The organism is Haemophilus haemolyticus (assembly GCF_003352385.1).
Taxonomy (GTDB): domain Bacteria; phylum Pseudomonadota; class Gammaproteobacteria; order Enterobacterales; family Pasteurellaceae; genus Haemophilus; species Haemophilus haemolyticus_I.
The window spans coordinates 1,450,585-1,508,255 of record NZ_CP031243.1 but is presented as its reverse complement, the minus strand read 5'-3'; the positions used below and the strand labels follow the sequence as shown (position 1 = coordinate 1,508,255).

Below are 57,671 nucleotides of genomic sequence, written 5' to 3'. Positions count from 1 at the left end.
CTGAGAAATAACTTTACTCTTAATAAAACCATTGGCTTTGAGTTTATTGTAAATTTCTGCGGTGAGCTGTTTGTTTTCTTCGCTGTGAGTGGAATGGTAGTTATCAAAGCTAATATTGAAACCTGCAAAATCACGCACGTGATCGGCTTTTGCTTTAGCAATTAATTCTTCAGGTGTAATGCCAAGTTTATCAGCATTCAACATAATCGGCGTACCGTGCGCATCGTCCGCACAAACAAAATGGATTTTATTGCCACGCATACGTTGAAAACGCACCCAAATATCCGCTTGGATATGTTCTAACATATGTCCTAAATGAATTGCTCCATTGGCATAAGGCAAGGCGCAAGTGACTAAAATTTTACGGGGTTGAGTTGTCATTTATTATTCTCTTTTTAGCATACAAAAATTGTGCTTATCTTACTTTAAATAGGGGATTTTTTCTAGTTTGAAAATGGAAGGAAAATCCACCGCACTTTATTTAAAATTACCTATTTTAAAAGTTTAAAATTTAATCATTTCGCACCCAGTATACTGGGTGTTAGTTTCTCTTTACAGAGAAACTAACAAAACATATTGCCAAACAAAAAATTTGGTATTTTTTATAAATCAACTTAAGAGATTATTATATGAAATTAACAAAAATACTGCTTACCAGCGCATTGTTAGGTGCCTCTATTCTTTCTTTTCATTCAACTGTGGCAGCTATGGATTTTGGAACACAAGTAGGTATAGATGCTTATAGGAAGAATGATTTCGCACAGGCTGCAGAACAGTTTAAAGATGCAGGTATAGTGAGAGGAGATGCTAAAGCGCAATTATTTTTGGGGAGAATGTATCATGAGGGGGAATTTTTTAAGCAAGATTATGTTGAGGCTGCAAAATGGTATCGCAAAGCTGCAGAGCAGGGGGAGGAGTTTGCCTTACTTTTCTTAGGTGAGATGTATGAAAATGGAGAAGGTGTAGAAAAAGATTATGCTGAAGCAATAAAGCTGTATAGAAAGGCTGCAGAGCAGGGGAGTCCAGAAGGTCAAATGGCCTTAGGTTCAATGTATAGATTTGGAAAAGGCGTAGAAAAAGATTATGCTGAGGCAATAAGGTTGTATAGAAAGTCTGCAGAGCAAGGAATTTCCACGTCACTATTTTTCTTAGGTGAGATGTATGATAATGGAGTAGGCGTTAAACAAAATAAAGCGAAAGCCAAAGAATTATTTAAGAAATCTTGTGAACAAGGTACAAAGGAAGCTTGTAAAGCTTTAAAAAGTTACAATAAGAAATAGGGGGAAAAATATTATGAAAAAACAATTGATTGCTATGGTTTCTTTGGTTGGAACACTTTCTGTATTATCGGCTTGTACTTCTAATGAAGATATTACCTTTCCTGCAATGATTTCGCCTTTGGCATTAGATGTTGAAACTTGTTCATCACAAGCTAAATCTGATTTTCAATTAGGTGTGGCAGCTTATAAAGATAAGAAATACGCTCAATCTTTTGAGTTATTTACTAAGGCGAGTGAGAAAAATTGTGCAAATGCTGATTTCTATCTTGCAGCGCAATATTATAACGGACAACATCTCTCAAAAAACCTTGAGGTGGCAAAAGAAAAATTTAAACAGGCTTGTCATAAAGGGCTAAAAACAGCTTGTATAATGGAATGATTTGAGTTTAGTCCATTATTTGAGTAAATACCTGTTTCTGAAATCGGTTATCAGAAACAGGTTTTTTATTCGGTTTGAAAAACTTTAACTTAACATACCGCACTTTCCGTGATTAAATATGCCCGACAAATTTACTCTACTAAACAGGAAGTTATTATGGCAACCTACTTTTCTGATAATTTGACTGCCGAGCAGCAAAATCAAGTTCAGCAGATTATCCAACAATTTCAGCATCCAACCCTGCAAAAGGATCTGATTGCGCTTAATACTTTGAAAAAAGTGGAAAAGGGCGGCGATACTTTACGCATTGAATTGAAATTACCTTTTGCGTGGAATTCTGGTGCAGAACAGTTAAAACAAGCGGTTTCAAATGCGTTGTTGAAAGCGACAGATTGTAAATCAATTAAATGGGCGATCTCGTATCAAATCGCTACACTTAAACGTGCAAATAATCAACCTGCTGTAAAAGGTGTGAAAAATATTATTGCTGTGAGTTCTGGTAAAGGCGGCGTAGGGAAATCATCGGTTTCTGTTAATCTAGCTTTAGCATTACAAGCACAAGGCGCACGTGTCGGGATTTTAGATGCGGATATTTATGGGCCTTCTATTCCACATATGTTAGGCGTAGCGGATCAACGTCCAACTTCGCCAGATAATCAACACATTACCCCAATTAAAGCACATGGTTTATCTGCAAATTCTATTGGCTTTTTAATGAATGAAGATAGCGCAACAATTTGGCGAGGTCCAATGGCGAGCAGTGCATTAAGCCAATTATTAAATGAAACCCTATGGGATAGTTTAGATTATCTTGTTATCGATATGCCTCCGGGCACTGGTGATATTCAACTTACCTTATCACAACAAATCCCTGTGACTGGTGCAGTGGTAGTGACAACTCCGCAAGATATTGCTTTGCTTGATGCAGTGAAAGGTATTTCAATGTTTGAGCGAGTATCCGTGCCGGTATTGGGTATTGTGGAAAATATGTCAATGCATATTTGTAGCGAGTGCGGTCATCACGAAGCAATTTTTGGCACAGGCGGTGCAGAGAAAATGGCTGAAAAATACAATGTGAAAGTGTTAGCTCAACTTCCTTTACATATTCGTATCCGTGAAGATTTAGATGCGGGCAACCCAACTGTTGTGCGAGTGCCTGAAAATGAAATTTCACAAGCGTTCCTACAACTTGCTGAAAAAGTCTCCACAGAACTTTACTGGCAAGGTTCAGTAATCCCAAGCGAGATTTTATTTAAAGAAGTGAAATAATCGAAAAAAAGATAGGGCTGCATTTGCAGCCCTTAAAATTTATTTTCATCTAATTTAAGAGCTTAGTTTTATGTTTTGCAATACTAAGCTCTTTTAATTTATCTTGAACACGATGAAACGATTCTTTTATTTGACATCAATAAATATCAAGTTACACTAGCAAGGGTATCATTAAGTGATACATTATTGCCAATAATTAATTAGTATAAGGAGAGGCTGATTTTTGACTTATTTTTTATTAAAAATAAACTTTTGTCAGCTATATAACGATGAATATGAGATTACAAGTAAAACAGTGGGGAAATAGTAAAGCAATCCGTTTACCTAAGGACTTTACTGACTCCATGAATTTGGATATGGGGGATTTTTTGGAACTAGAAAAAATTAGCGACAATACAATTAAAGTGATTGTTGTTCCTAATAATCCGAAAAAAAGAAAAAGATTAACCTTAGATGAACGTCTTGCAATGACATCATCAAAACAATTACCCGTCATTCAAGAATGGGATTTAATTGAGCCAACAGGGCAGGAAATTTGATGGCTAAACAACAATTTAAAAGAGGTGATATTATCACGGTTTGCTTAAATCCCGTTGTAGGAAATGAATTGCAGGGTGAGAAACGTCCAGCATTAGTATTAAGCGATAATAAATTTCATAATTTGGGATTTATGATGATAGCTCCGATTACACAAGGAAATGCGGTGCTTGCCAGAGAAAATGGTTTTGCGGTAACGTTAAGTGGAACAGGCTGTAAGACGCAAGGTATCGTTGTTGCATATCAAGCCAGAATAATTGACTTTCGAGGTAGAGACGCGAAAAAAGTTGAATCTGTACCAGATTATGTTTTATTTGAAGTTCAAGACATTGTTGAAGCGATTTTAAGAGATTAGAAAAATTGCCCTAGTTTTTGCTAGGGCAATTTCTATTGTGGATCAATTAAATCTACAAGTTTCATAATAACTTCATCAATTAAATAATCTTCTGCTTTTGTCGCAAATTTTGCCTGTCGTTCTTCTAAATCTAATGCTCTTAGTTGGTGGCATAAAATAACACCAGTTATTTTCCCTGATTTAGTGCTATTTCCGTCAAGAGTAACAGTCACACTTTGTGAACGTGCTGCATTTCCACCTGTTGAAATTGGGCAACAAAGAGCCGTTCCTAATGCTTTGTTTAATAACTCATCCGTTATAACAATAAAGTAATGTGGTCTGTGTAATTCCTTTCCTTTTGTTGGATCGGGATCAATGTACCAAATTTCTCCTTTTTTGGGGGCTCGCATTACCAGACTTCCTTCCCTACGGCTTTAGAGCCAGTGAGCTCTGAGATTGATGCATTTAAGTTTGCTATTTCTTTGCTATCAATAGCTGTTAATAATTCCGCAATGCTCTTTCGTCCTCTTGCTTTCCGTTTAACTGGGGTCAGCACAACTTGTTCTCCTCGCGGTTCTAAATTGATTTTATTTCCAATTTCCCAGCCCATTTTTTGCAATATTGGCACTGGAACAGTTAAAACTGCGGCACCACCTTGTTGTCTTAATGTCGCTTGCATAATGATTCTCCTAGATTGAAGTGCTACTTTGTGTAACATTGTAGTGCAAATAAAAAATAAAACAACTCTAATTTACCCCACCCATTTCACCACTTCATCCAACCCTTTACGGGATTTTTTCGCAATATCGCGTGAGCGGTAGCCGAAGGTTGCGGCGACAGAAACCGCATATTCTTGGGGATCGAATAATCCTTCTTCGGCGAGGCATTTATTCATTTTATCGTAATGAAAACCTTCAATTGGGCAAGAATCAATGCCAAGGGCGGCTGCACCAGTAAGCATATTGGCAAGGGCGATATAAGTTTGTTTACTGCACCAATCAAATAAAGTGCGGTCGCTTTCCAGCAATTTCATATCTTCTTCTTGCAAGGCTTTGTATTTTGCAAGGGCGGCTTGTTGTTGCTCTGCGTTCAAGCCTTTACGCGCCATCACATCCACAAAAAATGGGCTGTCATAACGGGCATTTTTCTTCGCTAAAATCACCACAAGATGACTGCAATTATCAAGCTGATTCATCATTCCCCAGCTAAAAGGCTTCATTTTTTCGCGTAATGTTTTATTTTGAATTACTAAAAATTTCCAAGGCTCAGAGCCTACAGAACTCGGCGATAATCGACCGCACTCTAAAATACATTCAAAATCTTCATCAGTGATTTTTTTTGCAGGGTCGTAATAACGTGTTGAGCTGCGTTGATGAAAGAGTTCAAGAACTTGTTCACGAGTAAGTTGAGTCATTTTATTTCCTCTTTTTTAAACAAAAATGTGGTGTCATATTAAAGATTAGTTTTTGCTAAAACAAGGGAAAGATTCTAGAATAGTCAGCACTTTTATCACAGAGGGTGCAAATAATGACAAGAATTGCAATTATTCCTGCGAGAGCGGGTTCTAAAGGAATTAAAGACAAAAATTTACAGCTTGTGGGTGGTGTTTCTTTGGTGGGTCGTGCGATTTTAGCGGCGCAAGAATCGGGCATGTTTGATCAAATTGTGGTGACATCAGACGGTGAAAATATTTTAAAAGAAGCCACAAAATACGGCGCAAAAGCAGTGGCACGCCCTGAAAGTTTGGCGCAAAGTGATACACGCACCATTGATGCTATTTTGCATTGCTTAGAAACACTCAATATTTCACAAGGTACCGCCGCACTTTTGCAACCAACCAGCCCATTGCGTAATGCTTTAGATATTCGTAATGCAATGGAAATTTTCCTTGGCGGCAAATATAAATCCGTGGTTTCCGCTTGCGAATGTGAGCATCATCCTTATAAATCCTTCACTTTAGAAGGCACCGAAGTTCAGCCTATTCACGAATTGACAGATTTTGAAGCCCCTCGCCAAAAATTACCGAAATCTTATCGTGCAAATGGCGCAATTTATATTAATGACATCGAAAGCCTCTTTGAAGAAAAACGCTTTTTTATTGCCCCAATGCGTTTTTATTTAATGCCAACTTATCGTTCCATTGATATTGATTCCACACTTGATTTGCAATTAGCAGAAAGTTTAATTTCAAAAGAGTTTTAAAAAAATTGGTCGCACTTTGCGGCCTTTGTTTTTTGATACGCATATTTGCTTTTTTCCAATAAAAACTCACCTAAAAATCACCGCTCTTTGATTACTTCTTGCGCAAAAAAAAGCAAACGTTTGCTTTTTATTTTTATGATATTTTTAAATGTAAATTATTGTAAATATTGCTTCTGAAAATTGAATCTTATAACTAAATTTATATAATAGGTTAGTTTATATACTTCAACCTCTTTTACAAATTGAATAGAGGTTGAGAATCATTTTTTAACATAGCCATAGAGATATTTTATGAACAAAATTTTCCGTGTTGTATGGAGTCAAGCGACTCAATCTTGGGTGGTCGTTTCAGAATTAACCAAAGCGCATAAAAAACAAAGTTCATCCAATGCACAAAAAAGTGCGGTTAATTTTTCAGGCAATTTTATTAAATCTTCAGCCATCGCATTGGCATTATTAAGCGGCCATTCGGCTTATGCGGCTGAGACTGCTGCAAATGGGTTGATTCAGATTAATTCAACAAAAGGGACGGCTACTGCAACAGGTAGCGACTCTATTGCTATTGGTAAAGATTCTAAGGCAATGGGAAATAATAATTCACTTGCTATTGGTTATCGTGCACAAGCAACAGGAAACGATGGAGCATTAGCAATAGGTGGAGACTCAAAAGCCAGTGGAAAAAGCAATATAGCCTTAGGTTATCAAGCGCAAGCAGATAAAGATTTTGCTGTAGCTATCGGTAGGGGTGCTAGTGCTCAACAATATAATAATGCTGTAGCTATTGGTGCAAACGCACAAGCAAATGGTGCTACATCGTTGGCATTGGGAATGAAATCGAAAGCTACAGGTCACGATAGTTATGCCATAGGCTATGGAAGTGATGCCATTGGAGAGCAGTCAATAGCGTTTGGTCGAACCAGTAAAGCAAGTAACAAATATGATATTGTTTTGGGTTCAGAAGCTAATACTCGAGACGAAGGTCAAGGTCATAGTATTGCCATTGGTCTTGGTGCTATGTCGGGAACTCACAGTGCTGGGAAAAATTTTAATGGTGGAGATGCTGGCGGTGTAGCTATTGGTACTGGTGCTTATACTGGGGTAAATAGAAATAATATTTCTTTAAACTCTGCTGTTGCAGTAGGGGCCGGTGCCGGTGCTGGGTATCGCAATGTGGATGCAGATGGCTTGCCGATAGGTGTTGCTACCGATGCGGATAAAAATAATGAAGTATTGGTGAAAGCCTTTGGTGGTACTACTGGTAATTTAGGTTATTTCAAAAATGCAGGAAATGCTAATAAGGATGGTTTCTTCTCTTTCCAAAATGTAAATATTAATGAAGCCACAGCCTTAGGGCGTAATGCCCGTGCTATTGGTGACCAATCGGTAGCCATTGGTGCCCAATCCGTAGCAGGTCAGGGCTCTATCGTGATCGGTGGTAATGATATTCAAGCCTATGATGGAAAGAAATATTTTAAAGCGGCGAATCCTGATAGCAAAGATGCCAAAGGCGTGAATGATTTTGACGCTGAGACAACGCCTGGCACAGGAAAAAATGGTCAACCAATTAGGATCAAAGACAAATATAAAGAACTAGTTGGTGCAGCCTTAGATAATTCCTATCGTTCTAGCTACGGTCAAGATGGTTCGACCGTAATCGGTATGCAGGCTCACTCTACCACCCCGTTGGGCGTGGCGATTGGTACGAACTCAATCGTTAGAAAAGGTGCTTTTGGTGCCACAGCGATCGGTTCTGGCGCATCCGTATTAGCGAATGCTGAGGCTGCGGTAGCCATTGGTATGGGTTCGGAAGCGCAAGGTAATTATGCGGTGGCTGCAGGTACGGCAGCGCGTGCAAAAGAATCTGCGGTGGCTGCAGGTTATCAGGCAAATGCTGACAAATCTGCGGTAGCTGTCGGTGATAGCTCTAATGCTACAACCTCTTCTGTTGCAGTCGGTCAATTGGCAAAAGCCGAAAAAGTAGCAGATATTGCGGTCGGTCAAGGTGCGGTTGCCTCTGGTGAACAAGGTGCCATTGCTATGGGCCTTGGTACACGAGCACAAGGAGATTCCTCCATCATGATTGGCGGCTCTGAAATTACCAAGGTAGCAGCGCAAACTGTAAACTACCAAAAAGAGAAGAAAGATGGCAAAGGGCATGCTGTTATTAAAACAACGAAGAAAAAAGAACAGATTAATGGAGAAGAAGTAGAGCGTACGATCCGTTCTGTAGAAATGGAAGCGGCAACGGGGACCATTCAAGACGCCTATGGCGAGTTAACAAATGGTGCTACCTTAAATACCGCTACGTTAGATTATTCTTTAGCTACTAATAAAAATGGTCATGGCTCTATTTCGATGGGTATTCACTCCTTATCCACAGGTGATTTAGGTACTGCGATTGGTACGGGTGCACGTGTAGCAAAATTAGGTGGTGTAGCACTAGGCACAGGGGCTATCTCTGAGTTACAAAATGGCGTGGCTATCGGTACGGGTTCTAGAGCAGATGCAAACTCTATTGGTACTCGTCAAACAGATATTTCCTATGATGAAGAAGGCCGTGTTGTTCCGTTTGACAGTAAAAAGGTAGCGTATACATTCTATTGGGCAGGCGGTACGAATACTTCCGAAGGTGACGTAGTATCCTTTGGTACACCAGGAGCAGAACGTCAGTTGAAAAATGTAGCAGCGGGTCGTATTGCCGATGATTCTACAGATGCCATCAACGGTTCTCAGTTGAACTCTGTTACTAAACGTATGTCCAGTGGTTGGTCTGTGGAAGGTGAAAAAGATCACGGTAGTTCTGGGGTGTTGAAACTAAAAGGTACTGAAGCAACAGGAAAAAGTGTCAACTACGCAGCTGACGGTAAAAGTTTTACAAATGGAGAGGTTGGCACAGCTACAGGTAAAGTAGATAAAGTTCGCCTTAACGATGAAGTAAAAATCCGTGTAGGCGATAATTTGGTGTTAAATCAAGAAGATGCATCTAGACCAGTCTATGAAGATCCAGATGATAAGACTCGTCAAACGGGAACACGTATAACGTCTAAATTCACGTACTCCTTGAATCCAGTATTAACGGGCTTAACAAGCGCGACCTTTAAAAATGATGCAGGAGATACAACTGTCATCAATGGTACGGGGGTGACAGTCACTCCAGTAACCACGGGGAAACAAGCTGTTTCTTTGACTACTGATGGATTGAACAACGGTGGCAATGCGATTTCTAATGTGGCAAGTAATTTACCGAATACTCAAAATAGTAGCACGGCGAATACAGCCGCTGCGCCAAGCAATGCGACGAAATCGCAAGCAGCACCAACTTTAGGAAATACTGCAAATCAGGTAAATCCGACGAATGCAGCGACTGTATCTGATGTGTTGAATGCTGGTTGGAATTTACAAGGTGATGGTGCAGCCGTAGACTTTGTGAAACCATATGATACGGTGAACTTCGTCAAAGGCGATGGCACATCTGTTACAGTGGAAAGCAAAGATGGTAAAACATCTACTGTAAAATACAGCGTAAACCTTGGTGATGGCTTGGAAAAAGATGCTAATAATAAGATTGCTGTCAAAGCAGCGGACAAATCTTTAGCAGTAGACACTAATGGCGTTAAGGTTAACCCTGGTGACAAATCCTTAAAAACAACAGATGCTGGTTTAACCGTTAATACAGCTGATAAATCTTTAGAAGTAACAAATGATGGTCTAAAAGCAAAAACTGACGGCACAACAATTACTACTGGAGATAATGGATTAAAAGTTGTCACTGGCGAAATCGAATCTGTTACAACTGGTGCTAACCCTGGTACTGTGAAAGTAAAAGATGGCGATACAGGTAAAATTGCTACTGTAGACTCTGTGGTAAATGCTGTGAATAGTGCGGCTTGGACTGCTACCTCCGCGAAAACAATAGCAGGCGAATTAGGGGCAGAAGCTAAGGATCAAGCTGTGAAAGCAGGCGACAAAGTTACCTTTGAAGCAGACAAAAATATTAAGATTACACAAGCAGGAAGTAAATTTACCTTTGCTACTAGAGATGATGTATCTTTCAACACTGTACAAATAGGTGGCGATCAAGGTCCTAAATTGTCTAAAACAGCCGATGGAAATATTAGTGTTTCTGATAAAGATGGTACAGAACCAGTAAAAATTACAAATGTAAAAGATGGAGCTATTACAGCAGATTCTAAAGATGCTATTAATGGTAGCCAATTCCATAAATTAGCGAATAATACAATTCAGTTAAAAGGACAGAATGGTACCGATGCGGCTACTGAAACTAAGAAACAAGAGCTAAATAAAGAAGGTGGAATCGCTTTCACTGTTAAATCTAGCGATGGTACATTGTTAGATGTAACGGCAAAAGGCGATACAATTACACTAACTCCAAAAACAGGTACGATTACAACAGGTGCAGATGGAATACCAACAGCTAATACAACTGGTGGTAAATTAGTGACAGCTGAAGATTTAGTGACAGCATTGAAAGAAATGGGCTGGAAGGCTACATCCGGAAAAGATGGATCTGGTACAGCAACAGGTACTGCAGAAGCGCTAGTAAAAGCTGGAGAAACAGTAACGTTCAAAGCTGGCGATAACCTTGCAGTGAAACAATCTGGTAAAGAGTTTATTTATTCTCTAAACCCAGCATTAACTGGCTTAACAAGTGCTGAGTTCAAAGATGGCAATAATAATAAAGTAAATATCACTCCAGAAGGAATCACGATTACTAAACCAGCAGATCCAACAGCAGGTACACCTGAAAATACAGTGACTTTGAATCAAAATGGTTTAAATAATGGTGGAAATCCAATTACAAATGTAACAAGTAATTTGGTGAACTATAATGATCCTGATGTAAGTGGTAAAGCACCGGTTCGAAATGGATTGCGTAACTTCGATAACAATGGGGTACCTGATACGAATGTAGCTACTGTAGGAGATATCCGTAACATGGGTTGGATTGTGTCCTCCGATAAATCTACAGGTGAAAATGGTGCGGTCACTACTGATGCATACTCCGCAACAGTGAAAAATGCCAACGAAGTGAAATTCGTAGGCGAAGGTAGTGCTATTGTATCTGGTAAAACAGATGACAACGGTGTTCGTACTATTACTGTAGGTGTAGATGTGCAAAAGGGAATTAACCAAACGGTTACACCTGTGAATTACACAAAAGCAGATGGTACTAAAGTATATCCTAAAGAAGTTGATAATGGGGATGGCACTAAATCCGTTAAATTCTATCCGAACCCAGATGGATCTGGTGCAGAAATTCCGTCTAGTGAGGTAATCACTTCCGTAAATGGACCAAAAGGTACGACAAATCCAACTACATTATCTAACGTAGAAGGCAATTTGGATGGTGCTAAAACAAATACAACCGCACCAACAACTAGCGCAACAGCACCAACAGTGGGAACAGGAACTGGCGAAGTAAACAAAAACAACGCAGCCACTGTAGGCGATGTATTAAACGCAGGCTGGAACTTACAAGGTAATGGAACTGCCGTAGATTTCGTAAAAGCATATGATACGGTTAACTTCATCAATGGTGATGGTACAACAGCAACAGTGGCAAGTGCAGATGGTAAAACATCTACTGTAAAATACAGCGTAAACCTTGGTAAGGGCTTACAAAAGGATGATAAAGGAAATACAATTTCTGTAAAACCAGCAGACAACTCTTTAGTTGTTGATAATGCGGGTGTAAAAGTTAACACAGGTACGATCAACAATGTTACCACAGGTGACAAAGCTGGTACGGTGGAAGCCAATACTGGTGATAGAAATAAAATCGCTACAGTAGGTAATGTTGTCGATGCTATCAACAGTGCAGCGTGGACAGCTACATCTGCGAAAACAACAGCAGGCGAATTAGGGGCAGAAGCTAAGGATCAAGCTGTGAAAGCAGGTGACAAAGTTACCTTTGAAGCAGATAAAAATATTAAGATCACACAAAATGGCAGTAAATTTACATTTACTACAAAAGACAATGTATCTTTCAGTACGGTTCAAGTAGGTGGAGATCAAGGACTTAAGTTGTCTAAAACAGATGATGGAGACTTGAAAGTATCTGGTCCTAATGGTACGGATCCAGTGAAAGTTACAAATGTAAAAGCTGGAGAAATTTCTAACACATCTACAGATGCCATCAATGGTAGTCAATTCCATGCAGTAGCTAAGAATAAGATTAAATTAGCTGGTCAAAATGGAACAGCAGCTGCTACAGAAACAGATGAACAAGAACTAGATAAAACAGGTGGTATTAAATTTACTGTTAAATCTAGCGATGGCACATTGTTAGATGTAACTGCATCTGGAGATACCATCACATTAACTCCAAAAACAGGCACGATTACAACAGGTACAGATGGAGTGCCAACTGCAGATGTGTCAAATGGCAAATTGGTGACAGCTGAAGAGTTAGTAACAGCGTTAAAAGGTATGGGCTGGAAAGCTACAGCAGGCCAAGACGGCACTGGAACAGTTGATGGTAATACTGAAGAGTTAATTAAAGCTGGAGAAACAGTAACTTTCAAAGCAGGTAATAATCTTGCTGTGAAACAAGCGGGTAAAGATTTTATTTATTCCTTGAAAACAGAATTAACTGGTTTAACAAGCGCTGAGTTTAAAGATGCTAACAATAATGTGGTGAATATCACACCAACAGGAGTTTCCTTTAAAAAGCTTAATGCTACTGATGCAAACACTGTTACATTAAATCAAAATGGTTTAAATAATGGTGGCAACCTAATTTCGAATGTAACGAGTGGTCTTGCAAATCACACAGAAGTAGGTAAGCATGAATTGCGTAATTTAACTAACACAGCTGTGCTTGATACTACGGCGGCAACTGTAGGTGATTTACGTAATATGGGTTGGGTAGTATCTTCTAATAAAACGACTGGTGATTTGGGCAATCCATATTCTGAAGCAGTAAAAAATACTGATGAAGTAAAATTTGTTGGTACCGGTCTAGCTACAGTATCTGGTAAAACAGAAAATGGAGTGCGTACAATCACTGTTGATGTAGAATCTAAGCCAGCTATCAATGCGGTAACGTATACAAAAACAGATGGTACGAAAGTATATCCTGTAGAAGGTCCGACTGGCACCACTTACCACACAACTCCAGAGGGAAAAGGTCCAAACGATGAAACAGTGGATGGAAACGATGTAATCACATCTGTGAATGGAGCAAAAGGTACACAAACTCCGTCTACATTGTCTAATGTGAAATCTAACTTTCCTGATACGAAGAATAACGATGCTACAACAGGTCCAAGCAATGCAACCACAGCTCAAGCAGCACCAAATACAAGGAATAAATCTGGCAATGATTATGTAAATCCTAACAATGCCGCTACCGTTGGTGACGTGTTGAATGCAGGTTGGAACTTACAAGGTAATGGAACTGGCGTAGACTTCGTAAAAGCATATGATACTGTTAACTTTATCGATGGTGATGGTACAACAGCAACAGTGGCAAGTGCAGATGGTAAAACATCTACCGTAAAATATAGCGTAAACCTTGGTAAGGGCTTACAAAAGGATGGTACAGGAAATACAATTTCTGTAAAACCAGCAGATAACTCTTTAGTTGTTGATGATGCGGGTGTAAAAGTTAACACAGGTACGATCAATAATGTTACCACAGGTGATAAAACAGGTACGGTGGAAGCTAAGACTGGTGATGAAAATAAAATTGCTACAGTAGGTAATGTTGTTAATGCCATCAACAGTGCAGCATGGACAGCTACATCTGCGAAAACAAATGACGGAGAATTAGGAAAAGAAGCCACTAATCAACTTGTTAAAGCAGGTGATAAAGTTACATTTGAAGCAGATAAAAATATTAAGATTACACAAAATGGCAGTAAATTTACATTTACTACAAAAGACAATGTATCTTTCAGTACGGTTCAAGTAGGTGGCGATCAAGGCCCTAAATTATCTAAAACAGATGATGGAGACTTAAAAGTATCTGGCCCTAATGGTACGGCTCCAGTGAAAGTTACTAATGTGAAATCTGGCTTAGATACGTATGATGATAATGTGCCAGGTACAACGGATAAAAACCGTGGCTTAGTCGATTTATCCAAACCAGCAAATGGAGATGCACCAAAAGTAAGCGATAACACAGCTGCTACTGTAGGTGATTTACGTAATATGGGTTGGATTGTATCTGCAGATAAAAAGACAGGGGATTTGACTAATACGTACTCTGATACAGTAAAAAATGCGAACGAAGTGAAATTCGTTGGGGAAGGCACTGCTATCGTATCCGGTAAAACAGAAGGTAATGTACGTACCATTACTGTAAAAGTAAATGACCAAGTATCTACGAATAACTCTGTTACAGCAGTGAACTATACAAAAGCAGATGGAACAAAAGTATATCCTAAGATGGTTACAAATCCAGATACTGGAAAAGAAGAACTTAAATTCTTTGAAAAACCTGATGGATCTGGTGCAGAAGTTCCAAAAGGTGATGTTGTTACATCTATCAATGGACCAGAAGGTACAACAAGTCCAACGACATTGAAAAATGTGAAGAACAACATTCCAAGTATAAATGATGGAACAGAAGACATTACAAAACCAGATGGAACTGTAGTAGGTAAAACTCCTGATAATGGCAATATTAACAAAGCGCCATTAACAGCGGAAGAAGCAGCTAAACTGTCTAATCCTAAAACTGCAGACGGTGCGGCAAATCCTAAGTACATTGGCAACAATGCAGCCACAGTGTCTGACGTATTGAACGCTGGTTGGAACTTACAAAACAATGGCACTGCGAAAGATTTCGTGAAACCATATGATACAGTGAACTTCATCAATGGTCTTGGTACTACTGCGGTGGTAACGACTCGTGACGGTAACACGGCGAGTGATGTTACATTTAATGTAAAAGCAGCTAATGGTTCCGTAACAGTTGATGAAGATGGTGTGAAAGTAACTACAGGTGAAATGAAGCCAGCTGTAGATGCTAATCAGAAAGAAACAGGTGCTATTGCGACACCTGTAGATCCTGCGAAGGCTAAAGAGTTAAAAGATAACTTAGATGCAGCGGTGAAAGAATTAGCGACAGCGAAAGAAATGTTAAAAGCAGCGGAAACTGCTTTGGCAGTGAACCCTAACAATGCAACGTTGAAACAACTTGTGGAAGCTAAAAAAGCAGACGTAGCAGCTAAACAGGCACCAGTGGATACAGCCCAAAAAGCTCATGATAAGGCAGGCTTGAACAAAGTTGCTACTGTACAAAACGTAGCGGAAGCCATCAACAATTCTGGCTTTAACTTAAAAACATCCGCTGACGGTGGAGAGAAGTTAACTACAGGCACTAAAAATGATGGCGAGTTAATTAAACCAAGCAATACTGTGGAAATGGTAGCAGGCAATAACTTGACTGTAAAACAGGATGAAAATGGCAAGATTACATATGCTACGAAGGATAATGTGGCTTTCACAAATGTGGCTACTGATACGTTGAACGTAGGTAGCCATACATACACAGATGGTAAAGGTAATACGTATACGAAAGTGGGCGAGAACTATTACAACTCAGCTGATGTGGTAAATGGTACCCCTAAACCAGGTGCACCGACAGTGGATGTAACAACAACACCTGTTACACCAGTTAGCCCTGTAACGATGAAAACAGAGGCGGCGAAATCAGCTACGAATAATGCAGCAGATGCACAACCATCTTCCGCATTAAATGTCACATCTAAGGATGGTAAACCAACTCAAATTACAGGAGTAGGGTCCACATTGAACACTGAAACTGTAGATACTACGCCAGAAGGTACAGTACCAGGAACTACACCTAACACAACACCAGAAAACTTAGTTGACTTGAAAGGTACTGATGCAGCTCCTGTGAATAAAAACGCAGCAGCTACGGTAGGTGACTTACAAAATATGGGCTGGGTTGTCTCTGCCAAAGATGGCAATGGCTACAAAGACGTCGTGAAAAACGCTAACGTTGTTGATTTCAAAGGCAGTAACGGCATTGAAGTTACTGGTAAAACATTGCCTGACGGCACTCGTGAAATTACAGTAGGTATCAAAGAAGGGGAAGTTACGAATAAAGTAACCATCACTCATGCAGATGGTTCCAAAACAGAAGCCCTTAAGATTGGTGATAACTACTATAAAGTAGACGATAATGGTAAACCAGTAGGATTCGAAAAAGGTCCAGATGGTAAACCAGCTGGAACTCCATTGAACGTTGATCCTAAGACTGATACAGTAACGAATGCAGGCGCAGGTGTTGTGACTGGTAATGCAGTGGCGAATGCAATCCAAGATTCTGGTTGGAATGTAGGCATTGGTTCTACTGATAAAGAATTCAGCAAAGATGCGAAAGTATACGACAAGGTAAATCCAAATGACGATGTGAAATTCGCAAATGGAGCTAACACGAATGTATCTATGGTGACTGTGGATGCTCTTAATGAGGATGGTACTAAGAAAGCAACGACCTTTGTAAAATTTGATATTAACAGAGACTTAAAAATAGATTCTGTTACAACTGGTGGCACAGCGACTGACAAAAATGGTAACAACCTTGTGAAAGTAGGCGACCAGTACTTCAAAGAAGGCGATGTGACGGTAGTTACAAATCCGGACGGTACAACTACGGTAACACCGAAAGAAAATGCGAAACCAGTTCCTCCAACGGATGTAATTCCACCTAAAGATGGCGCTATGATCGTGAAAAATGCTGACGGTAAAGATGTCGTATCTGCCACTGTTGGTAAAGATGGAAATGGTGCATTTGGTATCAACGGCAAGGATGGTAAAAATGGTATCTCTATGACTGCCAAAGACGGTCAAGGTACGATTGGCGTAAATGGTAAAGATGGTAAATCCACAACGATTGTAGGGGATACAATTACTATCAAAGATAAAGATAATAATGCTACCAATATCGGCGTGAATACGATTACTTTGATAGACAAAGCTGGTAACACGACGACTACCACAGCAGACAAGTCTGAAATCAAAGATGCAGCAGGAAATATCAATGTCAACACAGCAACTGGAAATACATTGAAAGATCCAAATGGTAATACTCACATATCTACGGCAAGCACATCTGAGTTGAAAGATAAAGCTGGTAATACGAATACAAGTACTCCAACAACGAATGTGTTGAAGGATACGAATGGTAATACCAACACGTCTGCAGCAACAGGAACTACGTATACAGATAAGGATGAAAACAAAACTGTGGTGGGACCTAAAGAAATTGCCTTATCTGATAAGGATGGTAATAATACATCTAAGTTGACAAACAATGATTTAGTATTAAATACGAAGGATCCGAAAACGGGTGTAGAAAAAACATCTCATATGTCTGGAGATAAGATTTCTTTCAACACAACTGATGAAATCGAAAAAGATGCGAATAATAACCCAGTTATTGATCCGAAAACCAATCAACCAAAAATTAAAAACCCTGGTAACTCTACAGAGTATACGAACGAAGGGGTGAAGGTGATTCCAAATAGCACGGTAGCTCGTGATGCAAATGGTAACCCTACATTCTTGGACAAAGATGGTAAGCCAGTTATGAAAGATACAGATGGCAATTACAAATATATGGGGCAAGATGGTAAACCAGGTGCGAACTATACTCAACCTGTGGGAGCCTTAAAACCAAATGTATCAGATAACACTCGTGTCATCTCCTTCGGTATGGATAAACCAGTGTTGGATAAAAATGGTAACCCTGTGAAAGGTCCAGATGGCAAGCCAGTTATGACAGAAGGTATCTCCGCTGGTATGCAACAAATTCACAATGTAGCGCCAGGACGTATATCTCCTACTTCAACAGATGCGGTAAATGGTAGTCAGTTATATGCGGTTGCTTCAAATATTGGTAACTTAAACAACAAGATCAATAAAGTGGGTAAACATGCCGATGCAGGCACTGCAAGTGCATTGGCAGCGGCGAATATTCCGCAGGCTTATACTCCAGGTAAGAGCTTAGTTGGTATTGCAGCAGGTAGTTACCAAGGTCAAACTGGTGTTGCTGTAGGTATGTCGCGTATTTCTGATAACGGTAAGATTATCATCCGCTTATCTGGTACGACAAATACTCAAGGTCGCTCTGGGGTTGCTGCTGGCGTAGGTTACCAATGGTAATCAGCTGATAGCAAAAACATAATGAAAAACACCGCAAAGTGCGGTGTTTTTTTATGTCTTTTTTATTTATTCTCATTTAGAAAAGAGGATTTTTATGATGGAAATCCACTTCAAAACAATCTCCAAAACTTGTGGGAAATCTACCGCACTTTTGTGTTAAATGAGAAAATGCCAACAGGATTTTAACATTGCATTAGCAATTGTTTTTCAATAATTAGTTTAATAGTTTCAATTACTTACAATCTTAACAAATTGAATTGAGAGTCAATCTCAATACGAAATTTTCCCTTCGATAAAAATAAAAAAATTTATGATCTCAGTCAATAAAACAATCGTTTTACTCTAGTCTGGGTAACTCCGAAGGAGTATCCTTATTTCTAGAGTGGTTATTGTGATGTATTGGCGTCATGCCTTCCACCTACTTTCTGTTTCTATCTATACATACTTTGGGGGAAAATATGAACCGTTTTGTTATAGGTGATCCGAAAGATTGCATTGGATGCAATACCTGTATGGCTGCTTGCAGCGAAGTACACAAAGCTTTTGGATTACAATCCTTTCCGCGGTTACAAGTAATGCGTAACGACGATATTACTGTGCCGATCTTATGTCGTCATTGTGATGATTCACCTTGTGCTACGGTATGTCCTGTACATGCAATTAAGCACGAAAATGACACTATTCAATTAAACGAAGGTTTGTGTATTGGCTGTAAACTTTGCGCCATTGCTTGTCCATTCGGGGCGATTACTCAACACGGTAGTGCGCCATTAGACGCACCAAACCACTATGACAGTTTCTCTTTCACTGATGCGGTAAAACGTGATATTCGCACCGCACCGAATAATACTGATGTTCATAATATGCTTGCATGGGAACCTGGTGTAAAAGCTATCGCAGTGAAATGCGACCTTTGCTATTTCCGTGAAGATGGTCCTGCTTGTATTCAAACTTGCCCAACAAAAACTTTATTCTTAATTAGTGATGAGAGTATCGAACAAGCAAATCGCAAAAAACGCGAAATGGCAATGGTGGGTTCTCCTGTCGTGCCAAGATAAAAGTTTATTGTTTGTTTACTCGTTAATCAATGGAGTGAAATTATGAGTTCTTCAATCAGTTTGCTCATCACGTCCTTGTTGATTTATGTCGTTGGTGCGTTTATTTCTCTCGCTGTGCGAAAAAATGAACAACTTTCAATCAATATATCCGGCGTGACCGGTGTACTTGGTGGCTTGTTAGGCATTGTTGCCTGCATTCCCGTGCTTATCAGCAACGATACGGTCGTTGATGTGTTTTCAACCCCTTTCGACTTCGCCCAATTTTCAATCCGCATTGACGGATTAGCTGCGTTTATGGTGTGTGTCATTTCTTTAATGGTTATTATCACCGCACTTTATTCCTTTTCCTATGTGAAAGAATACATTGGCAAAGGCGCTGGCACGATGGGCTTCTTTATGAATTTGTTTATCGCCTCAATGGTTGCCTTAGTCACCAGCGATAACGCTTTCTACTTTTTAGTGTTCTTTGAAATGATGTCTTTGGCATCTTACTTCTTAGTACTAACCGAACAAGATGACAACGCAACCAATGCGGGCTTGTTGTATTTCTTCATTGCTCATGCGGGTTCTGTGTTGATTATGATCGCTTTCTTTATTTTCTATTGCTACGCAGGTAGCTTTGAATTTGAAGCTTTCCGCCACACTGAGCTTTCAATGCCTTTAGCCTTTACGGTATTTATCTTGGCATTTCTTGGTTTCGGTGCAAAAGCAGGGATGATTCCATTACATAGCTGGCTACCAAAAGCTCACCCAGCTGCACCTTCTCATGCTTCTGCAATGATGTCTGGTGTGATGGTTAAAATCGGTATCTTCGGGATCATCAAAGTTGGTATTGATCTACTTGGCGCACACAATATGTGGTTTGGTGTGATTGTGCTTGCTTTTGGCGCAGTTTCTTCTGTGCTTGGTGTACTTTATGCCTTAGCAGAACATGACATCAAAAAACTTTTGGCGTATCACACCGTAGAAAACATCGGCATTATTATGATGGGTGTAGGTGTCGGTATGATTGGTATGGCAATCCATAATCCTGTACTTGCTATTGTCGGTTTGCTTGGCGGTTTATATCACTTACTTAACCATGCGGTATTCAAAGGCTTGTTGTTCTTGGGTGCGGGTTCTGTGATGTACCGTTTACATTCAAAAGATATGGATCTAATGGGCGGACTTGGCAAATTAATGCCATTTACTGCTTTCTGTTTCTTGATTGGTACCATGGCAATTTCTGCATTACCACCATTTAATGGTTTTGTGAGTGAATGGTTTACTTATCAATCTTTATTCAGCCTAAGCCAACACAATGATGTGGTATTACGCATTGCTGGCCCTGTTGCAATCATTATGCTTGCCTTAACAGGTGCGCTTGCCGCACTTTGTTTCGTGAAAGTGTATGGTATTAGCTTTGGTGGTGCACCACGCAGCGAAAAAGCAGCACATGCACGCGAAGTGCCAAAACCAATGGTGATTGCAATGGCAATCTTAGCATTATTCTGCGTACTTTTAGGCGTGGGCGCTTCTGTGGTAACCCCAATTATTGCCAATATTGCAACCGCACTTTCTCATAATGAAATGCTTAATTTAGCTGAAAATGGCGTAGTGGTAGCAAGCAATACACCGAATACGGTGCTTTCTACACCAATGGTGAGCATTATGTTGATTGCATTCTTTGTGTTGCCGTTTATGTATTACGCTTATACCAAAGGCAATCGTATGTTAGATCGTGCCAAAGGCAATCCTTGGGCTTGTGGTTATGCTTATGAAATGGATATGGCAGCCTCTGCGGGTAGTTTTACTCGTCCGCTTCGTATCATCTTCAAGCCACTTTATACCTTGCGTCAAGTGCTTGATCCTGCGCCTGCTGGTGCAAAAGGTATCAATGCATTAATTTCAGGTGCGACCAAAACAGAACCATTCTGGGAAGAAAAAGTAACAATGCCGATTGCGCATTTTATCCCATGGTTAGGTCGTAAAATTCAATGGCTACAACAAGGCGACTTCCGCGTTTATTGCGTGTACTTCGTGATTGCCTTGGTTGTGTTATTGCTTTCCATTGCGTTGATGTAGGAGGAAATTATGATTTCATTACCTTCAGAAATTTCCACTTCCGCTGGAATGTTCTTTTTAGCCATTGTGCAAGCGTTAATTCTTCTCGCTTTGGCACCGCTCTTTTCAGGCATTTCACGGATGATTCGGGCTCGTATTCAATCTCGTCGTGGCCCGGGCTTGTTACAAGATTATCGCGACATTGCAAAATTAATGACGCGTCAAAATATTTGGCCAGATAATGCGGGTTGGGTATCTCGTGTTATGCCTTATGTGTTAATTAGCACAGTCATGGTGGTTGCGATGAGTTTACCCATGTTTACTCATTACTCACCTTTTGGGGCAGGCAGTGATTTAATCACCGTTATTTATTTGTTCGCGTTATTCCGCTTTTTCTTCTCAATTGCGGGTTTGGATTCTAACAGTACGTTCTCAAGTTTAGGTGCAAGCCGTGAAGTGACCTTAGGCGTACTTGTTGAACCTATCTTAATGTTGGCATTCATTGTGATTGCTTTAATTGCAGGTTCTACGAATTTTGCAGTAATTAGCACCGCACTTTCTAGCCAACCTTGGCAATATCCTGTAGCAACAGTAATTGCCTTAGTTGCCGCGGCTTTTGCGATCTTTATTGAAATGGGTAAAATTCCATTTGACTTAGCTGAAGCAGAACAAGAACTTCAAGAAGGCCCACTTACTGAATATTCAGGCCCTTCTTTCGCCTTATTGAAAGTCGGTTTGAGTTTAAAATCAATGGTGGTTGCCTCTATCTTTGTGAGCGTGCTTTTCCCATTCGGTGCAGCACAAGAGTTCACGGTAAGTGCGGTTATTTTAGGTATCGTTTCTTTCTTTGTGAAATTGCTCGTGGTATTTATCGCCGCATGTGTGTTTGAAAACACATTGGCACGTACCCGCTTTATGCTAACAGGACGTTTAACTGTGGTCGGTTTCGGCATTTCAGTGTTGGCGTTTGTGTTTTACTTCACAGGATTGTAAGGAGGAAATATGGAACGTTTAGCACTAATTACAATCATTTTGCCGTTTGTCGGTGCGTTTATTGTGGGGTTGAACAAACAATCTTTCCCAAAAATCGCCACAATTTTTGCCGCACTTGCTACCCTTGGCACACTTGCTGTGGCAGGGCAGTGGTATGCAAATGGCGCACAATCTGTCACCTATGATTTAGTCAAATTTGGTGATACTGCAATCTTCGGCGTGACCTTAGATGCAGTAAGTACATTAATTGCCTTTGCCGTTGTGGGTTTAGGTTTCTTAATTTGCTTGTATTCTTGTGGCTACTTAACCGATAAAAACCGCGAACATCCGCATAACGGGTTACCTCGTTTTTATGCTTTCTTATTGATCTTCATCGGTGCAATGGCAGGCTTGGTGTATTCATCAACTTTAGCCGGTCAGTTGCTTTTCTTTGAAATCACTGGGGGATGTTCTTGGGCATTAATCAGCTATTATCAAAGCCAAAAAGCAATGGCGGCAGCGATGAAAGCGTTGATTATCACTCACGTCGGTTCATTAGGTTTATATCTTGCTGCGGCTTATTTATTTAGCCAATCTGGCACATTCTCTATCACCGCGTTAGAACATCTTGCGCCAGAAGCGAAAACTATCGTGTTATTTGGCGTGATGTTTGCCGCATGGGGTAAATCAGCGCAACTTCCAATGCAAATTTGGTTACCAAATGCGATGGAAGCGCCAACACCGGTCAGTGCGTATTTGCACGCGGCATCAATGGTAAAAGTGGGCGTCTATATTTTCGCTCGTTCCGTGATGTCAGCTGGTGAAATTCCTCACATTGTGGGTGAAGTGGGAATTGTGATGGCAATGATTACATTGATTTATGGTTTCTTAATGTACTTGCCACAAGCAGATTTAAAACGTTTACTTGCGTATTCAACTATTACTCAACTTTCTTACATTTTCATCGGGCTTTCTCTTGCAGCATTAGGTTCTAAATTAGCTTTTGTTGCAGCGATTGCTTATATCTTTAACCACGCCTTTGCGAAAAGCTTATTCTTCTTGGTTGCAGGTTCATTGAGCTATGCCACAGGTACACGTTCAATGCCTCGTTTACAAGGGATTATGCGTACCATGCCTGTTGTTGGTACAGGATTTGGTATTGCCGCATTGGCTATTGCTGGTGTGCCACCGTTTAACGGTTTCTTCAGCAAATTCCCATTATTTGCCGCAGGTTTCGACCTTGGACAAGAATATTCATGGGTAACTTGGTTAATGGTGATTGCGTTGATTGAATCTACGGCAACATTTGTTTGGTTGCTTTATAAATTTGGTCAATGTGTTATCGGTAAACCATCTGAAGACGTGCAAAATGCGCAACCATTGCCATTCTCTATGACATTTGTTTTAGTGATTTTAATGGTGATGTCTGTGTGTTCTAGCTTTATCGCTGCCTATTGGTTAGGCCTTGCGGGTTAAGGAGAGAATTATGTTAATGATCAATGTATTAGCAAGTTTACTCATCATTACATCGCTTTGTGTCATTATGGCAAAAACCGCAAAAAAATCCGCGTTGTGCTATGGCTTACAGTCTCTTGTATTGGTGGTGTTATTCGTTTATTTGGCATTTGAAATGCAAGCTCACGAACTTTATATGTGGTCCATTAGTGCATTCATCACGAAAGTATTATTAGTGCCAGGAATTTTAATCTTTTCTTTACGAAAAATTGACGAAAGTCAAACTCCTGCAGGAATGAATGTCGCTTGGTTGATCCCGATCACATCTATCATCGTTTGCTTATGTTACTTTGTTGTCATTCCAGTGGACTTACCGTTAGTTGAACATTTAAAACCAGCGTTGTCAGTATCACTTAGCCACTTCCTTTTAGGTTTAGTGTGTATTGTGAGCCAACGCAATATTGTGAAACAAGTTTTCGGTTATTGTTTAATGGAAAACGGTGCGCATTTAACTTTGGCTTTACTTGCCAATAATGCGCCAGAATTAGTTGAAATCGGCATTGCCACCGATGCGATTTTTGCGGTCATCATTATGGTGGTGTTGGTGAATAAAATTTACCGCACTTTCAACACTGTTGATGCTAAACAACTTATGAGTTTGAAGGGGTAACGCTATGTATGAACAATGGATAATTGCGTTATTAGTCGCACCTTTAGTCATCGCTTTTGAAAGCTTTGCACTACGCGGAACAAAAAATCGGACAGTTTGTACCGCATTCCATATTACCGGGTTAATTTTGATGTTGTTCTTTTCCGTACAAGTCATTTCTGGCGTGTTGGAAAAAGGCAGTATCAGTGCATTTAACAACTGGGTGTATGTTGATAGTCTTTCTGCTATTTTCTTAGGCTTAATTGCTGTCGTGGGTTCACTTGCTGGTGTGTATTCCATCGGTTATATGAACACAGAATTGGAAGAAGGGCATATTGATTTTAAAACCTATGCTCATTACCACGGTTTCTTACACTTATTCTTCTTTACGATGATTGTGTCAGTTATCACCAATAACTTGATTTTAATGTGGGTTGCCATTGAAGCGACAACATTAAGCTCTGCGTTTTTGGTCGGTACTTACAAACAAAAAACATCCCTTGAAGCTGCGTGGAAATACATCATCATCTGTTCTGTGGGCGTCGCTTTCGGTTTATACGGCACACTTTTAACCTTTGCTAATGCAAATGGCGTGCTTGCCGATCCAAGCCAAGCGATTTTCTGGTCAGCCGTGAATCAACAAGCCATAGGTTTAAACCCAATGTTGATGTATATCGCATTTGCTTTCGTATTGATTGGTTTCGGCACGAAGTGCGGTCTATTTCCAATGCATACTTGGTTATCAGACGCACACAGTGAAGCACCAAGCCCAGTGAGTGCAATTTTATCAGCGGTGTTATTAAACTGTGCAATGCTTGTGGTGTTGCGTTACTACACATTAGTTTCAAAAGCGGTTGGCGCAGAATTTCCACAAACTTTAATGTTGATTTTTGGTTTACTTTCAGTGCTTGTGGCGGCGTTATTTATCATCGTGCAATTTGATATTAAACGTATGCTTGCTTATTCAAGTATCGAAAATATGGGCTTAATCAGCTTCGCTTTCGGTCTTGGTGGCCCAATTGGGGTATTTGCAGGTTTACTTCACACCATCAACCACAGTCTTGCGAAAACCTTATTATTCTGTGCATCGGGTAATATTCTATTGAAATATAAAACCCGTGATATGAATCAAGTGCGTGGATTATGGCGTGTTGCACCAGTGAGTGCGGTGCTTTTCGCAGGTGGTGCGTTGGCATTGGGCGGTATCCCTCCATTTAACGTATTTGTTAGTGAATTTAGTGTTGTGGTCGCAGGGATTACAGCGGGTAAAACTTGGTTAGTTATTTTATGCTTAATTTTGCTTACTATCGTGCTTGCAGGGCTTGCCTTAATGCTATTAAAAACAGTGCTTGGCAAACAACCTGATAACGTGGAAGCAGGCGAAGTCAGTAAAGTCTCTTTGGCGGCAATGGCCATACTATTGTTGTTAATGTTTGTAATGGGTATCCATATTGCAGAGCCAATCTTGCAGTTACTAAAAAGTGCGGTAGGAATTGTGCTTGGATCTGAACATGTGTCCTTTGGCGATATGCTAGTTTTACCTTGGCAAAGTTTAGCGAAATGATCGACAATTGGGGGAAAAAATGGAATTAACTAAAAATACATCGGTCGATCCGGTAAAAATGCTCGGCAAAAATTATATTGAAGCCGTTAATGCAAAATTTCCGAATACCATTTTAGATGAGGAGTGGTCTACACCAAATCAAGTCACTTTAACGGTGAAAACCAATATGTTACCTGATGTGGTGGAATATCTTTACTATCAACATGAAGGCTGGTTGCCATTGGTTTTTGGTAACGATGAACGCTCAATTCATGGTCATTATGCTGTTTATTACGTGCTTTCTATGGAAGGTGTCGTCAAAACTTTTGTGACGATTAAAGCACTCGTGGATCCTGTTACACTCGAATTTCCTTCCGTAACACCGAAAGTCAAAGCGGCGGTGTGGGGTGAACGTGAATTATTCGATATGTACGGTTTAAAAGCCGTCGGTCTTCCCGATCAACGTCGTTTAGTGTTACCGGATGACTGGCCAGATGATCTTTACCCATTACGTAAAGATTCGATGGACTACCGTTTGCGTCCTGATCCAACTACGGCAACGGAAACCTATGAGTTTATTAACGAAAAAGGCGAAGCGCGTATTGTGCCTATCGGTCCTCTCCATATTACATCAGATGAACCGGGACATTTCCGTTTGTTTGTAGATGGGGAAGATATTATTGATGCGGACTACCGTTTATTCTATGTACACCGTGGTATGGAAAAATTGGCAGAAACCCGAATGGATTACGATCAGGTCAATTTCTTGGCTGACCGTGTGTGCGGTATCTGCGGTTTTACCCATAGTGTTGCTTATGCTAACTCAGTCGAAAATGCGTTAGGTATTCAAATTCCTGAACGTGCACAATGGATTCGTGCAATTTTATTGGAAGTGGAACGCTTGCACAGTCATTTATTGAACTTAGGTTTATCTAGCCACTTTACTGGTTTTGATACTGGCTTTATGCAATTCTTCCGTGTTCGTGAAAAATCTATGACACTTGCAGAAGTGCTTACTGGTGCGCGTAAAACCTATGGTATTAACTTAATCGGTGGTGTACGCCGTGATATGTTGAAACACCAACGTGAACAATGCATTAAGCTTATTGCAGAAATGCGTGAAGAGCTTAAAACTTTGGTAGATATTTTACTCAATACGCCAAATATGGAACAACGTACTGTGGGCGTAGGAGTGCTTGATCGTCAAGTTGCGCGTGATTTTAGCCCGGTCGGACCGATGATTCGAGGTTCCGGCTTCGCACGTGATGTGCGTAAAATTCACCCCTTCTCTGGCTATGGCGATGTACCATTCAATATGTTCACCGAACAAGGTGGCGATGTGATTTCTCGTGTGAAAGTGCGGGTAAATGAAGTGTTTGAATCCATGAATATCATTGATTATATGGTGGATAACTTGCCTACTGGTGCGATTATCACGGAAGGTTTCAATTACACTCCAGGACGTTTTGCCTTAGGTATCACGGAAGCGCCGCGTGGTGAAGACATTCACTGGTCAATGCTTGGCGATAACCAAAAATTATATCGCTGGCGTTGTCGTGCAGCGACTTATGCAAACTGGCCAACTTTACGTTATATGTTGCGTGGCAATACGGTATCAGATGCGCCACTTATCATTGGTAGCCTTGACCCTTGCTATTCTTGTACTGACCGTGTGACAGTGGTGGATGTACGTAAACGCAAAGCACAAACGGTTTCTTACAAAGAAATCGAACGCTACGGCATTGAACGTAAAAATTCACCATTAAAATAGGGGGCGCACAATGTTTAAATTACTTAAAACCGTATTAAATGCAGGGGATGTTACCACTAAATATCCGTTTAAACCCTATGAAGTTGATCCTGATTTCCGTGGTAAACCAGAACTGAACTCTGATCAATGTATTGTTTGTGCAGCCTGTACAATGGCATGTCCAGCTAATGCGCTTACCATGCGTACCGATCCAGAAACAGGCGAACGTACTTGGTCATTATTTTTAGGCCGCTGCATTTTCTGTGGCCGTTGTGAAGAAGTTTGCCCAACAAAAGCGATTCGTTTAAGCCAAGATTTTGAATTATCAGTTAGCAATAAACAGGATCTTTATCAAGAAACAACCTTTACTACAACGATTTGTCATCAATGTGGCCAACCTTTTGTTTCTCATAAAGAACTCAATTATGCCGTGGATTTATTCAAACAAACGTTGGATAACGATGAACTGGTAAAACATAAATTAGCGGTGCTCAACACTTGCCCAACCTGTAAACGCCAAAACAGTTTGGAAAAAACCGCCGATATGGAATCCAATATGCGCGTGAAATTGGCATTATTTGATCACGTTAGGGAGATTGCAAGATGAACACACAAATCCCAATGCCCGTGAATGGTATTTCAACGCCATTTAGCGTGGATGAAAACATTGCGAAAATGAAACAAACTTTGTTGAAAAATATTCAACGTTCCGCTTATGTTTACCGTGTTGACTGTGGCGGTTGTAATGGTTGCGAAATTGAAATTTTTAGTACCATTACACCAACCTTTGACGCAGAACGTTTTGGGATTAAGGTTGTTGCATCACCTCGCCATGCGGATATTTTATTATTTACTGGTGCGGTAACTCGTGCAATGCGTACACCGGCAATGCGTGCTTATCAAGCTGCACCCGATCCAAAAATCTGTATTTCTTATGGAGCGTGCGGTTGTGGTGGCGGTATTTTCCATGACTTGTACTGCGTGTGGGGCGGTAGCGATCAAATTGTACCAATTGATGTGTATATTCCCGGTTGTCCTCCAACTCCAGCGGCGACTATTTATGGTTTTGCAATGGCACTTGGTTTACTTGATCAAAAACTCAAAGGTAAACAAGAAATTGCCGATCCTAATGCTGAGGCTAAATTACGTTTCCCAAATATTCCATTAGATTTACGCGTGGAATTAGAACGTGAAGCGCGTCGTTTGGCGGGCTATCGACAAGGTGGAGATATTGCTAATCAATTTATGAGTATGATGTCTGAAAAAGATCAGGTTCCATTTGGTGTTCGCCTTGGCGAATTTTTGGAACGTGAAGCGGATCCTCGTTTGAGTGAAATCGTAAACCGATTACATGCAATTAGTATGCCGTTTTCGGGATAGTCTAACGATTGATAAATAAACTAATAGCTCCGTTTTGATTTCTGCCAAATCTCCCCTTACCCCTCTTTGCTAAAGAGGGGAATAAGAGCAGTCGATTTCAATCTAGTTTTCTGCATTAACAACAGAAAATTAAAATGAGAGAGAAGATACTGTATTGCTAAAGAAAAATCCTCTCTTTAGGCAAAAAGAGGAATAAGAGTAGTCGATTTTAATCTAGTTTTCTGCATTAACAACAGAAAACTAAAATGAGAGAGAAGATGCTTTATTGCTAAAGAAGAATCCTCTCTTTGGAAAAGAGAGGAATAAGAGCGGTCAATTTCAATCTGGTTTTCTGCATTAACAACAGAAAATTAAAATGAGAGAGAAGATATTTTATTACTAAAGAAGAATCTCCTCTTTAGAAAAGAGAGGAATAAGAGCGGCCAATTTCAATCTGTTTTTTTGTATTAACAACAGAAAACTAAAATGAGAGAGAAGATACTTTCTTGCTAAAGAAGAATCCTCTCTTTGGAAAAGAGAGGAATAAGAGCGGTCGATTTCAATCTAGTTTTCTGCACTAACAACAGAAAATTAAAATGAGAGAGAAGTACTTTATTGCTAAAGAAGAATCCCCCTCTTTAGCAAAGAGGGGTAAGGGGAGATTTGGCAGTATTGATTAGCGAAGAAATTACTTTACAAGTTTTATAGGACGTACCATGACAACCCAAGTTTTTTTCTATTTACTCAATGAGCGTTTTGTTGAAAACGATGAGCAAGTCCCAGAGCAAGCCAAGCAAGTAATGTATTATTCTCTTGCGATTGGTCACCATGTTGGCGTGATTGACTGCTTTAAAAAATTACTAATTTGTGATTATGCCGATTACCAACGTTTTGTCGATACCTTCCCTGAAGGGGATGCAAAACGTAAGTTTGCGGGCTTAATGAAATTTGGTGAAATTGTGATTGATTCAAGTCATGTAAATTTATTGGCTAAGGCACTTGATGAAAATAGAGTCAATTTTTCATCGGAACATCAAAAATGGGTCGATATTTTAATGGACACGCTTGCTTCCATCCAGCGTGAACCTGTGATGTATATTATGGTGAAACGTCGTGATGAATGAAAATGTAATTCTAACTGTTGGTAACACAATGATGGGCGATGATGGGGCTGGCCCCTATCTTGCTCAGCTTTGTAGTGAAAATCCGTTGCCAAATTGGACCGCACTTGATGGTGGTTCAGCACCAGAAAATCTTGTGCATCAGATCCGGGCCATGAAACCAAAGCGTTTAATTATCTTTGATGCAACAGAAATGGAACTGCCCGTTGGTAAAATTCGTATTATCGATAAAGAACTCATTGCAGAAATGTTCTTCGTCAGCACGCATAATTTGCCACTTAATTTTTTAATCGAGCAATTAGAGGAAGATATTCCTGAGGTTATTTTTATTGGTATCCAGCCCGATCTTGTTTCCTTTGGTTTTCCGATGAGTGAAGCTGTAAAAAGTGCGGTAGAATTTTTCTATGAATTTTTGAAGGATGGGGGCGATTTAGGCGAAATTACTCGATTGTAATTGCCTTCATTCATAAAAAACGATCGCTTAACTTGCGATCGTTTTTTTATATGTTAATAAGCAACATTTGCTAAAATGAATTTGGCATTAGCCAGATAATCTTGATGCGATCATTGCTTGCCCTAGACTTAATCCGCCATCTCCCATTGGATATTGATGTGCGCTTAACACATTAAATTCCACAAGCTCTTGTTTCAATAAACGACGTAATAATTGGTTATGCATTACACCGCCTGAAAGTACAATGGTTTTGCAATTGTGGCGTTTAGCTTGCTGACGAGCTAATTCAGCAAAACCTTTTGCCAGCGCATAATGGAAAATAAATGCTTTGTTTTCTTTGGAATCATTGTAATCCAACCAATTTTGCCAAAATGTGGCTAAATCCAATTGATTATTTTTGATTGGCATTTTAACGTGAATATTGACCGCACTTTTTTCATCTTTGATAAAGTCAGATTGTGTGGCCAGCGCTTCTAAATAACAAGCTGCCTCTCCCTCCCAAGAGAGTTTGTCACCCACAATACCTAACCCATAAGCTACCGCATCAAATAATCTCCCAGCCGATGAAATAAGGGGAGAATTAAGATTACGTTCAATAGCATTGGAGAGTGGTTCCCAAGGTAATTCGGAACAAGTTTTAGCCGCAATTTCACGCCAATTGGGTACAAATTTTTGCAGATGAGCAAGCCAATTACGCCAAGGTTGAGTTGCCGCAAGATCGCCACCAGGCAAAGCAACGGCAGGCAATCCACCTAAATGTTGAGATTGTTCGCCATCCACTAATAAACATTCACCGCCCCAAAGTTGCCCGTTATCCCCCATTCCAATTCCATCTAAAGCAAGACCAATGACTTTTTCATGACAATGATGTTCTGCCAATACGGCAGCAATATGTGAGTGATGATGTAACACTTCCGCATAGGGTACCGATAATTTTTGTGCGAGGTTTTTCCCCGTTTTTGATGAAAAATAACCTGAGTGAGCATCCACCGCAATTAAATCCGGTTTGAATTGATAAATTTGACAAAATAAGTCGATATTATTTTCTAATTGTTGTTGCACAAGCTCATTGGCGGCATCACCAATATGTTGGCTAACAACGCCTTTATTTTGTTTTAATAGGCAAAATGTATTTTTAAGATCAGAACCCAACGCTAAGATATTTTTTGTATTTTCTGTTTTCAATAGAATTTCATCAGGAACATAGCCACGTGCTCGGCGTAGCGTTTCCACGCCATCAAAAGAGGCTCTCACTAAGCTATCATCAGCGCGTTGCAAAATATCGCGATTATGGCAAAGATAGAAATCTGCCAAATTATTTAATTTTTTCACCGCACTTTCGTTATCTAAAACAGGTGGCTCACCACTAGGATTGGCAGATGTCATGACGAGCGGTTGATTGATTTCACGTAAAAGCAAATGCTGTAATGGATTACTCGGTAACATCACCCCAATTTCATTTAGATTCGGGGCGATATTTTCTGCGAGACTGGACACCTTATTTTTTTGTAACAAAACGATTGGTGCAGCTGTGCTAGTGAGTAATTTGATTTCGGTTTCTGTTAAATTTTGTAAAAAATCTAAACTTGGCACCATTACGGCAAGAGGTTTGCTTGGACGATGTTTACGATCTCGCAGTAATTGAACCACATCGAAATTCTGTGCATCACAAGCCAAATGAAAACCGCCGATCCCTTTGATTGCTAAAATTTTTCCTTCTTTTAGCAAAAGTGCAGTTTGTTTTAAGGCTGTTTGATGTGTTGCAAGTTGATGTTCGCTATCTTGTAACCAAATATGCGGGCCGCAAACTGGGCAGGCATTAGGTTGGGCATGAAATCGGCGATCTGCTGGACTTTTATATTCATGTTCACAATCTGGGCAGAAAGGAAAATCCGACATCGATGTATTTTTACGATCATAAGGAATTTTTTTGATGATTGTAAAACGAGGCCCGCAATGGGTGCAATTAGTGAAAGGATAGTGATAACGACGATTTTCAGGATTGAATAAATCCTCTACGCAAGCAGGACAAGTGGCGGCATCAGGCACAATTTGTGTGTCCATCGCATTGTTTTCGCTTTCTCGGATTACAAATTCAGCAAAGTGCGGTAGATTTTCCCAGTGTTTTTCACATTGTTGAATATCTGTGATCAGTGCTAAAGGCGGTAGTTTTTCCTGTAAATCTTTTAAAAAATGTGTAAGCGCATCTTTTTCTGGATTTACAAATCGAATTAATACTCCTTGCCCATCATTATTTACATCGCCCTTTAGGCCATATTCATTTGCTAATAACCACACAAAAGGGCGAAATCCCACACCTTGCACTTTGCCTTTAATGCGTAATTCGATTCCGTTCATAACTTATTCTCTACATCAAATTGAGTGATTTTTATGGTAACCGAAAATATATGTGCAAGCTGTGATTTTCATCAAAGAAGATTCGTTTTTATAAGCAAATTATTGTGCGTAATGGGCTTTCCAATAACCAATCCACTCTTTTAATAAAACCATATTGCTATTTAACGCACCTAAGTCAGGAACAAAAGATTTTGCAGATAGATTTCCTTTGCTGCCATAGCTTGCCGCTGCAGCCGGAAGTACATTAAATCCTTGTTTTTCAAAAAGGTATTTGGCTCGTTTCATATGCCATTGATTTGTTACTAGAATGATTTTTTGAATATTATCTTTCACTAAAATATTTTTAGTGAAACTGGCATTTTCTTCCGTATTACGGGCTTTATTTTCGATCCATTGCGTTGGCACATTAAAGAATTGGTTAAGTTCTTTTGCCATTAAATCGCCTTCAGAAATGCCTATCAAAGAATAGCCCGTGGTTAAAATAGGTAAGCCCGTTTCTTTTTGTAAAAATGCCGCATAACGTAAACGTTCTAGTTGCGGTGCACCAGAAGCCGTTTCTGCATAAAGTTCTTTAGTGGGGTAAGATCCTCCGCCTAATATGACGATGGCTTGAGCTTGTTTATAGTCGTCTAGGGTAAGGGCTGGAGTGTCATCATTATCTGTTAGCAATAAACCAGTAAAAGGTGCACTCATGACATAAAGCCAAGTGAAACTGATAAACGCAATAAATTTGGCTAATTTTTTGAAATGAACACGATAAAAAATTGCTGCAATAATCAGTAATACAAAGGTATTGAGAGGTGGCGCGATAAGTGCGGTAAGAAGTTTTCCTAGTTCCAACATAGATAAGATCCTTGATATAGAGCGGTTTCATTATAATGATTAGTCATAGCTTGTCTATGTTGATTTTGTTAAAATAAGCCCCTTATTTTTTGATAAACAAACGCTCGAATTCATCAAAAGTGCGGTTATATTTATGAAAGTTTTTAAAGACAGTGTCATTTACCTTGTTGGGGAATTATCGTCAAAGTTAGTTCCTTTTTTACTTTTGCCTTATTTATCGCGTAAATTGGGCGTAGAAGGGTATGGATCACTTTCTTATTATCAAACTTTTTTAAGTTTATTTTTGATTGTGGTTTCTTTAACTCAAGAGGGCGCAATTTCCCGTTATTTTTATTTTTACGGAAAACGTTCATTAAATTTAGTGGTGAATACCGGCTATGCTTATACCACGATAATTGGCTGTATTATTCTAATTGGCTGTTGGATTGCTCAGTCTGAAATATTATTTTATGCCGCACTTTCTTCAATTTTTCAATCTTTCTTAAATGTTCAGCTAAGTGTAAGACAATGCCAGAAAAAGGCTTGGTCCTATGCTTTTATTCAATTTTCACTCACTATTACTGGAGCGGTATTTACCGTCGTATTGCTTGAGTATTATCAAAATGATCTTGTTGAAAAAAGAATTTTGGCAATTTTATTGAGCAATTTAGTTGTCTGGTTTTTTTCTTATTTTCTTTACAGAAAGAGTGCGACATCTAAAAAATATCAATTTAAACATTATCAATCTGCATTATTTTATATTTTAGGATTTGGATTACCGCTCATTTTGCATCATGCGAGCTTTTTCTTAAAAGGGCAGTTAGACCGTATTTTTATTTATCATAAATTCAGTGAAACAGATTTAGGGCTTTATGCCATGGGGGCTCAACTTGCTTTGGTGGTTTCTATTGCTATTCAAGCACTTAATAAAGCGATCATTCCCTATTTTTATGAAGCCTTAAAACAAAAAAAATTAGTGATTCAACAGTTACATAAATGGGCGTTATTTTCATTTTTGTTGATACCTATTCCTGCTTTAATCATGTGGATTATTCCTGAAGATGTGCTAGTTTGGATTTTAGGTAGCCAATTTGTGGGAACGAAATATTATTTTATTTTATTTTTAATTTCGACCACATTAAGTATTCCTTATTTGATTTTAGTTAATTATCTTTTCTATTATGGGAAAAATAAACTGATTTCCCAATGTTCCGTTTTATCTACAATCATTTATGTAGCGAGCCTTGTGGCTTTAACTTTTACAGAAATTAAATATATCCCTTATGCTGGAATTATTGGTTCGCTTTCCATTATTCCTATTCTTTATTTTATGACATCTAAAGTGAGTAAAACCCTATGAATCTCATTCTTTGTTGCACACCATTGCAAGTATTAATTGCGAGAAAAATAATTGAATTACATCCTAACGAGCAATTCTTTGGCGTCATGTTTGGTGGTGTATGGGATAAAAAAAGAACCTTGTACGCGAGTAAATTAGCGGAAGTTTGTAGTGATTCGGTGAACATTGATACGGGAAAAGATCTAAAAGGTTTCGATTCTCTCAAGTTAATGCGCCAGCTTAAGAATAAAATTACGCATAAAAGTTTTGATAAGGTTTTTCTCGCCAATCTTAATTCATTATGGCTACAAACTTATCTTAGTCATGTTTCATTTAAAGAGCTTTATACCTTTGATGATGGTTCAGATAATATTTTCCCACACCCTAATTTATTGAGAGAGCCTGATACATTTAAATATAAACTGATTAAAGCCTTTATTGGCGATAAATATAGTGTGAATAAATTATTTAACAAAATAAAAAAACATTATACAGTTTATCCTAATTATAAAAATATTGTTCCCAATGTTGAACCTATTTCCTTATGGGATAATAAAGTAGATGGTGAGATAGATGGCGAAGTCTCGTTTTTTATCGGGCAACCATTGTTAAATACAAAAGAAGAAAACATCTCATTAATAAAAAAATTAAAGGATCAGATTCCTTTTGACTATTATTTCCCTCATCCAGCAGAAGATTACCGAGTGGATGGGGTAAATTATGTTGAATCAGAACTTATTTTTGAAGATTACGTATTTAAGAATTTATCGAATAAAAAGGTTATTATTTATACGTTCTTCAGTTCTGTTGCGTTTAATTTATTAAGTCATCCTAATGTAGAAATCCGTTTTATTAGAACGAGTATTCCAAGATGGCAATTCTGTTACGATTCATTTCCAGACCTGGGATTAACGATTTATAAGGAAATTTAAGATGAAAAAAATCGGTTTCTTTATTATGAATATCGAAAGTGCGGGTGGAACGGAGCGTGTTTCCATTAATGTTGCTAATGCTCTTGCTAAACAGGGATATGATGTTTCTTTTATTAGCATTGGAGGTAACAAGCCTTTTTTCCAAGTCGATGAAAAAATTAATATTTACGCAATGAATAAATTGCCCTATTCATTGAAAAAAGATTATTTTTCTATCACAAAAAAATTAAGAGAATCGGTTAAAGAATTGCAGCTAGATACCTTAATTGTGGTTGATGGTGCGATTATGCTCTTTTCTGCTTTGGCGTTGGTCAATTTACATGTAAAGCATATTTTATGGGAGCATTATTCTTTTAACTTTACTGGCAATCGTTTAGTTCGCACACTCGGTAAATATTTAGCTTCAACAAGATGTGATAAAATCGTTACATTAACCGAATCAGAAAAAACGCTGTGGCAAGAAAAATTTAAAACGAACAATATAATCAGTATTTCTAATCCAAATACGCTTTTGCCAAAAAATAAATTAGCAAAATGGGAAAATAAAACTATTTTATCTGTAGGGCATTTATTTTCTTATAAAGGTTTTGATTATTTATTAAAGGCCTGGCATGTTTTGGCAAAAAATCACCCCGATTGGAATCTAAAAATAGTGGGATCGGGTGAGGAAGAAGAGAATTTAAAAAATCTTGCTAAAGCATTGGATATTGAAGATTCAGTTAATTTTATTCCTCGTACCAATGATGTCGCTTTTTATTATGAAAGCAGTTCAATTTATTGTTTACCTTCACAAACAGAAGGCTTGCCTTTAGTTGTTATTGAAGCAATGGCATTTGGCTTACCTATTGTTGCCTTTAATTGTTCTCCTGGTGTAAAGCAATTAGTGGAACATAAAGAAAATGGCTTTCTTTGTGAAAAAAATAATATTGAAGAAATGGTTAACGGTTTAGATTTATTAATGAATAATCCTGAACTTTATCAACAGATGTCAGACAAATCTTGTTTAATGAGTAAAGATTATGGCATTGAGAAAATTATTGAAGAATGGAAATCGATTTTATAAGGAATAATTGTATGTTAAAAAAATATTTGATCTCTTTAGATAAAGATATTCAACGTCGGGAATTATTCTTTTCTCAAAAAAATACTGAGGATTTCCAAATTTTTTCTGCCATTAATACCATGCAAAAAGATTGGGATGAATTAGCTGCTATTTTTAATGTTGAACAATTTAAGACACATTATGGACGTAATGTGACTAAGGGCGAAATAGGATGTACATTAAGCCATCTTTCTGTGTACCAAAAAATTGTTGAAGACAATGACATCGATGAAGATAGCTATGCGTTAGTCTGTGAAGACGATGCTTTATTCCACTCAGATTTTCAGCAAAATTTAATCGCACTTTTATCAGAAAAACTTGAGTCTGAAATTGTGTTGGTTGGGCAGTCAAAAATTAATGATTTCAATGATGCTGATTTAGAAATTAATTATCCGACAACTTTTTCTTTTTTATGCAAAAAAACAGGCAATGTAAATTACGCTTTTCCTTATAAAAGTTATTTTGCGGGCACGGTGGGCTATCTTATTAAAAAATCAGCTGCAAGAAGATTTATCCAGCAAATTTCCCAAAATAAACCATTTTGGTTAGCGGATGATTTTTTACTATTCGAACAGGATTTTAATATAAGAAATAAAGTGGTTCGCCCTCTCATGGTAATTGAAAATCCTGTATTGATAAGCAATTTAGAAAGTATCCGTGGATCTTTATCCAATAATTTGTTTAAAAAATTAATGAAATATCCATTGAAAAAAATCTTTGCGATAAAGAAAAATTTGGCTAATTAAAGGAAGGAATTATGTTAAGCATTATTGTGCCTTCTTATAATCGAAAAACAGAAGTGCCAGCTTTATTAGAAAGTTTAACTCAACAAACATCGACTCATTTTGAAGTGATTATTGTGGATGATTGCTCCAAAGAGAAAGTCGTCGTTGAGGAAAGCTATTCTTTTCCAGTTACAGTGATTCGTAATGAAACGAATCAAGGTGCGGCAGAAAGTCGTAATATTGGCGCGCGTGCATCAAAGGGAGATTGGTTGCTGTTTCTCGATGATGATGATCGTTTTATGCCAGAAAAATGTGAAAAAGTGTTACAAGTTATTGAGCAAAATCCAGACATTAATTTTATTTATCATCCAGCTAAGTGTGAAATGGTCAATGAATGGTTTACTTATGTGACTCAACCGATTGAACCCCAAGAAATCTCGACAGAACGTATTTTGTTAGCCAATAAGATTGGTGGCATGCCAATGGTTGCGATTAAAAAAGAGACGTTTTTAAAAATAGGCGGATTATCCACCGCACTTCGTTCTTTGGAAGACTATGATTTCTTATTAAAACTGCTACAAGAGCCAAGTTTTACCCCTTATAAAATTAATGAGCCACTGACTTATTGTACTTTCCATACCAAACGTTCAAGTGTGTCTACGGATACTACCAACACGCAAAAAGCCATTGATTATATTCGCGAGCATTATGTGAAAACGGTAGAGCAAGCTCGTAATTTTGATATTAACGCGAGCTATATTTTGGCTTATCCCTATATCATGAATTTATCGCGTAAAGCGGCAAAATATTATTTTGATATTTTTAAGAAAACAAAAAGCATTAAACAATTCATTATTACGTTGGTTATTTTAATTTCGCCAAAATTAGCCATTAATTTAAAACGGTTTATGTAGGAAAATAAAATGAAATTTTCAGTCCTAATGTCCTTATATATTAAGGAAAATCCTCAATTCTTGCGGGAGTGTTTTGAAAGTCTTGTGGCACAAACTCGTCAAGCTGATGAAATTGTATTGGTTTTTGATGGCGCAGTAACGCCAGAATTAGAATCCGTTGTGACAGAATTTGAAACAAAACTGCCATTAAAATTAGTTAAATTGCCGCAAAATCAAGGCTTAGGCAAAGCCTTAAACGAGGGTTTATTGCATTGTGCTTATGACTGGGTGTTCCGTATGGATACCGATGATATTTGCGTGCCTGATCGTTTTGAAAAGCAAGTGGCGTTTATTGAAAAGTATCCTGAAACCATCATTTTTGGCGGACAAATTGCTGAATTTGGTGAAAATATCAATGATATTGTGGCATATCGTAATGTGCCAACGTCGGCTCAAGAAATTATCAAATTCACGCAAAAACGTTGTCCGTTTAATCACATGACGGTGGCATATCAAAAAAGTGCGGTCATTAATTGTGGTGGATATGAAGATCTTCAAGAAGATTATTATTTGTGGATCAAACTTGTCGCACAAGGTTTATATGTGGCGAATTTGCCAGATATTTTAGTTTATGCACGAGTCGGAAATGGTATGGTAAGTCGTCGCCGTGGTGTCAATCAAGCCAAAGCAGAATGGCGTTTGTTCAAATTAAAATATCGTTTGGGAATTCAAGGATTGTTATCTGGATTATTTACTTTTGCATTGCGTTTTGGTTCTCGTTTATTGCCAACCTCGTTATTGAAAAACCTTTATCTAACTTTTTTACGTAAATAGGAAATCCGATGAAGTTAAATATTTTATTTAAAATTTCTGCATTATCGACCGCACTTTTTTTAGTTGGCTGTTCTAGTTCGTCTGATATTAAGCCAGTGGTTAATAGCACCAGTTATACTAAGCAAAGAACGCCAGAAAATTTTAATGATTATGTTCAATTTTTAAAAGGTAAAGCCGCCGCTGAAGGTGTGTCATTATCAGTATTAAATGCTCAAAATAATATTCTTTATATGCAAAAGGCAGTGGATTTAGATCGTGAACAAGCGGGTAAAATTCGTAAAAGAGATCCTAACTCCCCTCCAGTGGCTAATCCTAATGGAACGAGCAATTATCTCAATAGAGTGCTAACTCAAAATAAAGTGAATGTCGCGGGTGAGCGTTACTGGGAAGTGCAAGCGCCATTGCAAAAAGCAAGCCAAAAATATGGTGTTCAGCAGGAGTATTTGCTTGCGTTATGGGGAATGGAAAGCAGTTTCGGGCATTATCAAGGCAAATATGATGTACTTTCTGCAGTGGCAACGTTGGCTTTTGAAGGTCGTAGAGAAAAATTATTTACGAAAGAATTTATCTCAGCCATGAAAATGCTTGAAAAAGATCATATTCAACGTGAACGTATGTTAGGTTCGTGGGCGGGCGCAATGGGACAAACTCAGTTTATGCCAAGCACTTTCTTACGTTATGCGGCTGATGGAAATAATGATGGCGTAAAAGATATTTGGAAAAACCAGTTTGATACTTTTGCTTCTATTGCCAATTATTTGCATACAGTAGGCTGGGATAATAATTTGCCTTGGGGCGTAGAGGTGATGCTTACGCAACCTATTGATTTGAGTTATTCTGGCACAGAAAGCAATAAAGCTCGCTCTTTAAAAGATTGGCAAGCTATGGGGCTAATATTAAAAAGTGCCTCTCCACAAGAGCAAGCAAAATTAAGTACACTTGAAAATGCTCAGCTTTGGTTAGTTCGCCCTGATCGCGAAGCGGGCAGAGCGTTTTTAGTTTCAAATAATTTCCGTACTATTTTGGATTGGAATAAATCTAATTATTTTGCGTTGAGCATCGGTATGTTTGCTGAACGGATTAAAGATAATGTTGGATTGTGATAAAAGTGCGGTCAATATATTGACCGCATTTTTGTTTACTTATTTTTTCAATGTCGGCACAAACTCAGACAGCATTTTTATCTCTTCTTCACTTAATCTGCTTTTTACCATGTTGCCTGCACCTTGTATTTTTCCACTTTTACGATCAGAAAGTGCGGTGTAAATTTCCTCTGAATTTAGCGTATTGATAATTTGGGATTGTCCCAATGCTGATTTTTCAGCAGATTTCCCGTGGCAAGTGGCACAGGTTCGTTTATAAAAATTTTCAGCTTGTTCCGTATTTACATCAGCCAATACAAGTTGGCTGGCCGTGAGCAAGCTTAAAGAGAGTAGAGTAGTATAAATTCTTTTCATGGATTATCCTTTAAATAATTTAGTTAAATCGTCTTCGGGAATTTTGCCTTCATATTTAGCTTGAATGTTTCCTTCAGGGCTAATGACAAAAGAAGTTGGCGTGCCGACAAGTTGATAACGTTCAGCGGTAATTTTCATTTGATCTTTAATTACAGGCAAATGAAGTTCACGTTTAGCCACGACGGCTTTGGTGTCCATTTTATCGCTATCCACATTAATCGCAATAAGTGAAACTTTTCCTGGATTCTCTTCTGCGAGTTTTTCAAATTCTTTTAACTCTGCGATACAACGTCCGCAAGTTTCTGACCAAAAAATAAGTAAGCGTGTGCCTTTCCAATTCTCAAGGTTTGCAGGATTGCCTTGAAGATCATAGGCGGCAATATCAGGTGCTTTTTGCCCTACTGAGGCAACTTCATCTTTACAAGAAACGGCGCCAAAAATAACCGCACTTATGGCAAATAATTTCAATAGTTTATTTGTTCGCATGATTTTCTTCCTTTACAAATTTTCCGTGATGTAAATAAATAACACGATCGGTGAGTTCACCCAATTCTGGATTATGCGTCACCATTACAATGGTGCGTCCTTGTTGATTAAGTTTTGTGAGCAAATCTAGCACTAAAGATTCATTTTGCTCATCTAAATTTCCCGTTGGTTCATCGGCAAAGATAACGGGCGGTTGATTCACTAACGCTCGCGCAATGCAAACACGTTGTTGCTCACCGCCTGAAAGTTGGCTTGGGCGATGATCAATACGATGACCTAAACCTACTTGTTCCAATACAGCTTTGGCAGATGCTTCATCAATCACACTGTGATAATGTTGTGCCAGCATCACGTTTTCAAGTGCGGTCAAATAAGGAATTAAATGGAATTGTTGAAAGACTAATCCAATTTTTTCTGCGCGGAAACGTTGGCGACCGACTTCATCTAATTGGGCTGCATCAACGCCATCCAAAATCACTTTACCTTCACTAGCAGTATCTAAGCCCGTTAAAATATTCATCAGCGTGGTTTTACCGGAGCCTGATGCCCCCATAATCGCAACAAATTCCCCTTGTTTGATTTGAATATTAATATCTTCCAGCGCGGTAACTTGCCCGAAGCGTTTGTATAAATGTTGGGTTTCTATTACAAAGTTGGTCATAGTTTTTCTCTTTTATTATCTAATTTATAAGCATTTCACTTTTACTCACCCTTCAACACATTCGCTACATTAATACTCAATGCTCGACGTGTTGGAATAATAACAGCCACAAATGCCACTAATAACGAAAGTACAATCGTAATTGGTAACACTGGTAATCGCATATCAATATAAGATTTGAATACGGTTATTCCCAATACTTGAGCTAATAAATAACCCAAGCCAAGTCCTATAATAATCGCACAAAACGCGATAATTAAAATTTCAGTGCTGATTTGGCGAATGATGTCTAATTTTTTTGCGCCTAGTGCTTTCTGTAAGGCAAATTCTTTGGAACGTTCGCCGACAATGGCAATTAAGGTGGTATTCACACATAAGGTTGCAAGCACCAAAATCACAAGGGAAATTAAGCCCATTAAGCCTTTAATTTTTTCTAAAATTTGTCCTTCTGAGGCGGAAACTTTACGGATCGGGCGAGCGGTTAAATCAGAATATTGTTGCATGATCTTTTCGGCAAATTGATCCACTGTATTGGCACCTTGCTCATTTTGCACATTGAGTAATGCATTGTTTACTACGCCTTCTTTATCCAACCAATTTTGGGCAAATTCAACATTTACAATAAGCATATTGTCAGTCGCATCACCAGCTTCTACAATTCCTTTAATGTTGAAACTGTGTTTTTCTACGGCATTTTTAGACAGTTGTAGGCTATCGCCCACTTTAACATGTAATCGTTCAGCGAGGGTTTTCCCGAGCATCGCATTGCGATCGTCAAAATTTACGTTGATTGCTGAGCCCGTAATTTGCCAGTAAGGAGCAAGGATTCGCATGGCATCAAAATTTACGCCCATTAACACAATTTTTTCTAAATCACTGCGTGCGACGCCATAAAGATAAGGACTGGCAGCAGTGATAAAACCATCGGGTGCTTTTTGTAAAATTGCGTTTAATTCTGCTTGATTCATCATTCCTCCATCGGCTGAACCAATGTAGAAATTTGCTCCAAAAGTACGGAGTTCTTGGCTCATTTTGGTGTTGATGTCGAAGTAAACCGCTGCCATAGCAGTGACGATACTTGCCCCCACTGTAAGTGCGGTGAAAATAATGAATACTCGTTGGAGGCGTAATCGCAACGCGCGGAAAATTAATCGCCAGAACATGCTTTGAGTGTTTGCGCTTTTATGCTCTGCCATAAAGCACCTCGACAGGGTAAAGTTTAGCGATTTTATGCGCAGGGAACCAAGTGCCAATCACGGCAATAAGAATGGAGAGCACGAGAACACAAGGCACGACGATCCAAGCAAAATCAAGAGGCGCGCCAAATAATGCGGCACCGATAAATTTGGCTAATCCCCATCCCGCTAAACAGCCAAATATTCCGCCTACTAATGCACTTAATACTGCTTCACAGTAGAACAGTAAGGTAATTTGCCATTGATAAGCGCCTAGTGCTTTCATTAAGCCAATTTCTTTTGAGCGTTCGATAATTCCTGCGCTCATTAAGGAAGCAATCCCCATTGCCGCAGCGATTAATGCCGCGAAGGTAACTACCGCCAGTAAGAGTTGGATTTTGCCAATGACGACACCTTCGGAAGCAGCCACTTGCCAAATTGGGCGAACTATTGCGCCAGAAATAGCTTCTTCTAATTGATGAGAAATTGATGAAACATAAGCGGTGCAATACCAACGATCATAGGCTTCTGCATCTAAGGCATCAGTATTGGCACGTGCTTTACGGGAAAGATCGTTTTCAGGCACAGTGAGGGCAGATACGCGGACGGATTGCACTTTGCCTTCTAAACTCAGCAAATTTTGTACCGTACTTAGGGGCATCACAAGCTGATTATCTTCTGTTCCACCGGTGCTTAAAATGCCTTTAATTTCTACCGCACTTTGTTGGCTTTCGCCGTTATCATTTGTGTAACTTAAGCTAAGTTTATCGCCAATTTTCCAATCATTACTTTTGGCTAGTTGTTCGCCAGTAAGTGCAGGGACGATTTCGCCAAAGTCATTGTTTAAATCATCAACCCATTCCCCTTCCACTTTCCAATAAGGACTAATGATTCGTTGCCCAGTGTGGTAATCATCTTCATCGGGTACGGCAATATTATGATCAAAGAAGGTACCAAGTACATTAATCGTTTTTGGGGCTGAAAGTGCGGTGGAATTTTGTGAAGATTTTATCACTTGTACATTTGCTGAAAGCAATGGGGCAAAACCTACGATATTATTTCGCCAGAAAATATCTTTGATGTTGGGAAGTTCTTTTTCATCTAAAAAATCTTGGCTAGATAATGAAGCACTATGGCTGAGTTCATCAGGCAATGCTGCATTGCTGGCAGGCTCTACCAAAATATTGGCACCGTAAGATTTCAGCTCTTTCGCCATTTTGTCACCAATATCAATGGAAACTGCAAGCAGCGCAGAGACTAAGCCTGCTGCTAAGAAAATAGTGATAATGGCGAGCAGTTTACGTTTAATACCAAATCGCCAAGATTGAAATAACATTCTAGCAAGCATTGTTATTCCCCTTTTGGATTGTCGTTTTTGTTAATGCCGAGATAGTTGTCGGGATTATCGCGGAATAAATCGAGATTTTTTTCGTTCTCAAAGAAATAAGTATGCCCTTCGTGGCTATATTTATATTCAGTTTTGGTGTTTTTGAGTTTGGCGCCACTAATCGGATCTTGTACTTCAATTTCCACAATCGTACTGAATAGATTCAAGCCATCTTCAAGGCTTTTACGAGAAATCACGATTTCATTTTCAGTTTGTTGCCAATTTTCAATAGGTACAGGGTTGCAACCGCCCGGTTTACCGATAGATGGAATAAAGAGATGCACACCACAACCAACACAGACCACTTGATTGCCTTGCATGACATAGCCTTGATCGCCACAGAGTAGGCAAGCATCGAATACTGCTGCCATACTGACTTTATTTGGTTGGCGATTGATAATGAAAAAGCGTACGGCTTTGCCATCATCAGCAATCCAAACAAAGCGGTGAAGTTTGCCATCTTTAAGTGGCTCTAGTGCTAAATGCACTTCATTTTTGTCATTAAGTTGTACTGGAACAGCTTCAGAAAGTTGTGGCGGTTGAGAGGCAACTTTTTCCCAATAAAGTTGGCTTGCAGCGACAAATAAGATACCCAATATGCCCCAGTAAATGGTGCGTTTTGATGTTTGTACGAAGGCTAATTTTTTGCGTTTTTCAATAAGATCTTTTTCAGCTTTTGCTTCTCTTAAACGTTTTGAATGTGTTTGAATGGTAAAAATACACAAAACAACGAGCATTAACACAACACAAATGATATTGATCCAAGCGGAGATTTCCCCTGATTTTGCCACAAAACTTAACCGCACTTTAGTGAGTTCAATGAGTTGTAATTTCATCAAGGTAAGCAACAGTTCTGCTACAAGCGGAAGAATTAAAGCGATAAAAAGTAAAAAACTGAGTGCAAAAAGTGCGGTGGATTTTCCTTGTGTTTTTTGTTGCTGTCTAAGTAAGAAATAGAGCCATGCACTTGAGGCTAAACTAAAAATCACACCAAAAATGACCGCACTTATATTTAAAATAAAATCTGTGTTAATAACATCTGTGTTGGTGAGAGCAGTGATGTTTGGATCTTTTGCCCAAGTTGCTCCCGCGATGAGCATTAATGCAAATTGCCAGAATGCGGCAAGGGTTGATGATTTGCTCCATTGGCTGATTGCAAAAAGTAAAAAGATAATTAAAAAGCCGATGGTTAGAATAAGATTGCTGGTTTGTCCATTAGGAATATTGAGTCGTAGGACGACACCCAAAGCCAAGCCAATAAGGCTTAGCCAAATAAGCGTTTTAGGCGAAATATTGCCTTTTTTAATTGCCCAAAATGCACCGAGTAAAAGCGAAATTGGCAAAAGAGATTGCAGAACAAAAATGAAAAAATAAGTCATAGAAAGAGGATTTTTAAATGGTAGGGTGGGCTTTAGCCCACCGTTTTTTCATGTCTGATTGTTAATTGGTGGGCAGAAGCCCACCCTACAGCACTATTATTTTAAACCAGTAAATTTAAATTCATAATTTACATCAAATGGTTTCCACCAACGACCCACTCCAGTTTCTTCATCAGTGTGGCGGTGCATACCAGCTTTTGGCGGCGGATCGATATGATAAGTTAATTTGTAGTTACCCACGCCCATCATTTTGATGTTTGCGCCATAGTGTGGACCATCGCCAGCAACCATTGGCATGAAGGTACCTTCTTGTTTAGCACCAGTATCGGTATTGACCAAAGTATAGTTGATGGTTAAATAAGGCATCCATTCACCTTCACCAAACCCGTTTTTGTTACCTTTCACCGCGTGAATGTCTGCTTCTAAGTGAATATCAGATTTTGCTGCAGGTAAGCCCATGCCGCGAGGTTCCATATCCACTGGTTTTAAGTAAACCGCTGCAATTTCCATGTCATTCATGGTAACCGCTTCACCGATTGGATATTCTTGGAATGCGTAAGCAGAAGTTGCTGCAAACATTCCTGCTAATAAACTTGCGCTAAGAAGTGCTTTTTTCATAGTTTCTCTCCTGAGATGAGTTTTGAGTTAATTTAAGACCGCTCTTTTGCTTTGATATTTCATAACAAACAAAGCAAAAATAGCAGCAAGAATTAAGATGGCTTGTGGCACAAGGGTTTCCACATAAGGATAAACACCTAACCACGAGATTTCTGGTACACCGTTAATTAATGTCGGTTCAAATAGTTTACCTTCAATAAGTTCAAGTACAGATTTGCCAGCGAACACAAATGCCATTAAATACATAAATGAACCGGTAAACATAAAGAATGGTTTTAATGGCAATTTAACCACGGTGTAACGCATTATAAAGTAGCAAATCGCCAGTAAAATCACCCCGCAAATAAAGCCAGCAAAAAGATAGGCTAAACTGACCGCACTTTTCGCATCTCCAACTAGGGCATAATAGAACAATACGGTTTCTGCGCCTTCACGATATACCGCGAGGAAACTGGTAAGCCATAAGCCGAATAGCGAGCCTGCTGTTAATGCCGTTGAAAGTTTGCCTTCGAGATAGCGTTTCCAGTTTTGTGCTTCGACTTTAGAAAGCAACCAGTAACTCATACTAAACAGCATGAAGACCGCGATAATCATTGTGAAACCTTCAAGCAATTCACGGTTTTGCCCTGAGTTTTCAAAAATAAGTTGGAAGATGAATGCGGTAACTACGCTTGCCCCTAACGCAATATAAACGGATTGGCGAATAACTGGCAATTTATCGTGATGATTGTTTTTTACCATATAAGCCACAATAGCGGCAACGATTAACAACGCTTCTAAGCCTTCACGTAAAATAATAAGCAAGCTATATAAGAACATAGACCAATCACTTTGTTCGCCACCTTGCAATATTTGAACGGCTTTCGCTAAGTTTTGGCTTAAACCTGCAGCTTGTTCTTGTAATTTGTCGCCATTTCCCGCTTTCATCATGCTGACTAAACGAGTGAAATAACCTTCTAATTCTGCTTTAAAGTTGCTATCGCGCGAGCCTACTTTGTTTTCCATGCCAGAACTTTCAAATACATCAAAGTAAGTGTCTTGCACTGCAAGCATGGCTTTTTTCGCATCGCCTTGTTCATAAAGGGTAATAGCTTGTTGAATACGTTGGTTGATTTCAGTCGTAATTTTTGCCCAATCTTGATCTGCAACCTTATCTGAAGTTTGCGCTTGCGATTGTGTTGCTTGAGCATTTTGCTCATCGCGAGTGGTTGGCAAATTAGGAAGTTGTTCTTCAATATCTTGCAAGAGTTGTGTGCTTTGGTAAGCAATTTCTGTCATTTGATCGGGTTGTTCGCTCAAACGAATCAAATTATAGAATTGTTGATTGATCGCTGCTGAAATTTCAGAAGAGCGGTTAGTTCTAACCGACATTTCCATTTCAGAATTTTTGTAGCCGTCATATTGAGCTTGTTGGAATGCTTTTTTAGCATTGGCAAAATCACCGCTTTCATAAGCACTAATGGCTTGAGCAATAAAATCATCAATGGTTTTGAAACTTTGTTGCCAATAAGGTTTGATGGCTTGATTATCATAAACGCCGTGCTGACTATCAGCATTGAGTTGATGCCCTTCAACAAGAGAAGGTAAAACTTGCTGTAATTCATTTTTTAAACCGTTGATTTTGGCTTGAACCTCATTCATTGGTTTACCTTCGCCAATCATTTTGCGAATCTCACCAAAAGTGGCTTCCATTTGATAGCTTTTTTGCGCTGAAAAATTAATGCGAATGGGGCCTTCTAAATTTTCAAATACTTCAAAATAGGCCATTTGTACTTCGGTTTTGGCATCATCAATTTTGTTTTCTTTAAGAAGTTGTTCGGTGTGATTCAAGCGTTGAGTAATGTCATCTACCCATTTTTGATAGTTATCGGCAAAGACGGCTTGAGAAAATAAAAATAGTAAAGATATGCTGATATAACGTAAAAGGTACGGCATAGAACTAACAACCTTATAAATGAAATCCATTCGTATTTGAAAGATATATCTAATGATAAAAAATCTCAACAATAAATTTGAATTTTTGCTACTTAGATCAAGTTTTATTTGAATATTTAAGATTTTTTAATGGCTGTTGTATAATGCAAGCGTTTTCCCATTGCCTTTTTAGGAGATTTTTATGACAGCACAAACTGGTATTTTGCTTGATGGTTGCAAAGCAGGCGTATTTTTAGAAGCAAATATCTCAGATTATTCTCAGATCCCAGCGGCAGCTCGCCAATTCCTTACTCGCTTAGAACAGTTTCAACAGACTTATCCCGATGCACGTTTGGGGGCGGTAGTTGCTTTTGGCGATAAAGCTTGGAAAACCCTTGGTGGGCAGGACGCACCAGAACTTAAACCTTTTGTTACTTTAGGAAAAGGTGATTTAACTGCGCCAAGTACACAAACCGATCTTTTAGTGCATATTCAATCATTACGCCCTGATGTTAATTTTTCTGTGGCACAAGCTGCAGTGAATGCTTTTGCTCAAGCTATTGATGTTCAGCAAGAAATTCATGGTTTCCGTTGGGTGGAGGAACGAGATCTCACAGGTTTTATTGATGGAACTGAAAATCCAAAGGATGTACAACGAGCAGAAGTAGCATTAATTTCAAATGGTAATGATAAAGATGGGAGTTATGTGTTTACTCAACGTTATGAACATAATCTCGCTAAATGGGAAAAATTAAATACAGCAAAACAAGAAAATGTGTTCGGACGCACCAAAACGGATAGCGTAGAAATGGAAGATAAGGCGGATACTTCTCATGTCGGTCGTACAGATTTGAAAGAGAATGGCAAAGGATTAAAAATCTTACGTCAAAGTTTACCTTATGGTACTGCGAGTGGTACACACGGATTATTCTTTATTGCTTACTGTGCAACGCTTTATAACATTGAACAACAGTTGCTTAATATGTTTGGTGAAAAAGACGGAAAAACTGACCGCATTTTAGGTTTCACTAGGGCTGTAACGGGTGCTTATTATTACGCACCGTCTATTGAGCAGTTGAATAAACTTTAATTTATGAAAAACCTAAATTAAAAAAATTTAGGTTTTTTTATGTTTCTTAACTTTTTCTTAAGATTTATTTGTTTTAATACACACATCCAAGCAATGGTGCTTGAAATTAACTTACTTAAAAAGGAAACATTATGAAAAAATTTGCATTAGCAACAATCTTCGCATTGGCAACAACGTCAGCATTTGCTGGTTTTAATGGCAGTAATACGCAAGGCGGTTTTCAACAAGCAACTCCTTCAGCAATTAGTGTAAAACAAGCTTTATCTGCAGCTGATAATTCAATGATTACTTTAGTGGGGAATATCACTCAGCAAATTGATGACGATGAGTTTTGGTTTACTGATGGGACTGGGCAAATCAAGATTGAAATCAAAAAACGCGTTTGGAATGGTTTAAACGTAGATTCAAAGGATAAAGTGAAAATTTATGGAAAATTGGATAATGAGGTATTTGAGAAAGCGGAGCTTGATGTATTACGTATCGAAAAAGCAGAATAATCATTTTTGAAAATGGCGAGCATTAGCTCGCTGCTTTTGTTTATAAAGTGCGGTCAATTTTTATGAGAATTTTATTGATAGAAGACGATAATCTAATCGGCAATGGGCTACAAATCGGTTTAACTAAACTTGGTTTTATGGTGGATTGGTTTACAGATGGTAAAACAGGAATGGATGCCTTAGCGTCTGCGCCTTATGATGCGGTGGTATTGGATTTGACATTGCCTAAACTTGATGGATTAGAGGTATTACAACAATGGCGTTCCAAGCATCAAGATGTACCCGTATTGATTTTGACTGCCCGTGATACCTTAGATGAACGAGTCAAAGGATTGCAAAGCGGTGCAGATGATTATCTTTGCAAGCCTTTTGCTTTGGCTGAAGTTGCGGCGCGATTGCAAGCACTGATTCGTCGTCGTTATGGTCATCATCATTCGGTGATTGAGCACGCAGGCGTTAAACTCGATCCAAATCAGCGTTTTGTTTGGCTAAATAATCAACCTATTTCTTTAACAAGCCGTGAATACAAATTACTTGAATTATTTATGCTAAATAAAGATCGCGTACTCTCTCGCTCATCTATTGAAGAAAAATTATCAAGCTGGGATGAAGAAATTAGCAGCGGCGCATTGGATGTGCATATTTATAATTTACGCCAAAAATTGGGGAAACAATTTATTCGCACGGTACATGGTGTTGGGTATGCTTTAGGACAAATTGAAAAATGAAAAATAGAAGCCTTACGTTGCGTCTTATTTCTGTGCTTTGTTTAACCGCACTTTTTGTTTGGGTGGGTTCTACGCTTGTTGCTTGGTGGCAAGTGCGCCACGATGTGAATAAAGTTTTTGATGCACAACAAGTTCTCTTTGCTGAACGGCTCGCGAATTCAGATTTAAGTACTATTTTGTTGGAATCTAGCACAACGCTAAATAAAAATTCACAGTCGGCATTAAAAAAAAGTTATGACGATGATGCCTTAGCCTTTGCTATTTTTTCTAAAACTGGGAAACTTTTATTCAGTGATGGACTAAATGGAAAAGATTTTATTTTTAATAATAAAACGGGTTTTCATAATTCTCATACTTATGATGATGACGATAACTGGCGAATTTTCTGGCGTACGGCAGCGAATGGGAAATTGATTATCGCAGTAGGGCAAGAATTAGATTATCGTGAAGATTTAATTGAAGAAATGATCTTTGGGCAAATGTGGATTTGGTTTGCGAGTTTGCCTATTTTGATTATTGTTTTAGGATGGTTGATTTATAAAGAGTTGAGACCGATTAAACGTTTAAGTCAAGAAATACAAACGAGAAAATCTGGTGATGTATCATTGTTGAATCCAGAAGGTTTACCTGCTGAGATTTTACCCTTAGTAAAAAATTTAAATCAATTTTTTGACCGCACTTCGGCCATGCTACAACAAGAACGTCGTTTTACCTCGGATGCCGCCCATGAATTGCGTAGTCCATTGGCGGCACTGCGTATTCAAACTGAAGTTGCTCAACTGGCGGGTGATGATAGTGAATTACGAGAACAAGCACTTTTGCATTTAACACAAGGGATTGATCGTGCGTCGCAGTTAATTGAGCAACTTTTAACGCTTTCAAAACTGGATAATTTACAAGAATTGGAAGAATTACAGCCTATTGATTGGGACGGCATCATTCAGTCGCTGATCGCAGAGCGTTATTTTATGGCAGAAAAACGTAAAATTACCTTGGCTTTTGAGAAAGAATCTGAACCCAAGCAGAAACAAGGGCAACCAATTTTAGTTTCATTGATGCTTAGAAATTTACTAGATAATGCCATTAAATATTGCCCAGAAGAAACAACCGTTTCAGTGAAAATAGCATCTTCTCAGATTATTGTTGAAGATAATGGCGGTGGCGTTGAACCCGAAGATTTGAAAAAACTTGGTCAGCGTTTTTATCGCCCAGCAGGACAAAATGAAAAGGGCAGTGGCTTGGGGTTTTCTATTGTCATGCGAATTGCGGAATTACATGGATTCAAAGTGCGGTTAGAAAATGTTATAAAAGAAGGACAGCGAATTGGCTTAAAGGCACAAATATTTTTATAAACATTTCCTTTAAAAAAAGAAAACCGAGTAAAGACTCGGTTTTTCTTTTTTAGAATAGGTTGCTGATAAAGATGACTAAAATAATCACTGGCACAACGAATTTCACATAGTTAAACCAGATTTTAGTGAATGTTGAGTCTGGTGTTGGAGAAAGTTCTTTTTTCGCCTCATCTTTTAACACAAAACCAACGAAAATAGCACAACCAAGTGCGGTCAGCATAAAGAGAATATTTCCACTAACATAATCATAGAAATCAAAAATGCTTTTGCCGAAAATGGTGACATCTTTCCATACATTATCGCCTAAAATTGCTGGAATATTACCTAAGACAAAAATTCCACCAAGGGTTAAGACAATCGCTTTACCACGGCGCATTCTGAGCTTTTCTTGTAATGCCGTGATGATTACTTCATAAATTGTGATAGAAGTCGTTAGTGCGGCAATTAATAATAAGCCGAAGAAGATAATCGCAAAGAATTTACCTGCCCATAAGTGAGAAAATACGATAGGTAAACTTTGGAATACTAATGTTGGCCCTGCGTTTGGTTCAATTCCAAAAGTGAAAAGTGATGGGAAGATCATAAAGCCAGCAAGTACAGCAATAATTGTGTTGGTGAAACCTGTAATAACTGCAGTATGGATTAAGTTTTCTTCTTTATTTAAGTAACTAGAAAGCGTAATTAATACACCAAAACCAAGGCTTAATGCGAAGAATACTTGCCCTAAAACAAAGATAAATAATTGTGGGGTAATTTTGCTGAAATCAGGTTTTAAATAGAATGTAATGCCTTCCATTGCGCCCGGTAATGTTACGTTGCGAATAACCATTCCAATTAAGAAGATAAATAGTAATGGCATTAAATATTTTACTGAACGCTCAATCCCACCAATGATACCTTTTGCCAAGATAATGTAATTCACGACAACAAATAAGAAGGTGTACAACATAATTTCATAAGGGCTATTACCGATATGAAGAGCGTAGAAATTTTTGGCAATGTCTTTTGTAATTGGGGTTGAAATGTCTAATGTACCGCTAATTAGGCTGATGATATAAGAAATAACCCAACCACCAAGCACCATATAATACGCCATAATGCCAAATGCGCCGAGTAAGCCCATATAACCTAATATTTTCCAATATTTAGAAATGCCTTTTCCTTTGTCGAGAATTTTATCGCCAAAGGCATCAATAGAGTTTACACGTAAGCGACGGCCGATCACGTTTTCAACGAGAATCATAGGAATACCGATTACGATCATTGCGATACAAAAGAGTAGAACGTAAGCACCGCCACCATTTTCCCCCACGAGATAAGGGAAACGCCAAGTTGCACCGAAACCGACAGTTGCGCCTGCGACCGTCATAACATAAGTGAGGCGGCTCGACCAAGTTTGTCGCTGTTTATTATTTGTTGTCATTTTTTATCCTATTTTTAATAAAAGTGCGGTAAATAATTAGGGTGTTTTACCGCAAAATTAAAACTCAACTTTTTCTTTATATTCACAAAGATCTTCAATAATGCAAGATCCGCAGCGAGGCTTGCGTGCAATGCAAGTATAGCGTCCGTGTAAGATCAACCAATGGTGAACATCCACTTTAAATTCATCAGGTACGACTTTAAGCAGTTTTTCTTCCACTTTTACAACGTCTTTACCTGGTGCAAAATTAGTTCGATTGCATACACGGAAAATATGGGTATCCACCGCAATAGTTGGATGACCAAATGCTGTATTTAGTACAACATTGGCTGTTTTTCTGCCCACCCCTGCTAATGCTTCTAAGGCTTCGCGATTTTCGGGCACTTTACCGTTGTGCTTTTCAATTAAATCACGGCAAGTTTTGATAATGTTTTCTGCTTTGCTATTAAAAAGCCCGATAGTTTTAATATAGCTTTTTAAACCATCTAATCCTAAATCTAAAATCGCTTGAGGCGTGTTTGCAACAGGAAATAGTTTTTCTGTCGCTTTATTCACACCTTTATCAGTTGCTTGTGCCGATAGAATTACCGCAATTAATAATTCGAAGGGCGAATTATACTGTAATTCTGTGGTCGGGTGGGGATTTTGCTCTCGTAATCTTGTGAGTATTTCGATTCTTTTTGTTTTGTTCATATTTTGTAGAAATTAGCCTATTTAATTTATTGGAATTGTCTGTTTAGAAGACTGCAAGCCCCCTTCCGTCACTTCGTGACACCTTCCTCCGCAAGCAGGGGAAGGCAAGATTTTCTTTGAACCTCTTTTTGTCACTTTGTGACATTGCCCCCATAAGTAAGGGAAAGTAAGATTTGGTTGCCTTATTTTTTTACATTATCAATTCGATTTTTTATGGCGAGGAGCAAGCCTAATCCTATAAATGCACCTGGTGGCAGAATGAAAAGTAAAAAGCTGCTGTCTGTATGGTAAATATGGAGCGTTAAAAATTTAGCTTGTTCGCCGAATAGATTTTCGATGCCATCAAAAACCGTACCTTGTCCAATGATTTCACGCAATGCGCCAAGCACTGTCAAGCTAAGCGCCATTCCTAATCCCATTGAAAACCCATCCCAAACTGAATGGAGTAAGCTGTTTTTTGAGGCGAACGCTTCTGCTCGACCAATCACAATACAGTTGGTAACGATGAGTGGAATAAAAATCCCAAGTGATTGATAAAGCGTATAGGTATAAGCATTCATTAAAAGTTGAACGACAGTTACAGTCGTCGCAATAATCATCACGTAGATTGGAATGCGGATTTCATTCGGAATATATTTACGGAAAAGCGAAATGACCGTATTTGTGCAAGTGAGCACAAGCATTGTCGCTAAACCTAAACCAAGTGCATTGGTGGCGGTACTAGACACCGCTAAAAGCGGACAAAGCCCAAGAAGTTGGACAACCGCTGGATTATTTTTCCAAATTCCTTGAGCAAAGATTTCTTTCCACATGGATTTTTGTTGATTTTCAACCGCACTTTCTATCTGTTCTTCTTCAAGTGCGGTATTTTTTTCAGTTAAATCTGTCATATTATTTCACTTGTGTTGAAAGCTGTTGTAACAAGGCTTGGTTATTTATCATGATTAATGCTGATCGTTTAGTTTGATTTACCACTGCTCGAGGTGTAATGGTTGCACCAGAAAATTGATCAAATTTTCCGCCGTCTTTTTTTACTGCCCATTCGCTCAAATTATGCTCATTAATTGATTGATGAGTAAAATTTAGAATCCAGTTGGAAATACGGAGTTCAATTTTATCGCCTAATCCAGGAGTCTCATGGTGTTCAATGACTCGCACGCCTAACACTTCACCTTTCGGATCTAATCCCACAAGCAAACGAATATCGCCAGAATACCCATCTGGTGCGGTGGTTTCATAGGCATAGGCAGAAAGATTTCCATCTTTTTTCGCAAAATAAATTTTCTGAATGCCCAGCAAATTTTTATCTTGAGGGATAACCGCACTTTCTAAGAGATTATTATTGAAATAATCTTGTGGAATGACCTGTAAAAGCAATTCTCGTTGTTGTGCCGCCATCACTGCGTCAATTTTATCTTTTGTTAGAAAAAAAATACCCGCAGAAATGGCTGTGCAGAGTAGGGCGACAAAGCCTAATAATATCCCGTAACGCGATGTGATTTTTACTGTGCCCATTATTTTTTTCCTTTTGTTGGATAACCAGATACTCGTGGACGCGTGTAATGATCGATAAGTGGGACGCAAATATTACTTAATAAAATTGCGAATGCTACACCATCTGGAAAGTTTCCTTGATAGCGAATGAGATAGACAAATAACCCTACTAATGCGCCAAATATAATTTTTCCTCGTGGTGTAATGGAAGCTGTGACAGGATCTGTCGCAATAAAAAATGCGCCAAACATCATTGCACCACTCACGAGTTGGCTAATAGCACTTAAATGCGTGAAACCAGTAAAAGCGGTCGCGGTGGCTAAACAGAAAAAGGTGACAAGCATCGCCACTGGAATTTGCCAATGAATGACACGTTTTAAAATAAGGAAAATTCCGCCCACTAAGAAAGCCACGTTGACTTGCCACCAGCCTTGAGCAAAGTCGGTTCCATTACCCATAAAAATCGGCAGTTTAATCAATTCATAAAAATCATTTAATTGAGTGTGACTTTTATAGAAGATCTTTGCGCTATCCAAAGGTGTTGCTTGGGTGATGCCATCAATGTTATGTGTAAGTTGTGAAAGCGTAAATCCATCAGTAGTTAAACCTGAAAATATTAATGAAAATGCATCTGAAAAAGTTGGTGGTTCCTGTAATAAATTAATTGGTGGCATCCAAGTTGTCATTTGTAATGGGAATGAAATTAAAAGAATGACATAGCCAATCATTGCTGGATTAAATGGATTTTGCCCTAAACCACCATAAACCTGTTTACCTAATAAAACTGCACAGAGTGTTCCAATGATGATGACCCAATAAGGTGCATAAGGTGGAATAGCCATTGCCAAAATTAACGCAGTCAGGGATACGCTGAAATCTGAAAGATAATTGAGCGGCTTTTTGCCGCGTAATTTTATTGCAATAAATTCCGCAATAATTGCCGTGCCAATGGCTAATACAGATTGAAGCACCACGCCAAATCCAAAATAATAAATTTGCGTGAAAAAAGCTGGCATCATTGCCAACATTACCCAAAGCATAATTCGCGCTGTGAGTTTCCCCGAATGAGTATGAGGAGAGCTAACCATTTTAAACATTATTTTATTCCTGATTATTTTCTAATGTTGCTTGTGTTTTTGCCAATTTCTTTGCTTTTGCTCGAGCAATAGCCGCAGCTACCGCTGCTTTTTTCGGATCGAGTGCGGTTGAATTTTCTTCTGTTTTTTCTACCGCACTTTCTACGGCTTGAGTGCTTGGCACAGATTCTTTTGTTCCATTCGCTTGAGCCAGCTTTTTTGCTTTTGCACGAGCAATCGCAGCGGCTACCGCCGCTTTTTTCGGATCAAGTGCGGTTGAATTTTCTTCTGTTTTTTCTACTGCACTTTCTACGGTTTGAGTATTTGAGACTGATTCAGAGGTTTCATTTGCTTGTGCAAGTTTTTTTGCTTTTGCATGGGCAATCGCTGCAGCTACGGCTGCTTTTTTTGGATCAAGTGCGGTTGAATTTTCGTCTGTTTTTTCTACCGCACTTTCTACGGTTTGAGTATTTGAGACAGATTCAGAGGTTTCATTTGCTTGAGCAAGTTTTTTTACTTTTGCTCGAGCAATCGCAGCGGCTACGGCTACTTTTTTCGGATCAAGTGCGGTTGAATTTTCTTCTGTTTTTTCTACCGCACTTTCTACGGTTTGAGTATTTGAGACTGATTCAGCGGTTTCATTTGCTTGAGCAAGTTTTTTCGCTTTTG

Annotated in this window: 49 protein-coding genes (2 of these 49 only partly in view); 29 read left to right on the top strand and 20 right to left on the bottom strand. The window is 38.8% G+C overall.

All coding sequences use genetic code 11. From position 1 onward, the window contains the following. Positions 1 to 381 carry the 5' end (the start) of a methionine--tRNA ligase gene (gene metG, locus DV428_RS07320; protein ID WP_114909238.1) on the bottom strand. 1,668 nt of this gene lie to the left of the window's left edge, so only the first 381 of its 2,049 coding nucleotides appear in the window; the start codon lies at positions 379 to 381; the stop codon falls past the left edge of the window. A 248-nt stretch (positions 382 to 629) separates the two neighbouring features. Here metG and DV428_RS07315 point away from each other — a divergent pair, with 248 nt between their 5' ends. The 5 genes from DV428_RS07315 (at position 630) to DV428_RS07295 (ending at position 3,820) form a co-directional block, all read left to right on the top strand. Next, positions 630 to 1,280, top strand: a complete 651-nt coding sequence (locus DV428_RS07315) for a tetratricopeptide repeat protein (protein ID WP_114909237.1) — start codon at positions 630 to 632, stop codon at positions 1,278 to 1,280. A 13-nt stretch (positions 1,281 to 1,293) separates the two neighbouring features. Next, positions 1,294 to 1,659: an SEL1-like repeat protein gene (locus DV428_RS07310; protein ID WP_114909236.1), complete on the top strand. Its 366-nt coding sequence runs from the start codon at positions 1,294 to 1,296 to the stop codon at positions 1,657 to 1,659. Positions 1,660 to 1,815: 156 nt separating this feature from the next. Then, positions 1,816 to 2,928 carry an iron-sulfur cluster carrier protein ApbC gene (apbC, locus tag DV428_RS07305; protein ID WP_114909235.1) on the top strand — a complete coding sequence of 371 codons (1,113 nt, stop codon included), beginning with the start codon at positions 1,816 to 1,818 and terminating at the stop codon, positions 2,926 to 2,928. Between the two features lie 269 nt (positions 2,929 to 3,197). Then, a complete protein-coding gene (locus DV428_RS07300; RefSeq protein WP_114909234.1) occupies positions 3,198 to 3,467 on the top strand; it encodes an AbrB/MazE/SpoVT family DNA-binding domain-containing protein in 270 nt (89 codons plus the stop codon). After that, a complete protein-coding gene (locus DV428_RS07295; RefSeq protein ID WP_114909233.1) occupies positions 3,467 to 3,820 on the top strand; it encodes a type II toxin-antitoxin system PemK/MazF family toxin in 354 nt (117 codons plus the stop codon). The genes DV428_RS07300 and DV428_RS07295 overlap by 1 nt, the downstream gene beginning before the upstream one ends. 32 nt (positions 3,821 to 3,852) lie before the next feature. Here the strand turns inward: DV428_RS07295 and DV428_RS07290 are convergent, their stop codons facing one another. The 3 genes from DV428_RS07290 to DV428_RS07280 all read right to left on the bottom strand — a co-directional run bounded on the left by DV428_RS07290 (position 3,853) and on the right by DV428_RS07280 (position 5,213). Next, positions 3,853 to 4,209, bottom strand: coding sequence for a type II toxin-antitoxin system PemK/MazF family toxin (locus tag DV428_RS07290; RefSeq protein ID WP_114909232.1), 357 nt, complete (start codon positions 4,207 to 4,209; stop codon positions 3,853 to 3,855). Continuing rightward, entirely contained in the window at positions 4,209 to 4,478 is a 270-nt protein-coding gene (locus DV428_RS07285) for an AbrB/MazE/SpoVT family DNA-binding domain-containing protein (protein WP_114909231.1), read from the bottom strand. Before DV428_RS07285 ends, DV428_RS07290 begins: the two co-directional genes overlap by 1 nt. Before the next feature lie 72 nt (positions 4,479 to 4,550). After that, entirely contained in the window at positions 4,551 to 5,213 is a 663-nt protein-coding gene (locus DV428_RS07280; protein WP_114909230.1) for an NAD(P)H-dependent oxidoreductase, read from the bottom strand. Positions 5,214 to 5,326: 113 nt separating this feature from the next. Between DV428_RS07280 and siaB the strand changes: the two genes are divergently transcribed. The 13 genes from siaB (at position 5,327) to hycI (ending at position 30,567) form a co-directional block, all read left to right on the top strand. After that, the gene (gene siaB / locus DV428_RS07275; protein WP_005646563.1) at positions 5,327 to 6,001 is read left to right on the top strand and encodes a 5-acetyl neuraminic acid cytidyl-transferase; all 675 of its coding nucleotides are present in this window, start codon (positions 5,327 to 5,329) and stop codon (positions 5,999 to 6,001) included. Between the two features lie 291 nt (positions 6,002 to 6,292). Further along, positions 6,293 to 18,163 carry a YadA-like family protein gene (locus DV428_RS07270; RefSeq protein ID WP_114909229.1) on the top strand — a complete coding sequence of 3,957 codons (11,871 nt, stop codon included), beginning with the start codon at positions 6,293 to 6,295 and terminating at the stop codon, positions 18,161 to 18,163. Between the two features lie 458 nt (positions 18,164 to 18,621). Continuing rightward, positions 18,622 to 19,221, top strand: a complete 600-nt coding sequence (locus DV428_RS07265) for a 4Fe-4S dicluster domain-containing protein (RefSeq protein WP_005626073.1) — start codon at positions 18,622 to 18,624, stop codon at positions 19,219 to 19,221. A 42-nt stretch (positions 19,222 to 19,263) separates the two neighbouring features. Next, entirely contained in the window at positions 19,264 to 21,285 is a 2,022-nt protein-coding gene (hyfB, locus tag DV428_RS07260; RefSeq protein ID WP_114909228.1) for a hydrogenase 4 subunit B, read from the top strand. A 9-nt stretch (positions 21,286 to 21,294) separates the two neighbouring features. Beyond that, a complete protein-coding gene (locus DV428_RS07255; RefSeq protein WP_114909227.1) occupies positions 21,295 to 22,257 on the top strand; it encodes a respiratory chain complex I subunit 1 family protein in 963 nt (320 codons plus the stop codon). Between the two features lie 9 nt (positions 22,258 to 22,266). Further along, positions 22,267 to 23,712 (top strand): hydrogenase 4 subunit D, encoded by a 1,446-nt coding sequence (locus DV428_RS07250; RefSeq protein ID WP_005631962.1) that lies wholly within the window; start codon positions 22,267 to 22,269, stop codon positions 23,710 to 23,712. 10 nt (positions 23,713 to 23,722) lie between these two features. Continuing rightward, positions 23,723 to 24,361, top strand: a complete 639-nt coding sequence (gene hyfE / locus DV428_RS07245) for a hydrogenase 4 membrane subunit (protein WP_114909226.1) — start codon at positions 23,723 to 23,725, stop codon at positions 24,359 to 24,361. A gap of 4 nt (positions 24,362 to 24,365) precedes the next feature. Then, positions 24,366 to 25,904 carry a hydrogenase 4 subunit F gene (locus DV428_RS07240; RefSeq protein ID WP_114909225.1) on the top strand — a complete coding sequence of 513 codons (1,539 nt, stop codon included), beginning with the start codon at positions 24,366 to 24,368 and terminating at the stop codon, positions 25,902 to 25,904. 19 nt (positions 25,905 to 25,923) lie between these two features. Further along, on the top strand, positions 25,924 to 27,654 hold the full coding sequence (locus DV428_RS07235) for a hydrogenase large subunit (RefSeq protein WP_005634689.1): 1,731 nt from the start codon (positions 25,924 to 25,926) through the stop codon (positions 27,652 to 27,654). A 10-nt stretch (positions 27,655 to 27,664) separates the two neighbouring features. Beyond that, entirely contained in the window at positions 27,665 to 28,240 is a 576-nt protein-coding gene (locus DV428_RS07230) for a formate hydrogenlyase complex iron-sulfur subunit (RefSeq protein WP_005626087.1), read from the top strand. Continuing rightward, entirely contained in the window at positions 28,237 to 29,013 is a 777-nt protein-coding gene (locus DV428_RS07225; protein ID WP_005626090.1) for an NADH-quinone oxidoreductase subunit B family protein, read from the top strand. Before DV428_RS07230 ends, DV428_RS07225 begins: the two co-directional genes overlap by 4 nt. A 695-nt stretch (positions 29,014 to 29,708) precedes the next feature. After that, positions 29,709 to 30,116, top strand: a complete 408-nt coding sequence (locus tag DV428_RS07220; RefSeq protein WP_114909224.1) for a formate hydrogenlyase maturation HycH family protein — start codon at positions 29,709 to 29,711, stop codon at positions 30,114 to 30,116. After that, positions 30,109 to 30,567 carry a hydrogenase maturation peptidase HycI gene (gene hycI / locus DV428_RS07215; protein ID WP_046942667.1) on the top strand — a complete coding sequence of 153 codons (459 nt, stop codon included), beginning with the start codon at positions 30,109 to 30,111 and terminating at the stop codon, positions 30,565 to 30,567. Before DV428_RS07220 ends, hycI begins: the two co-directional genes overlap by 8 nt. Positions 30,568 to 30,654: 87 nt before the next feature. Here hycI and hypF read toward each other — a convergent pair whose 3' ends face one another. Further along, on the bottom strand, positions 30,655 to 32,925 hold the full coding sequence (gene hypF / locus DV428_RS07210; RefSeq protein WP_114909223.1) for a carbamoyltransferase HypF: 2,271 nt from the start codon (positions 32,923 to 32,925) through the stop codon (positions 30,655 to 30,657). 99 nt (positions 32,926 to 33,024) lie between these two features. Next, the gene (locus DV428_RS07205; protein WP_114909222.1) at positions 33,025 to 33,768 is read right to left on the bottom strand and encodes a YdcF family protein; all 744 of its coding nucleotides are present in this window, start codon (positions 33,766 to 33,768) and stop codon (positions 33,025 to 33,027) included. 133 nt (positions 33,769 to 33,901) lie between these two features. Between DV428_RS07205 and lsgA the strand changes: the two genes are divergently transcribed. From lsgA to DV428_RS07170, 7 genes are read left to right on the top strand one after another with little or no spacing between them, the layout of a single operon-like run. After that, the gene (gene lsgA / locus DV428_RS07200) at positions 33,902 to 35,107 is read left to right on the top strand and encodes a lipooligosaccharide flippase LsgA (RefSeq protein WP_114909221.1); all 1,206 of its coding nucleotides are present in this window, start codon (positions 33,902 to 33,904) and stop codon (positions 35,105 to 35,107) included. Beyond that, positions 35,104 to 36,018 carry a lipooligosaccharide biosynthesis sialyltransferase LsgB gene (gene lsgB / locus DV428_RS07195; protein ID WP_114909220.1) on the top strand — a complete coding sequence of 305 codons (915 nt, stop codon included), beginning with the start codon at positions 35,104 to 35,106 and terminating at the stop codon, positions 36,016 to 36,018. Before lsgA ends, lsgB begins: the two co-directional genes overlap by 4 nt. Before the next feature lies 1 nt (position 36,019). Beyond that, complete coding sequence (lsgC, locus tag DV428_RS07190; protein ID WP_114909219.1) at positions 36,020 to 37,081, top strand: lipooligosaccharide biosynthesis family 4 glycosyltransferase LsgC; 1,062 nt, start codon at positions 36,020 to 36,022, stop codon at positions 37,079 to 37,081. Between the two features lie 11 nt (positions 37,082 to 37,092). Next, positions 37,093 to 37,866 (top strand): lipooligosaccharide biosynthesis galactosyltransferase LsgD, encoded by a 774-nt coding sequence (gene lsgD, locus DV428_RS07185; protein ID WP_114909218.1) that lies wholly within the window; start codon positions 37,093 to 37,095, stop codon positions 37,864 to 37,866. Positions 37,867 to 37,877: 11 nt separating this feature from the next. Continuing rightward, positions 37,878 to 38,759: a lipooligosaccharide biosynthesis N-acetyl-glucosamine transferase LsgE gene (gene lsgE, locus DV428_RS07180; protein ID WP_114909217.1), complete on the top strand. Its 882-nt coding sequence runs from the start codon at positions 37,878 to 37,880 to the stop codon at positions 38,757 to 38,759. Positions 38,760 to 38,768: 9 nt separating this feature from the next. Continuing rightward, entirely contained in the window at positions 38,769 to 39,572 is an 804-nt protein-coding gene (gene lsgF / locus DV428_RS07175; protein ID WP_162790797.1) for a lipooligosaccharide biosynthesis galactosyltransferase LsgF, read from the top strand. A gap of 8 nt (positions 39,573 to 39,580) precedes the next feature. After that, the gene (locus tag DV428_RS07170) at positions 39,581 to 40,675 is read left to right on the top strand and encodes a lytic murein transglycosylase (protein ID WP_114909216.1); all 1,095 of its coding nucleotides are present in this window, start codon (positions 39,581 to 39,583) and stop codon (positions 40,673 to 40,675) included. A gap of 39 nt (positions 40,676 to 40,714) precedes the next feature. Here the strand turns inward: DV428_RS07170 and DV428_RS07165 are convergent, their stop codons facing one another. The 8 genes from DV428_RS07165 to DV428_RS07130 form a co-directional block, all read right to left on the bottom strand. Next, positions 40,715 to 41,029, bottom strand: coding sequence for a c-type cytochrome (locus DV428_RS07165; protein WP_009499934.1), 315 nt, complete (start codon positions 41,027 to 41,029; stop codon positions 40,715 to 40,717). A 3-nt stretch (positions 41,030 to 41,032) separates the two neighbouring features. Next, a complete protein-coding gene (locus DV428_RS07160) occupies positions 41,033 to 41,515 on the bottom strand; it encodes a TlpA family protein disulfide reductase (RefSeq protein WP_114909215.1) in 483 nt (160 codons plus the stop codon). Beyond that, positions 41,502 to 42,176 (bottom strand): ABC transporter ATP-binding protein, encoded by a 675-nt coding sequence (locus DV428_RS07155; protein WP_005636775.1) that lies wholly within the window; start codon positions 42,174 to 42,176, stop codon positions 41,502 to 41,504. The genes DV428_RS07160 and DV428_RS07155 overlap by 14 nt, the downstream gene beginning before the upstream one ends. A 41-nt stretch (positions 42,177 to 42,217) precedes the next feature. After that, complete coding sequence (locus tag DV428_RS07150) at positions 42,218 to 43,372, bottom strand: ABC transporter permease (protein WP_114909214.1); 1,155 nt, start codon at positions 43,370 to 43,372, stop codon at positions 42,218 to 42,220. After that, positions 43,359 to 44,699: an ABC transporter permease gene (locus tag DV428_RS07145; protein ID WP_114909213.1), complete on the bottom strand. Its 1,341-nt coding sequence runs from the start codon at positions 44,697 to 44,699 to the stop codon at positions 43,359 to 43,361. The genes DV428_RS07150 and DV428_RS07145 overlap by 14 nt, the downstream gene beginning before the upstream one ends. Before the next feature lie 2 nt (positions 44,700 to 44,701). Further along, positions 44,702 to 46,117, bottom strand: a complete 1,416-nt coding sequence (locus DV428_RS07140) for a Fe-S-containing protein (RefSeq protein ID WP_114909212.1) — start codon at positions 46,115 to 46,117, stop codon at positions 44,702 to 44,704. 96 nt (positions 46,118 to 46,213) lie between these two features. Further along, a complete protein-coding gene (locus tag DV428_RS07135) occupies positions 46,214 to 46,735 on the bottom strand; it encodes an iron transporter (RefSeq protein WP_005626197.1) in 522 nt (173 codons plus the stop codon). Positions 46,736 to 46,762: 27 nt separating this feature from the next. Continuing rightward, the gene (locus DV428_RS07130) at positions 46,763 to 48,670 is read right to left on the bottom strand and encodes an FTR1 family iron permease (protein ID WP_239993701.1); all 1,908 of its coding nucleotides are present in this window, start codon (positions 48,668 to 48,670) and stop codon (positions 46,763 to 46,765) included. Between the two features lie 181 nt (positions 48,671 to 48,851). Here DV428_RS07130 and DV428_RS07125 point away from each other — a divergent pair, with 181 nt between their 5' ends. The 4 genes from DV428_RS07125 to qseC all read left to right on the top strand — a co-directional run bounded on the left by DV428_RS07125 (position 48,852) and on the right by qseC (position 52,316). Next, positions 48,852 to 49,739 carry a Dyp-type peroxidase gene (locus DV428_RS07125; RefSeq protein WP_114909210.1) on the top strand — a complete coding sequence of 296 codons (888 nt, stop codon included), beginning with the start codon at positions 48,852 to 48,854 and terminating at the stop codon, positions 49,737 to 49,739. Between the two features lie 131 nt (positions 49,740 to 49,870). Further along, positions 49,871 to 50,236, top strand: coding sequence for a YgiW/YdeI family stress tolerance OB fold protein (locus DV428_RS07120; protein WP_114909209.1), 366 nt, complete (start codon positions 49,871 to 49,873; stop codon positions 50,234 to 50,236). Positions 50,237 to 50,298: 62 nt separating this feature from the next. After that, entirely contained in the window at positions 50,299 to 50,964 is a 666-nt protein-coding gene (locus tag DV428_RS07115; protein WP_046942939.1) for a response regulator, read from the top strand. Continuing rightward, on the top strand, positions 50,961 to 52,316 hold the full coding sequence (gene qseC / locus DV428_RS07110) for a quorum sensing histidine kinase QseC (protein ID WP_114909208.1): 1,356 nt from the start codon (positions 50,961 to 50,963) through the stop codon (positions 52,314 to 52,316). Before DV428_RS07115 ends, qseC begins: the two co-directional genes overlap by 4 nt. A gap of 49 nt (positions 52,317 to 52,365) precedes the next feature. Here the strand turns inward: qseC and DV428_RS07105 are convergent, their stop codons facing one another. The 6 genes from DV428_RS07105 to rsxC form a co-directional block, all read right to left on the bottom strand. After that, on the bottom strand, positions 52,366 to 53,739 hold the full coding sequence (locus DV428_RS07105; protein ID WP_114909207.1) for a sodium-dependent transporter: 1,374 nt from the start codon (positions 53,737 to 53,739) through the stop codon (positions 52,366 to 52,368). A 57-nt stretch (positions 53,740 to 53,796) separates the two neighbouring features. After that, the gene (gene nth, locus DV428_RS07100) at positions 53,797 to 54,432 is read right to left on the bottom strand and encodes an endonuclease III (protein WP_114909206.1); all 636 of its coding nucleotides are present in this window, start codon (positions 54,430 to 54,432) and stop codon (positions 53,797 to 53,799) included. Positions 54,433 to 54,614: 182 nt separating this feature from the next. Further along, on the bottom strand, positions 54,615 to 55,322 hold the full coding sequence (locus DV428_RS07095; protein ID WP_114909205.1) for an electron transport complex subunit E: 708 nt from the start codon (positions 55,320 to 55,322) through the stop codon (positions 54,615 to 54,617). Position 55,323: 1 nt separating this feature from the next. Next, complete coding sequence (rsxG, locus tag DV428_RS07090) at positions 55,324 to 55,947, bottom strand: electron transport complex subunit RsxG (protein ID WP_114909204.1); 624 nt, start codon at positions 55,945 to 55,947, stop codon at positions 55,324 to 55,326. Continuing rightward, positions 55,947 to 57,023: an electron transport complex subunit RsxD gene (gene rsxD / locus DV428_RS07085; RefSeq protein ID WP_114909203.1), complete on the bottom strand. Its 1,077-nt coding sequence runs from the start codon at positions 57,021 to 57,023 to the stop codon at positions 55,947 to 55,949. The genes rsxG and rsxD overlap by 1 nt, the downstream gene beginning before the upstream one ends. A 4-nt stretch (positions 57,024 to 57,027) precedes the next feature. Beyond that, on the bottom strand, positions 57,028 to 57,671 hold the 3' portion of the coding sequence (gene rsxC / locus DV428_RS07080) for an electron transport complex subunit RsxC (protein WP_114909202.1). 1,732 nt of this gene lie beyond the right edge of the window; 644 of the gene's 2,376 nt are visible here — the last part of the coding sequence; the start codon falls outside the window, past its right edge; the stop codon is at positions 57,028 to 57,030.

Excerpts from the sequence above, each read along its gene's own strand:
- hycI (WP_046942667.1), top strand. The coding sequence starts at position 30,109 with ATGAATGAAAATGTAATTCTAACTGTTGGTAACACAATGATGGGCGAT.
- DV428_RS07160 (WP_114909215.1), bottom strand. The coding sequence starts at position 41,515 with ATGCGAACAAATAAACTATTGAAATTATTTGCCATAAGTGCGGTTATT.
- DV428_RS07130 (WP_239993701.1), bottom strand. The coding sequence starts at position 48,670 with ATGCCGTACCTTTTACGTTATATCAGCATATCTTTACTATTTTTATTT.
- DV428_RS07280 (WP_114909230.1), bottom strand. The coding sequence starts at position 5,213 with ATGACTCAACTTACTCGTGAACAAGTTCTTGAACTCTTTCATCAACGC.
- DV428_RS07225 (WP_005626090.1), top strand. The coding sequence starts at position 28,237 with ATGAACACACAAATCCCAATGCCCGTGAATGGTATTTCAACGCCATTT.
- rsxD (WP_114909203.1), bottom strand. The coding sequence starts at position 57,023 with ATGTTTAAAATGGTTAGCTCTCCTCATACTCATTCGGGGAAACTCACA.
- DV428_RS07220 (WP_114909224.1), top strand. The coding sequence starts at position 29,709 with ATGACAACCCAAGTTTTTTTCTATTTACTCAATGAGCGTTTTGTTGAA.
- DV428_RS07310 (WP_114909236.1), top strand. The coding sequence starts at position 1,294 with ATGAAAAAACAATTGATTGCTATGGTTTCTTTGGTTGGAACACTTTCT.
- hyfE (WP_114909226.1), top strand. The coding sequence starts at position 23,723 with ATGTTAATGATCAATGTATTAGCAAGTTTACTCATCATTACATCGCTT.
- DV428_RS07095 (WP_114909205.1), bottom strand. The coding sequence starts at position 55,322 with ATGACAGATTTAACTGAAAAAAATACCGCACTTGAAGAAGAACAGATA.
- DV428_RS07240 (WP_114909225.1), top strand. The coding sequence starts at position 24,366 with ATGTATGAACAATGGATAATTGCGTTATTAGTCGCACCTTTAGTCATC.
- lsgE (WP_114909217.1), top strand. The coding sequence starts at position 37,878 with ATGTTAAGCATTATTGTGCCTTCTTATAATCGAAAAACAGAAGTGCCA.
- DV428_RS07315 (WP_114909237.1), top strand. The coding sequence starts at position 630 with ATGAAATTAACAAAAATACTGCTTACCAGCGCATTGTTAGGTGCCTCT.
- DV428_RS07105 (WP_114909207.1), bottom strand. The coding sequence starts at position 53,739 with ATGACAACAAATAATAAACAGCGACAAACTTGGTCGAGCCGCCTCACT.
- DV428_RS07285 (WP_114909231.1), bottom strand. The coding sequence starts at position 4,478 with ATGCAAGCGACATTAAGACAACAAGGTGGTGCCGCAGTTTTAACTGTT.
- DV428_RS07150 (WP_114909214.1), bottom strand. The coding sequence starts at position 43,372 with ATGGCAGAGCATAAAAGCGCAAACACTCAAAGCATGTTCTGGCGATTA.
- hypF (WP_114909223.1), bottom strand. The coding sequence starts at position 32,925 with ATGAACGGAATCGAATTACGCATTAAAGGCAAAGTGCAAGGTGTGGGA.
- DV428_RS07135 (WP_005626197.1), bottom strand. The coding sequence starts at position 46,735 with ATGAAAAAAGCACTTCTTAGCGCAAGTTTATTAGCAGGAATGTTTGCA.
- DV428_RS07170 (WP_114909216.1), top strand. The coding sequence starts at position 39,581 with ATGAAGTTAAATATTTTATTTAAAATTTCTGCATTATCGACCGCACTT.
- hyfB (WP_114909228.1), top strand. The coding sequence starts at position 19,264 with ATGAGTTCTTCAATCAGTTTGCTCATCACGTCCTTGTTGATTTATGTC.
- DV428_RS07290 (WP_114909232.1), bottom strand. The coding sequence starts at position 4,209 with ATGCGAGCCCCCAAAAAAGGAGAAATTTGGTACATTGATCCCGATCCA.
- DV428_RS07125 (WP_114909210.1), top strand. The coding sequence starts at position 48,852 with ATGACAGCACAAACTGGTATTTTGCTTGATGGTTGCAAAGCAGGCGTA.
- siaB (WP_005646563.1), top strand. The coding sequence starts at position 5,327 with ATGACAAGAATTGCAATTATTCCTGCGAGAGCGGGTTCTAAAGGAATT.
- DV428_RS07165 (WP_009499934.1), bottom strand. The coding sequence starts at position 41,029 with ATGAAAAGAATTTATACTACTCTACTCTCTTTAAGCTTGCTCACGGCC.
- DV428_RS07140 (WP_114909212.1), bottom strand. The coding sequence starts at position 46,117 with ATGACTTATTTTTTCATTTTTGTTCTGCAATCTCTTTTGCCAATTTCG.
- lsgF (WP_162790797.1), top strand. The coding sequence starts at position 38,769 with ATGAAATTTTCAGTCCTAATGTCCTTATATATTAAGGAAAATCCTCAA.
- lsgD (WP_114909218.1), top strand. The coding sequence starts at position 37,093 with ATGTTAAAAAAATATTTGATCTCTTTAGATAAAGATATTCAACGTCGG.
- DV428_RS07300 (WP_114909234.1), top strand. The coding sequence starts at position 3,198 with ATGAATATGAGATTACAAGTAAAACAGTGGGGAAATAGTAAAGCAATC.
- lsgA (WP_114909221.1), top strand. The coding sequence starts at position 33,902 with ATGAAAGTTTTTAAAGACAGTGTCATTTACCTTGTTGGGGAATTATCG.
- DV428_RS07120 (WP_114909209.1), top strand. The coding sequence starts at position 49,871 with ATGAAAAAATTTGCATTAGCAACAATCTTCGCATTGGCAACAACGTCA.
- DV428_RS07265 (WP_005626073.1), top strand. The coding sequence starts at position 18,622 with ATGAACCGTTTTGTTATAGGTGATCCGAAAGATTGCATTGGATGCAAT.
- DV428_RS07255 (WP_114909227.1), top strand. The coding sequence starts at position 21,295 with ATGATTTCATTACCTTCAGAAATTTCCACTTCCGCTGGAATGTTCTTT.
- DV428_RS07250 (WP_005631962.1), top strand. The coding sequence starts at position 22,267 with ATGGAACGTTTAGCACTAATTACAATCATTTTGCCGTTTGTCGGTGCG.
- apbC (WP_114909235.1), top strand. The coding sequence starts at position 1,816 with ATGGCAACCTACTTTTCTGATAATTTGACTGCCGAGCAGCAAAATCAA.
- lsgB (WP_114909220.1), top strand. The coding sequence starts at position 35,104 with ATGAATCTCATTCTTTGTTGCACACCATTGCAAGTATTAATTGCGAGA.
- DV428_RS07115 (WP_046942939.1), top strand. The coding sequence starts at position 50,299 with ATGAGAATTTTATTGATAGAAGACGATAATCTAATCGGCAATGGGCTA.
- DV428_RS07155 (WP_005636775.1), bottom strand. The coding sequence starts at position 42,176 with ATGACCAACTTTGTAATAGAAACCCAACATTTATACAAACGCTTCGGG.
- rsxG (WP_114909204.1), bottom strand. The coding sequence starts at position 55,947 with ATGGGCACAGTAAAAATCACATCGCGTTACGGGATATTATTAGGCTTT.
- DV428_RS07230 (WP_005626087.1), top strand. The coding sequence starts at position 27,665 with ATGTTTAAATTACTTAAAACCGTATTAAATGCAGGGGATGTTACCACT.
- DV428_RS07145 (WP_114909213.1), bottom strand. The coding sequence starts at position 44,699 with ATGCTTGCTAGAATGTTATTTCAATCTTGGCGATTTGGTATTAAACGT.
- lsgC (WP_114909219.1), top strand. The coding sequence starts at position 36,020 with ATGAAAAAAATCGGTTTCTTTATTATGAATATCGAAAGTGCGGGTGGA.
- qseC (WP_114909208.1), top strand. The coding sequence starts at position 50,961 with ATGAAAAATAGAAGCCTTACGTTGCGTCTTATTTCTGTGCTTTGTTTA.
- nth (WP_114909206.1), bottom strand. The coding sequence starts at position 54,432 with ATGAACAAAACAAAAAGAATCGAAATACTCACAAGATTACGAGAGCAA.
- DV428_RS07270 (WP_114909229.1), top strand. The coding sequence starts at position 6,293 with ATGAACAAAATTTTCCGTGTTGTATGGAGTCAAGCGACTCAATCTTGG.
- DV428_RS07235 (WP_005634689.1), top strand. The coding sequence starts at position 25,924 with ATGGAATTAACTAAAAATACATCGGTCGATCCGGTAAAAATGCTCGGC.
- DV428_RS07205 (WP_114909222.1), bottom strand. The coding sequence starts at position 33,768 with ATGTTGGAACTAGGAAAACTTCTTACCGCACTTATCGCGCCACCTCTC.
- DV428_RS07295 (WP_114909233.1), top strand. The coding sequence starts at position 3,467 with ATGGCTAAACAACAATTTAAAAGAGGTGATATTATCACGGTTTGCTTA.